Origin of the sequence: Paenibacillus periandrae (assembly GCF_022458865.1) — a bacterium.
GTDB lineage: Bacteria > Bacillota > Bacilli > Paenibacillales > NBRC-103111 > Paenibacillus_S > Paenibacillus_S periandrae.
In genome coordinates this window covers 288358-346028 of the sequence record NZ_JAJNMU010000007.1, presented here as the reverse complement: position 1 = coordinate 346028, position 57671 = coordinate 288358, and the positions used below count along the sequence as shown (strand labels likewise).

At 47.0% G+C, this 57671-nt stretch carries 45 protein-coding genes (2 of these 45 only partly in view); 29 read left to right on the top strand and 16 right to left on the bottom strand.

The window, feature by feature from the left end; genetic code table 11:
* The 4 genes from glnA to serC form a co-directional block, all read left to right on the top strand.
* Positions 1-433: the end of a type I glutamate--ammonia ligase gene (gene glnA, locus LRL21_RS14080; protein ID WP_240416410.1), read on the top strand. The gene continues 992 nt to the left of window position 1, outside the view; the window shows 433 of its 1425 coding nt (coding positions 993-1425); its start codon lies beyond the left edge, outside the window; it ends in the stop codon at positions 431-433.
* A 235-nt stretch (positions 434-668) separates the two neighbouring features.
* Complete coding sequence (locus tag LRL21_RS14075; protein ID WP_240416409.1) at positions 669-1985, top strand: DUF1800 domain-containing protein; 1317 nt, start codon at positions 669-671, stop codon at positions 1983-1985.
* Between the two features lie 16 nt (positions 1986-2001).
* Positions 2002-3243, top strand: coding sequence for a DUF1501 domain-containing protein (locus tag LRL21_RS14070; protein ID WP_240416408.1), 1242 nt, complete (start codon positions 2002-2004; stop codon positions 3241-3243).
* A 232-nt stretch (positions 3244-3475) separates the two neighbouring features.
* Entirely contained in the window at positions 3476-4564 is a 1089-nt protein-coding gene (gene serC, locus LRL21_RS14065) for a 3-phosphoserine/phosphohydroxythreonine transaminase (RefSeq protein ID WP_240416407.1), read from the top strand.
* A 123-nt stretch (positions 4565-4687) separates the two neighbouring features.
* On the opposite strand, the gene LRL21_RS14060 is transcribed toward serC, so the two are convergent.
* Positions 4688-5401 (bottom strand): response regulator transcription factor, encoded by a 714-nt coding sequence (locus tag LRL21_RS14060; protein ID WP_240416406.1) that lies wholly within the window; start codon positions 5399-5401, stop codon positions 4688-4690.
* Positions 5402-5546: 145 nt separating this feature from the next.
* Here LRL21_RS14060 and trmL point away from each other — a divergent pair, with 145 nt between their 5' ends.
* Complete coding sequence (gene trmL / locus LRL21_RS14055; protein ID WP_240416405.1) at positions 5547-6011, top strand: tRNA (uridine(34)/cytosine(34)/5-carboxymethylaminomethyluridine(34)-2'-O)-methyltransferase TrmL; 465 nt, start codon at positions 5547-5549, stop codon at positions 6009-6011.
* A gap of 132 nt (positions 6012-6143) precedes the next feature.
* On the top strand, positions 6144-6398 hold the full coding sequence (locus LRL21_RS14050; RefSeq protein ID WP_240416404.1) for an AbrB/MazE/SpoVT family DNA-binding domain-containing protein: 255 nt from the start codon (positions 6144-6146) through the stop codon (positions 6396-6398).
* Between the two features lie 337 nt (positions 6399-6735).
* Here LRL21_RS14050 and LRL21_RS14045 read toward each other — a convergent pair whose 3' ends face one another.
* From LRL21_RS14045 to LRL21_RS14030, 4 genes are all read right to left on the bottom strand, one after another.
* On the bottom strand, positions 6736-7806 hold the full coding sequence (locus LRL21_RS14045) for a phosphodiester glycosidase family protein (RefSeq protein WP_240416403.1): 1071 nt from the start codon (positions 7804-7806) through the stop codon (positions 6736-6738).
* 175 nt (positions 7807-7981) lie between these two features.
* A complete protein-coding gene (locus tag LRL21_RS14040) occupies positions 7982-8449 on the bottom strand; it encodes a hypothetical protein (protein ID WP_240416402.1) in 468 nt (155 codons plus the stop codon).
* A complete protein-coding gene (locus LRL21_RS14035; RefSeq protein ID WP_240416401.1) occupies positions 8446-10062 on the bottom strand; it encodes a response regulator in 1617 nt (538 codons plus the stop codon). The genes LRL21_RS14040 and LRL21_RS14035 overlap by 4 nt, the downstream gene beginning before the upstream one ends.
* 14 nt (positions 10063-10076) lie before the next feature.
* Positions 10077-11867, bottom strand: coding sequence for a sensor histidine kinase (locus LRL21_RS14030; protein ID WP_240416400.1), 1791 nt, complete (start codon positions 11865-11867; stop codon positions 10077-10079).
* 283 nt (positions 11868-12150) lie between these two features.
* On the opposite strand from LRL21_RS14030, the gene LRL21_RS14025 reads away from it, so the two are divergent.
* From LRL21_RS14025 to LRL21_RS14010, 4 genes are all read left to right on the top strand, one after another.
* Positions 12151-13035, top strand: a complete 885-nt coding sequence (locus LRL21_RS14025; RefSeq protein WP_240416399.1) for a carbohydrate ABC transporter permease — start codon at positions 12151-12153, stop codon at positions 13033-13035.
* The gene (locus LRL21_RS14020; RefSeq protein ID WP_240416398.1) at positions 13035-13871 is read left to right on the top strand and encodes a carbohydrate ABC transporter permease; all 837 of its coding nucleotides are present in this window, start codon (positions 13035-13037) and stop codon (positions 13869-13871) included. The genes LRL21_RS14025 and LRL21_RS14020 overlap by 1 nt, the downstream gene beginning before the upstream one ends.
* A 116-nt stretch (positions 13872-13987) precedes the next feature.
* Positions 13988-15292, top strand: a complete 1305-nt coding sequence (locus tag LRL21_RS14015; RefSeq protein WP_420832450.1) for an ABC transporter substrate-binding protein — start codon at positions 13988-13990, stop codon at positions 15290-15292.
* Positions 15293-15596: 304 nt separating this feature from the next.
* Positions 15597-16865 (top strand): MFS transporter, encoded by a 1269-nt coding sequence (locus LRL21_RS14010; protein ID WP_240416396.1) that lies wholly within the window; start codon positions 15597-15599, stop codon positions 16863-16865.
* A gap of 34 nt (positions 16866-16899) precedes the next feature.
* On the opposite strand, the gene LRL21_RS14005 is transcribed toward LRL21_RS14010, so the two are convergent.
* From LRL21_RS14005 to LRL21_RS13980, 6 genes are all read right to left on the bottom strand, one after another.
* Positions 16900-17991 (bottom strand): GerAB/ArcD/ProY family transporter, encoded by a 1092-nt coding sequence (locus LRL21_RS14005; protein WP_240416395.1) that lies wholly within the window; start codon positions 17989-17991, stop codon positions 16900-16902.
* Positions 17992-18057: 66 nt separating this feature from the next.
* Positions 18058-18276, bottom strand: coding sequence for a hypothetical protein (locus LRL21_RS14000; protein WP_240416394.1), 219 nt, complete (start codon positions 18274-18276; stop codon positions 18058-18060).
* 11 nt (positions 18277-18287) lie between these two features.
* Positions 18288-19520, bottom strand: a complete 1233-nt coding sequence (locus LRL21_RS13995; protein ID WP_240416393.1) for a Ger(x)C family spore germination protein — start codon at positions 19518-19520, stop codon at positions 18288-18290.
* A 1-nt stretch (position 19521) separates the two neighbouring features.
* Positions 19522-21066: a spore germination protein gene (locus LRL21_RS13990; protein ID WP_240416392.1), complete on the bottom strand. Its 1545-nt coding sequence runs from the start codon at positions 21064-21066 to the stop codon at positions 19522-19524.
* 91 nt (positions 21067-21157) lie between these two features.
* Complete coding sequence (locus LRL21_RS13985) at positions 21158-22126, bottom strand: polysaccharide deacetylase family protein (RefSeq protein WP_240416391.1); 969 nt, start codon at positions 22124-22126, stop codon at positions 21158-21160.
* A 126-nt stretch (positions 22127-22252) separates the two neighbouring features.
* Positions 22253-23128: a DUF2161 family putative PD-(D/E)XK-type phosphodiesterase gene (locus LRL21_RS13980; protein ID WP_240416390.1), complete on the bottom strand. Its 876-nt coding sequence runs from the start codon at positions 23126-23128 to the stop codon at positions 22253-22255.
* Between the two features lie 340 nt (positions 23129-23468).
* Between LRL21_RS13980 and LRL21_RS13975 the strand changes: the two genes are divergently transcribed.
* The gene (locus LRL21_RS13975; RefSeq protein ID WP_240416389.1) at positions 23469-25364 is read left to right on the top strand and encodes a PrkA family serine protein kinase; all 1896 of its coding nucleotides are present in this window, start codon (positions 23469-23471) and stop codon (positions 25362-25364) included.
* Positions 25365-25582: 218 nt separating this feature from the next.
* The gene (locus LRL21_RS13970; RefSeq protein WP_240416388.1) at positions 25583-25984 is read left to right on the top strand and encodes a hypothetical protein; all 402 of its coding nucleotides are present in this window, start codon (positions 25583-25585) and stop codon (positions 25982-25984) included.
* A 7-nt stretch (positions 25985-25991) separates the two neighbouring features.
* On the opposite strand, the gene LRL21_RS13965 is transcribed toward LRL21_RS13970, so the two are convergent.
* Positions 25992-27530: an ATP-binding protein gene (locus LRL21_RS13965; protein WP_240416387.1), complete on the bottom strand. Its 1539-nt coding sequence runs from the start codon at positions 27528-27530 to the stop codon at positions 25992-25994.
* A gap of 380 nt (positions 27531-27910) precedes the next feature.
* On the opposite strand from LRL21_RS13965, the gene LRL21_RS13960 reads away from it, so the two are divergent.
* Entirely contained in the window at positions 27911-28681 is a 771-nt protein-coding gene (locus tag LRL21_RS13960) for a class I SAM-dependent methyltransferase (RefSeq protein ID WP_240416386.1), read from the top strand.
* 27 nt (positions 28682-28708) lie between these two features.
* Here the strand turns inward: LRL21_RS13960 and LRL21_RS13955 are convergent, their stop codons facing one another.
* Complete coding sequence (locus LRL21_RS13955; protein WP_240416385.1) at positions 28709-29848, bottom strand: LacI family DNA-binding transcriptional regulator; 1140 nt, start codon at positions 29846-29848, stop codon at positions 28709-28711.
* A gap of 104 nt (positions 29849-29952) precedes the next feature.
* Between LRL21_RS13955 and LRL21_RS13950 the strand changes: the two genes are divergently transcribed.
* The 7 genes from LRL21_RS13950 (at position 29953) to LRL21_RS13920 (ending at position 42927) form a co-directional block, all read left to right on the top strand.
* Positions 29953-33120: a beta-galactosidase gene (locus LRL21_RS13950; protein WP_240416384.1), complete on the top strand. Its 3168-nt coding sequence runs from the start codon at positions 29953-29955 to the stop codon at positions 33118-33120.
* Positions 33121-33353: 233 nt separating this feature from the next.
* Positions 33354-35285, top strand: coding sequence for a DUF2334 domain-containing protein (locus LRL21_RS13945; protein WP_240416383.1), 1932 nt, complete (start codon positions 33354-33356; stop codon positions 35283-35285).
* A gap of 148 nt (positions 35286-35433) precedes the next feature.
* Positions 35434-36795 carry an MATE family efflux transporter gene (locus tag LRL21_RS13940; RefSeq protein ID WP_240416382.1) on the top strand — a complete coding sequence of 454 codons (1362 nt, stop codon included), beginning with the start codon at positions 35434-35436 and terminating at the stop codon, positions 36793-36795.
* A gap of 45 nt (positions 36796-36840) precedes the next feature.
* Positions 36841-37749, top strand: a complete 909-nt coding sequence (locus LRL21_RS13935; protein ID WP_240416381.1) for an N-acetylmuramoyl-L-alanine amidase family protein — start codon at positions 36841-36843, stop codon at positions 37747-37749.
* Between the two features lie 172 nt (positions 37750-37921).
* Positions 37922-38617, top strand: coding sequence for a response regulator transcription factor (locus LRL21_RS13930; RefSeq protein WP_240416380.1), 696 nt, complete (start codon positions 37922-37924; stop codon positions 38615-38617).
* Between the two features lie 60 nt (positions 38618-38677).
* Positions 38678-39838, top strand: a complete 1161-nt coding sequence (locus tag LRL21_RS13925; protein WP_240416379.1) for an exonuclease SbcCD subunit D — start codon at positions 38678-38680, stop codon at positions 39836-39838.
* The gene (locus tag LRL21_RS13920) at positions 39835-42927 is read left to right on the top strand and encodes an AAA family ATPase (RefSeq protein WP_240416378.1); all 3093 of its coding nucleotides are present in this window, start codon (positions 39835-39837) and stop codon (positions 42925-42927) included. Before LRL21_RS13925 ends, LRL21_RS13920 begins: the two co-directional genes overlap by 4 nt.
* A gap of 162 nt (positions 42928-43089) precedes the next feature.
* Here the strand turns inward: LRL21_RS13920 and LRL21_RS13915 are convergent, their stop codons facing one another.
* Together LRL21_RS13915 and LRL21_RS13910 are read right to left on the bottom strand one after the other, a co-directional pair.
* Positions 43090-43440, bottom strand: coding sequence for a hypothetical protein (locus tag LRL21_RS13915; protein ID WP_240416377.1), 351 nt, complete (start codon positions 43438-43440; stop codon positions 43090-43092).
* A 139-nt stretch (positions 43441-43579) separates the two neighbouring features.
* The gene (locus tag LRL21_RS13910; protein WP_240416376.1) at positions 43580-44278 is read right to left on the bottom strand and encodes a pirin family protein; all 699 of its coding nucleotides are present in this window, start codon (positions 44276-44278) and stop codon (positions 43580-43582) included.
* A gap of 300 nt (positions 44279-44578) precedes the next feature.
* Between LRL21_RS13910 and LRL21_RS13905 the strand changes: the two genes are divergently transcribed.
* From LRL21_RS13905 to LRL21_RS13870, 8 genes are all read left to right on the top strand, one after another.
* Entirely contained in the window at positions 44579-45157 is a 579-nt protein-coding gene (locus LRL21_RS13905) for a TetR/AcrR family transcriptional regulator (protein WP_240416375.1), read from the top strand.
* Between the two features lie 48 nt (positions 45158-45205).
* On the top strand, positions 45206-45859 hold the full coding sequence (locus LRL21_RS13900; protein WP_240416374.1) for a VC0807 family protein: 654 nt from the start codon (positions 45206-45208) through the stop codon (positions 45857-45859).
* 19 nt (positions 45860-45878) lie between these two features.
* Positions 45879-46388 carry a GNAT family N-acetyltransferase gene (locus LRL21_RS13895; RefSeq protein WP_240416456.1) on the top strand — a complete coding sequence of 170 codons (510 nt, stop codon included), beginning with the start codon at positions 45879-45881 and terminating at the stop codon, positions 46386-46388.
* Between the two features lie 171 nt (positions 46389-46559).
* On the top strand, positions 46560-48971 hold the full coding sequence (locus LRL21_RS13890) for an alpha-glucuronidase family glycosyl hydrolase (protein ID WP_240416373.1): 2412 nt from the start codon (positions 46560-46562) through the stop codon (positions 48969-48971).
* 315 nt (positions 48972-49286) lie between these two features.
* Positions 49287-50237, top strand: a complete 951-nt coding sequence (locus LRL21_RS13885) for an ABC transporter permease (RefSeq protein ID WP_240416372.1) — start codon at positions 49287-49289, stop codon at positions 50235-50237.
* A gap of 38 nt (positions 50238-50275) precedes the next feature.
* A complete protein-coding gene (locus LRL21_RS13880) occupies positions 50276-51145 on the top strand; it encodes a carbohydrate ABC transporter permease (protein ID WP_240416371.1) in 870 nt (289 codons plus the stop codon).
* A gap of 30 nt (positions 51146-51175) precedes the next feature.
* Entirely contained in the window at positions 51176-52750 is a 1575-nt protein-coding gene (locus LRL21_RS13875; protein WP_240416370.1) for an extracellular solute-binding protein, read from the top strand.
* Positions 52751-52956: 206 nt separating this feature from the next.
* Entirely contained in the window at positions 52957-55275 is a 2319-nt protein-coding gene (locus LRL21_RS13870) for a helix-turn-helix domain-containing protein (RefSeq protein WP_240416369.1), read from the top strand.
* A 44-nt stretch (positions 55276-55319) separates the two neighbouring features.
* Here the strand turns inward: LRL21_RS13870 and LRL21_RS13865 are convergent, their stop codons facing one another.
* On the bottom strand, positions 55320-56132 hold the full coding sequence (locus LRL21_RS13865) for an HpcH/HpaI aldolase family protein (RefSeq protein ID WP_240416368.1): 813 nt from the start codon (positions 56130-56132) through the stop codon (positions 55320-55322).
* Positions 56133-56371: 239 nt separating this feature from the next.
* Between LRL21_RS13865 and LRL21_RS13860 the strand changes: the two genes are divergently transcribed.
* Positions 56372-57671, top strand: partial view of an ATP-binding protein gene (locus LRL21_RS13860; protein WP_240416367.1) — the 5' portion only. It continues 323 nt past the right edge of the window; 1300 of the gene's 1623 nt are visible here — the first part of the coding sequence; its start codon is at positions 56372-56374; its stop codon lies beyond the right edge, outside the window.

Sequence of the window (57671 nt, the reverse complement as noted above, 5' to 3'; positions counted from 1 at the left end):
TAACCTCGTATTCTCCAAAGGTAACCGTTCCGCTGCAGTTCGTATTCCGATTGCTGCTGTTACACCTAAGGGCTGTCGTATCGAATTCCGTACACCTGACTCCACAGCTAACCCGTACCTGGCATTCTCCGCAATGCTGATGGCTGGTCTGGATGGAATCAAGAAGAAAATCGATCCTAGCGCACTGGGCTACGGTCCACTGGACAAGAATATCTACGATCTGACAGATGCTGAAAAAGGCGAGATTCGCAGCGTACCAGGTACGTTGGATGAAGCTTTGAATGCTCTTGAGGCTGACTATGAGTTCCTTGTAGAAGGCGGCGTATTCACTAAAGACTTTATCGATAACTACATCGGCCTGAAACGTGATGAAGCAAAAGCAGTATCGATTCGCATTCATCCGCATGAATATTCCTTATACTTTGATCTGTAAGATTTTGCAATGATTTGATGTGAAACCCCCGGAGCATCTCCGGGGGTTTTTGTGTTAGCTTTTCTTCCTAAATAGTCCTGATACATATGCTATTAGCCCTATTTCAGCGAATTTGCTAAATCAGAAGGAAATCTTTACCGATATTATACAACAAGAGCCGGACTCGTCACTTTTTTGTAATAAATCACCAGTATAATGAAGACTAACAAACATCAGCGGGATGGTGGTACGAAGTATGGGAGCAGCCTGGACAGAAAAAGAAGTGGTCCATCTATTAAACCGCACTGGATTTTATACGAGTAAAACAGATATAGAAGCCTGCTTGTCCCTGGGGCAGGCAGAAACCGTAAGACGGCTTGTAGCCGGGGAATCGTTGACAGGCAAGACGGTTTCACTGCAATCCATCACCGAATTAACGGCTGATGGCAAAGAAATGAAGGCGGACTCGATTGGTGATCAGCAAACCTATTGGCTGTACCGGATTTTAAATACAGAGGCGCCGCTCATCGAGAAGATGACGCTTTTCTGGCATGGGCATTTTTCTACCTCCTTTTCCAAGGTTAACGATATTCCGCTTATGCTAAGGCAAAACGAGCTGTTGCGTAATTATGCATTAGGTAACTTTCATGAGCTTGTCCTTCAGATCGGCAAAGATCCGGCGATGATGATTTATCTTGATGTGAACAGCAACCGCAAGGGGAAGCCGAATGAAAACTATGCGCGTGAAGTGATGGAGCTGTTTACGCTTGGCATTGGCCATTATACGGAGCAGGATATTAAAGAAACCGCACGCTCGCTGACTGGCTGGTCTTATGATCGTAAGGAAGGTCAAGTTAAATTTAACAAGGGTCAATATGATGCCGCCAACAAAACGGTTCTTGGCGAAACCGCTGCTTTTAATGAGACCACTGTAGTCGATGTTTTTTTCAAGCAGGAGGCATTGCCGCAGTTTATAGCCAAAAAGCTGCTGAAATGGTTTGCAACGGACGAGCCGTCACAGGAATGGGTGGAGCTGGTTGCGGGCGATGTGTCCAAGGACCAGACCATCGGAGAGGTACTGACGAAGCTGTTTATGTCAGACGCCTTTTATAATCCGGATATACAAGGGGCCCTAATCAAGACGCCGATCGAATATGTTGCCGGAATTTTGAAGGCTTTTAATATCCCATTATCGAAGGGCTTTACACAATCGGCGCGGAAGATGGGTATGGAGCTGTTTCTTCCTCCTGATGTAGCGGGGTGGAGAGGGGGAACGACCTGGCTGATGACGACCAATCTGCTCTCTCGCTTCCAATTTGCCGAATCAATAGCGAAGCGTTTGAACAACAATCTGCTGACGAGTAAGGAATATGCATTGGACCCGTTGTCCAAGCCGGAAGATTATGTACGCCAGTATGCGCAAAATGCGGGTGTATGGAATATGGGGGAGCTGTCCGCAAAGACGCTGGCCAAATATGCGAACGATACCTTTGTATATGCCAAGCAAAAGAATAACGGAATGAAAGGGCTGCTGCAGCTAATTATGATCAGTCCTGAAGCCCAAATGAAATAAGAAGGAGTGGAATCGCTTGAAGCTAACGAGAAGAGATTTTTTGATCAAAGGGACTGCGCTTCTGGCTTCGTTGGGTTTACGGGGGCCGATGATTTTTGCTGAAGATGGCTCTGCTCTGCCAAGCACTTCTATTGATGATGCGAACGTAGAATCTCCTGTGCTTGTCGTTATCCAGCTGTCCGGTGGTAATGACGGTATTAATACATTGATTCCTTATGGAATGGGCGGATATTTTGACGCTCGTCCAACATTGAAAATTACCCAGAATGAAGTGCTGGCCATCAACAATGAAGTTGGCTTCCATCCGAGTCTTATTCAGCTCAATGAGCTGTATAAAAGCGGCAAGGTGGCAGTTGTCCAGGGCGTAGGTTATCCGAACCCGGATCACTCCCATTTTCGTTCCATGGAAATATGGCAAACGGCGGAACCGGAGAAAATGATTCGGTCTGGCTGGCTGGCGCGTTATGTCGAGTCCTCACTATCCCAATCAGTCAACCCTCTAAAGGTGCTGAAAATCGGCAACAACGCCAACAAAGCCTTTATCTCAGATACGGTCAATGTGCCTGTTATTCAATCCATTGAGAGCTTTAATATATTCGATCCCAAAACACCGAAGCCGGACCAAAATCGCTTGGCAGCGGCCTTTCTCGATATGTATGACCCGTTTCGTCAAGGGACTCAGGTGAAAGTTACCTGCGAGCAGGGGAAGGATGCGTTTCAAAGTGTGGAGGCACTGCACAATTTATCGAACACGTATCTCAATAAAGTTGAATACCCCAAAACAAATATTTCCAGGGACTTACAGCTGGCTTCCAAGATGCTGGCCGGAAAATCGGGTACCCGCGTATTTTATTTGGAAATCGGCGGCTTTGACGACCACGCGAATGAAAAAGAACAACAAGCTCGGGTGCTTAAGCAGCTTGATGAAGGACTGGGTGCTTTTTATAAGGATCTCGAGGCACAAGGCTTGCAGGATCGCGTTATCACGATGGCCTTCTCTGAATTCGGGCGCAGGGTCAAGGAGAACAGCAGTGGAGGCACAGATCATGGAACCGCGGCTCCTATGTTCATTATCGGGGGTAAAGTAAAGGGCGGTCTATACGGGATACAACCAAGTCTGACGAATCTGGATAAAGGCGGTGACCTGAAGTATGAGGTTGATTTCCGTTCTGTCTATTACACGGTTGTAGACAGCTGGCTGCAAGGCGATGCCAGGTCGGTGTTAGGGAAAACGTACGAGAAGATTAATTTTATATAAGATAGCAATCGCTGTCGGATACGACAAGCCTGTCTTCTTATGGATGGGCTTTTTTATATAAGCACAGCGGTTGAAATTAATATATTGGAATGAAGCTATATGAAGTGGCAACCATATGTATCGATGCTGTGAAGATTATGCCCAGGTACTTGCTGTATAGGGATAAACTTTGCTATCATAGCGATATCATTAAAAGATACTGATCCCAAATACAAGTTGAAGGTGTGAAACCATGACGAATCGAGCTTATAATTTTAATGCGGGTCCAGCGGCGCTCCCGTTAGAAGTATTGCAGCAAGCGCAGGAGGAATTTGTAGAGTACAACGGAATTGGCATGTCATTGATGGAGATTTCCCATCGCAGTAAGGAGTATGAAGCGATTAACGCAGAAACGCAGCAGCTTTTGCTGGAGCTGCTGGGCTTGGAATCGGGCTATCAGGCTTTATTCCTCGGTGGCGGCGCGAGTACGCAATTCGCAACGATTCCATTGAACTTTCTGAAGCCTGGCAAGGTGGGCAGCTACATCATCACAGGCAGCTTTTCCGAAAAAGCTTATCAAGAAGCACAGGTTGTCGGTGAAGCGGCAATTGCCGCTTCTAATAAAGCAGGTAAATGGAGAAGCTTGCCGAAGCCATCCGATATCCAGCTCGATCCGAATTCCGCCTATTTACATATGACGACGAATAACACGATAGAAGGCTCGCAATTTTCGTACATTCCGGAGACTGGCGATATTCCTTTGATCGGTGATATGACAAGCGGGATATTGAGCCGCCCTATTGATAGCAAGAAATTTGCGATGATTTATGCCGGTGCACAGAAGAATCTCGGGCCGTCCGGAGTTACCGTTGCAGTCATTCGTGATGAGCTGCTGCAGGAAGAGCCTAAGCACATCCCTTCAATCCTGCGCTATACAACACATGCGAGCAATGGCTCTTTGTATAACACCCCTCCGGTTCATTCTATTTATATGGTGAATCTGGTTCTGAAATGGGTGAAGGCACAAGGTGGAGTTGTACAGCTGGAGAAGCAAAATGTTGCCAAAAGCAAGCTGATTTATGATGTGATTGATGCCAGCGGCGGTTATTACACCGGCAACATCGATCCGGACAGCCGTTCAATTATGAATGTGACGTTCCGGCTGCCAAGTGAAGAATTGGAGAAGAAATTCGTCAAGGAATCCCAGCAGCATAATTTTGTTGGACTAGCAGGTCATCGGAGCGTTGGTGGTATCCGTGCTTCTGCTTATAATGCCGTTCCTTACGAGGCTTGTAAAGCGCTGGCTGACTTTATGATCGATTTCCAAAAAAATAACGGTTAATTTACAAGGCAGCCCTGTTGTCTATGGCAGGGCTGTTTTTATATGAAAAAAAGCCGTGCTCCGCAAAAATCTGCAGCGCTCGGCTTACTTATTCCTTCCTGATCTACGATGATAGGATAGGATCTAGGCGAAGGATTCTTTTAATGCCGGTTCAGTCAGCTTATAGCCAACGTTACGAATGGTAACAATATATTCAGGATTACGGGCATTGCTTTCAATTTTATCACGCAAATGACTGATGTGGACATCGACGATACGGGTATCACCCAGGAAATGATAATCCCAAACACCGTGCAGCAGCTGTTGTCGGCTGAGCACTTTACCGCGGTGCTTGCAAAGGAACAGCAGGAGATCAAATTCCTTGGGAGTCAGTTCAATAAGCTCGCCTTTGATATGCACCTCGCGTTGATCCGGTTGAATCGAGATCTGTCCGATTGTGACCGGAGCGTTGTCATTGGTAGACGGCAAGGTTTGAATGCGGCGAATAATCGCTTGTATCCGCGATATCAGCTCCTGAGGTGAAAAAGGCTTGGTCATATAATCGTCGGCACCGTTATCCAGACCGGCAATTTTATCAGACAGATCCTGCATGGCAGTCAGCATAATGATCGGCACGAGATTGTTTTGACTGCGCAGCTTACGACATACTTGAATGCCATCCATTTTGGGAAGCATAAGATCAAGCACAATCAGATCAGGGCGAAAATGCTGGATGGCCGTAAATACCGCTTCGCCATCGTATACACAGTGTACTTCATATCCAACTAACTTAAGATTGAACTCTATCAACATTGAAATGGAAGGTTCGTCATCAACGACAAGAATTTTCTTCTTCATCCATCGAATCTCCTTTGTATAAACACATGATACCTTATTATCGCAGGGGACTATCATCTCCATATTAAGAATAAGTAAAATGTATGTAAAATCTGCCCGAATCCGACAAGGTGACGGCTTATAATAATCGAGGTGGCTGCTTACTATGGCATTTCATATTGTTTTGGTTGAACCGGAAATTCCTGCAAATACAGGCAACATATCGAGAACCTGCGCAGCTACTGGAGCATGGCTGCATCTGGTGCGCCCATTGGGTTTTGATACGGATGATAAGACCTTAAAACGCGCTGGTCTGGATTATTGGCATTCCGTTCATATTGAATATCATGATTCATTTCAGGAAGTTAAGGATAAATACAAGAGCGGGCGTTTCTTTTTTGCAACTACTAAAGCACAAAAGCTTTACACTGAGTTTACATTTCAGGATAACGATTTTTTTGTCTTCGGTAAGGAAACCAAAGGACTGCCGCCCGAGATGCTGGCCGAGCATCCAGAGCACCTGATCAAGCTGCCTATGACAGAGGCAGTGCGCTCGCTAAATTTGTCGAATTCCGCTGCTATTGTTTTATTTGAAGCATTAAGACAAACGGGTTTTGAAGGGCTGAGCTAACAAATCTAGTTGTTTAGCAGGATTTTGGGTTAGCATAGCGAATAATAATAAAGGACAAGATTCGACATTTTGTGGAGTGGTTCAGGGCTTGTCTATAGGTTCCATTTTTGGTGAAGGTGAGGTGAATTTATAGTGAAGCCAGCAGGTGTTGTGAGAAAAGTAGATCAATTAGGTAGAATCGTGCTTCCGAAATCGCTGCGCAAGCGATATCAAATGAACGAGGGCGATCCTGTTGAAATATTAGTAAGCGGCGACCATATTATTCTGGAAAGATTTCGACCGCGCTGCATATTTTGCAGTTCGATGGAGCAGGTGACCGAATTTAAAGGACGTCAGGTGTGTGCCGAATGTATGGGCGAAATCGTTGAAATGAGAGATAAGGAGTAGGCTTTGCATACTTCGACCCCCAAGGTTACTAATGTTAACGCGGACTTATAAATCGTTTGAAGCAAGTCAATTTATCCTGCAAACAAAGAAAGCATCACGAACTCCCGTCTGAGGGAACGTGATGCTTTTTCATTTAACTATTAACTATCATAGATGCGGGATTATCGGCGCTTAAAGGCCTTTAGTCTTGTCATCATTATAACTTGACGTGCACATAGCTACGATAAAGATTAAGAATACCAGATTAATGATCCAAAATGTTGCTGACATCGGCTGCACCCCCTATTGTCTAGTATAACCATGTACTGGGCAAAAGAAAACGGATAAAAGTGAACAATTATTTAAAAAACAAGAAATGTGTCGGCAAAGGACGCAGCTTTCCATCTGATGGCCGATTAATAACTTGTCCCTCATAGATCAGGCTGGAGGATCCGCCGCCGTCCAAATTGTAAGCATCCTTGACTCCCAGCTGTAACAGCTTGTCCTGAAGCTCTGCCAGTGTGGCGCCGGAGCCGCCGCGTTCGTCGTATCCGTCTGTGACAAGAAAAAGCAATTGATCGTTTTTGAAATTGCCGATAACGGTACGCGGCGCTCTGGCCGGCGAATTTTGCCACTGCGCGGGAATGGTTTGTTTTTTACCGTTTTGCAGCAGGACCGGTACGAAGGTAGCCCCGAAAGACGGCTTAAGCTTGTCCAGATCCTCCTGCCGCGAGAATCTGCCGCCAATCAGCTTGCGGTCGGTGTTCATACCGATGAAGGCAAGATCCTCAAAGGTCGGCTCAAAGCCATATACGTATTTTCCATTTAGCATGGTCGTGCTGAGCGGATATCTTTTTCCTGAACGATCATCCGCGAAGCCACCGGCGTTAATACCGGCTACAGCCCCGTAACGCCGTGCTGCTTCAAGTGTCGTTTCGCTGCTGCCAACCTTGTCCTTGCCGAGCACCATTTTCAAAGCTTTATCCGATTTAACATCGACCTTAAGGGCATAAGCCTTATAGTTTGGTTCATTCAAATAAAACAGCTTCATATCCAGGTTGGAGCTGATGGTCTGCTTGGCGGGCTGAGCACCCAGCTTGGTGCTGATTCGACTGTCGAATATGGCTGCCGGGCGGTTGGATACGGTATCTGCGGATTTTGCCATCGCGGCCACATCAGCGGCGCTTTGCGCATAAAGCTGATAAAAACGTTCAATAGTGGTCCGGGTTTGAACCGCTGCCGTCTTGGCAAGCTCCAGCTTCTGCTCGGACTTTAGCAGTTCATTTTGAATAGAAAATTCAGTTTTTACGTAACTTTGCAAATCGGGAAGCTCAACAGACAGGTGGCTGACCATCAGAAAACAAAATATGCCTATAAAGGGCGCAGCGGCCAAAATAAAGGTGCGGTTAATCAGCTGAATCGGGTTCAAAAGGGAACACTTCCTTATGTGCATTCGGCTTTTCAGCACCGAGAAGGTTGCAAGAAGGTAAAGAAGGAGGAGCGGAGTTTAGGAAAAGCCTAAATGAGCACCGCACTTCGAGCCTGAATGCAAGATTCGATGCCGAATATGCTTCTTGTGAAGCTTCGTGATCAAAAGGTGAATCTTATTGCAAGGTATCGAGGTTCTTCTTCAATTCATCCAGCTTTTTCTTCACTTCCGCAAGCTGTGTATACAATTGGTTACTATTGTCGGTTTTACTATTGGCGCTGTCCTTGGTGAAGGCCAGCAATTCATTTAATGAATCGATTTTGGTCTGCATTTTATTCAGATCACCGCTGACGCTTTCTTTGAGCTGGCCCAGCTGCTTCTGATAATCCTGTTGAACTACAAGCAGCTGCTGCTCGGTCTGCTGGGCGATTTGTGCGGTGATCTGCTGGCGCATGTAGTCGGTATACTGCTTGGCACCATACAGTCCGCCTGTGATGAGCAGCGACCATGCCATAAATAGAAAAAGATAGGTTCTTCCTCTGACTTTGCTTTTGCTCTTGACTTGTTTCTCTGCTGCTGTACCTGGTTTGCTTGTCCGCACCAAGGGCTGCTGGGTTACCGCAGGGTCAAGGGGCGTATTCATAGTTGGCTCACCTTCCTATATTCATTCGGCGAAAGGCCGATCCATTTCTTAAACACCTTACTGAAATATTTCTCATCGTCATAACCAACCATGCCTGCGATTTGGGCTATTTTCAAATGTGGATTGAGCAGCAGGAGCTTCGCCTTATCCACTCGCAGCTGGGTAATATAATCGGATACATTGATTTGAAATTGCTGCTTGAATTTACGGGAAATATATTCACGGCTTAAGTAAAAATGCTGGGCGATCTCGATAAGCGTAATATCCTGATGATAATGGTTTTGGATATACTTTGCAATCTCAAAAATGGCATTGTTATCCTGCTGTTGGTGCTCCAGCATCTGATTGGACAGCTGGGTCAGACTATCGGTTAATTGCTCCTGCCACAAGGACAGGGAAAGCTTGCCTTCATCATCAAGCGGAAGGACAAAATCGGAGCGGATGGCATCGCTAATGAATTCCGGCTGCCGATCACCGAACCATTCGATCAGCCAGCGGCTGCGCAGAACCGTATATTCATGACGCCAATGCTCAAGCTCCTCCATGCTGATAGTACGCAGTTTTTCAAGTGCCTGTATCCAGCCTTGAACGGCTTTACCGATCTCGACGGCACTTCCACTGCGTACGGATAAACGAATAGGCTCTGCATAATCGGTAAACACAAGGGCAGGGTGCTGAACGGCGGTCTGCTCCTGATATACGTGCAGTAGGTTATCCTTACGCAGCAAATTGCGATGACGCAGAGCGGTCTTCGCTTGCTTGTAAGCATTTGGCAGGCCCGCTGGGAAGGGATGTACCGGGCTTATTCCAATATCCAAATTTCCTTTAACAGCTGTCCAGATCCCTTTCGCGATATCGTTAAGCAGCTCTTCTCCTGCGTTGGCTCCATATAGCAGTACAATGATTTCATCCTCACTGTTCCAGTAACGGTAGGCAATGCCTTGCGGCGGCTTTTGCTGCAGAAATTCATTACAAATATTCGTAAGCGAAAAAAATAATAGGTCCAGATTGGACTGAAATTTACGCTTCAGACTGCCACTCATCGTTTCAAGACTAATAATAGCCAGTCTGCAGGTCTTCATATCGCGATCAAGACCGAATTCCAGGGAAAGTGCTTCAGCGGCAGCTTCAAAGCTGTGCGGCTCCGTAATGAAGTTGGACAAAACTTTATCCCAGTATACAGGTCGAATCTGGTTCATCTCGATATTACGCTGCTGCTGCCGCTGCCGTTCAGCTTCTTCCTGCTGCCAGCATTGAGCAGCTTTACGAACCGCTGCCTCCAGCTGATCGGCATCGATTGGCTTTAATATATAATCGAGACCTCCATATTGAACCGTATGACGTACCAGCTGAAAATCATCAAACCCGCTGATAACAATCGTTTTTCCTGCAGGGTGGTGGGTTTGAAGCCATTCAAGGAGCTTAAGACCGTCCATTAAGGGCATCATCATATCAGTAAAAATAATTTGTGGTTTATGCAAAGTGATGAGTTCCGTTGCTTCCTGCCCGTCGTGTGCTTCATATATGTGATCAATGCCGAGCTCTTCCCAAGGAACCAGCAGCTTAATGGCTTCACGTACGTGTTTTTCATCATCAACGATGATGGCTTTCATAATCCATCCTCTTTTCATGGTAAAACTTGCTTCGGCACAGGGAATAACAATGTAATTCGAAAACCGCCCTGCTCAGGCTGCTCCAAACGCATATCCGCTTCACCGTTAAAGTAGAGCAGCAGCCTGTTCTTGACATTATAAAGCCCGATGTGGCTGGCTTGTTCATTATCAAATGGATCCAGGTTCTGCTTCAGCTGCACAAGCAAAGCATCAAACTGTTCTTGCGGCATTCCTCTTCCGTTATCTTCAATAACAAGCCTGACATGTTTACCGTCCGCTGTCCACGTACTGGAGATCATGAGCAGGCTGTGTGGATTTCGATGATCAAAACCGTGTTTAAAATAGTTTTCGACAAGCGGCTGCAGCAGCATTTTGGGGATATGCAAAGATTGCGTCGATTCCTCTATATCATACCTTACTGTCAGCTCATTCTCAAAGCGCTGCAGCTGCAGCTGCAAATAAGCTTTTACATGGTTCAGCTCCTGCTGCATCGTCACAATGCTCTCATTCGTGTTCATACTGTAGCGCATCATTTTGGCAAGCGCAGACAGCAGCTGATAAATTTTGGGGGCACCGTGCTGAAGTGCGAGTGTTCCGATCGATTGCAGTGCATTATATAGAAAGTGAGGATTGATTTGTGCCTGCAAGGCTTTGAGCTGATTCGTTTTATTGGCAATATCAAGCTTGTATTCGCTCATGATCAGGTTGTTGATCGTCTGCATCATCAAGCGGAAGCGGCGGGCTAGAATACCGATCTCATCATTGCTGGTCGCTTGAATGTCAACGTCCATATTGCCTGTCTGGATTTTACTGATATACCCGAGCAAATTGCGGATAGGGGCCGTAAACCGGAAGGAGATATAGAGGGTTGCCGAAATGACGACAATCAGAAACAGGCTGAATATCATTGCATTGATAATCGTAAGCTCTCTGGCATTTTTGTAAAGACTTTCATAGGGAATGCGTTTAACCAAGGTCCAGTTCATATAAGGTGCGTTCATACGCTCATAGATGTGGACACCGGAAAACTGCTTGCTTTTGAATTCAAAGCTGCCGCTGTTTGAGTTCTGCGACATCAGATGTTGAACCCACTGCTCATTCAGGACATGCCCCAAGGAGACTGTATCTGCGGAATAAATAATGGTTCCCTTATCATCGAGGATATAGAGCTCCTCCTGGTCCTGCGAATACAGCTCTTCACAGATGGAGCTTATGACTTCCAGATCAAAATCAATGGAAAGGGTACCAAGCTCCTTTTGGGTAATGGCGTTGCGTATGGAACGATGCAGTGTGATAACCGTCGAAGGTGGCGCGTAAAACAGTCTGCCAGTTCCGTAATCGTGACTGACATGGGTGGGCTCCATATAGACCTCCGCATGGTTCGTCGGCGTGTATTTGGGAGGCGGGCCTTCACTGGGCACCGGATTTCGTTCTGAGATCAAGAGGGAACGCTCGCTTTTGGCCATATATAAATACACTTGCCTGATTTCTTTGACGGAGTTGGCAATGCCTTGCACGCCTCGGGTGATTTCACTTCTGCTCAGGTAATCGGCTTCGCCATTTTCGATAATGCTATATAAGGTACTGTTATTGTAGATCGATAATGAGCTTTGCTCAATGACATTCAAATAATTCATCATGTTTTTGTTGGCTTGGTGGATCAGATTTGAGTTACTTATAACGGATTCATTAGAAACCGTTTGTTTGGTAAAGAAATAGGTGATAATAATGGAGGTCGAAATGGGCACGATAGTGGCGACTAGCAGAAAAACAATAAGCTTATTGCGGATACTGCTGCGGATCATATGTGTCCTCCTCAAAGTTTCGCTTTAGCGAAACTGGCTTCGTAAGCATTTGCTCAGAGTTTTGCTTTAGCGAAACCGGCTTCGTAAGCATCTGCTCAGGGTCTCACTTTAGTGAAACCGGCTTCGTAAGCAATTGCTCAGGGCTTCACTTTCTACAAGTGCACAACCATTGTATCAAGGGGTATCAATAAATTCCACCTGTTGTGTCACCATTGTCAGTGTTCTAGTGTGTCAAATCTTTCTATACTGAGAACATAACTCGCATCGAAAGGAGAAGGATGCCATGAAAGCAAAACAAAAAGGCACGGGTTGGCTCCCTCAATTGGTCTTTGTTGGTCCGGCCGTATTTTTCTTCATAATCATCGTTGTCATACCGTTCCTGATGAGTATTTATTACTCTTTTACTGAATGGAATGGGGTCTCAACAACAATAAAATGGGTAGGATTCGATAATTTTAAGCAAATTATAGTGGGTGATCAAGATTTTCACAAGTCATTCTGGTTCACAACCCGCTTTAGTGTCGTCATGGTTATTTTAACCAATGTGGTTGGATTTGCATTGGCTTTACTGCTGACACAGGCACTCAAAACTCGTAATATTTTGCGTACCGTGTTTTTTATGCCCAATGTCATCGGGGGCTTGCTGTTAGGCTTTATCTGGCAGTTCATCTTCGTAAAAGGCTTTGCAACGATTGGCGAGATTACGAATATCGGTTTTTTCCAGCTTCCATGGCTCGGCGATGCGCCAACAGCGTTCTGGGGTCTCATTATCGTAAGTGTATGGCAAACTGCCGGGTATCTGATGATCATCTATATCGCAGGATTGGCCAATGTACCTAAGGATATATTGGAAGCTGCTTATCTCGATGGTGCGACACGCTGGCAAGTGCTGCGTTCCATCACAGTCCCATTGATTATGCCATCCGTTACTGTCTGTCTGTTCCTGGCGATCTCGTGGGCATTCAAAATGTATGATCTTAACGTTTCCCTCACGAAGGGTGGCCCATTCAACTCGACGGAATCGGTCGCGCTCAATATATACAATGAGGCGTTTTCGAATAACAGGTATGGACTGGGAACAGCTAAATCATTGATTTTCTTTGTAGTGGTTGCTCTGATTACGGTCATTCAGGTATGGGTAACGAAGAAAAAGGAGGTTGAAGTGTAATGGAAGCGAAAAACACCTACAATCTTCGAACATTCGGTCTTGAAATTCTCGGTATTCTGCTGGCAGTGCTGTTTCTGATTCCTTTTTACTTTGTTATTGTGAATTCGATGAAATCCTTTGGTGAGATACTGATTAACTCCGCTAATATGCCAACATCGCTTAACTTTATGAATTACACCAAGGTATGGAGTATTATGAAGTTTCCGCAGGTGTTCCTGAATTCTTTGCTGGTTACGGTTTTCAGTAATATAGGGCTCGTTATTATTAGCTCCATGGCGGCATATCGATTGGTGCGCTATCCGAGCAAGTTTAATAACCTGATTTTCCTCGCTTTTGTAGCGGCAATGGTGATTCCCTTTCAATCGATCATGATCCCGCTAGTTCGTGTAGGCAGCCAGATTGGCATTATGGACAGCATTCCAGGTCTGGTGATCTGCTATTTCGGGTTTGGTGTTTCGCTAAATGTGTTTCTCTATCATGGGTTCATCAAATCAATTCCGATTGAAGTGGAAGAATCAGCAAGAGTGGACGGCTGCTCACCATATGGTGTATTTTGGAAAATTGTGTTCCCGCTGTTAAAACCAATGACAGTAACCGTTGTACTGCTGAACAGCTTATGGATATGGAACGATTTCCTGCTGCCGATGCTGGTGCTAAGCAGTCCGGATCTTAGAACGATTCCGCTCGCAACGTTCTCCTTCTTCGGCCAATATACGAAACAATGGGATTTGGCTTTGGCTGCATTGGTGCTGGGTGTGCTGCCGATCGTAATCTTTTTCCTAGCGATGCAAAGGCACATTATCGAGGGAATCACGGCAGGCTCTGTGAAGGGCTAAGCTGTAGGTGTTGAATGAACGAACTTTGCTTTAGGGGTCATACCTGGGTGGCGCTGTATTACTTTGTCACCCGTACAATAAATTACATTTTAGGGAGGCTAATCAAGATGAAAAGAATGAAAAAAATGACAGCAATCAGTTTAACCGCTTTGTTATTCGGATCTGTTCTGGCAGGCTGTGCAAAAACTGAACCGGCACCAGGCGCGACAGGTGGTACCAACACAGGGGCTGCAGGCGGGGCCAAAAATATTACGCTTAAAATGTTCCAGTTCAAAGTGGAAATTGCTGAACCGTTGGGTAAGCTCGTTGCTGAGTATGAGAAGGCTAATCCAGGCGTGAAGATTCAAATCGATACTGTAGGCGGTGGCACGGATTATGGTGCGGCGCTGCTGGCCAAGTTCAACTCAGGCGACAAGCCGGATATTTTCAACAACGGTGGATTCTCCGATCTGGACAAGTATATCGAGCATCTCGAGGATTTGTCCGATCAGCCTTGGGTTAAGGATTTGGTTACTGTAGCTAAGGAGCCGATGACGAAAAACGGCAAGCTGTACGGTCAGCCGTTAAACCTTGAGGGCTATGGATTTATTTACAATAAAGATTTGTTTAAGCAGGCCGGTATCACGGAAACACCGAAGACGTTATCTCAGCTTGAAGCCGCGGCTCAAAAGCTGCAGGATAAAGGCATCACGCCTTTCGTGAATGGCTATGGCGAATGGTGGGTTCTCGGTAACCACTTTGTCAACCTTCCGTTTGCCTATCAGCCGGATTCAAATGCATTTATCGATGGCTTGAATAAGAAAACGGCCAAAATTACAGGCAATGCTGTGTTTGATAACTGGGTGAAGCTGTTTGATCTGCAATTAAAATATGGCAACAAAAACCCGCTGCAAACTGACTATAAAACTCAAGTAACTGAATTCGCAACAGGCAAAGCGGCAATGACGCAGCAAGGTAACTGGACACAGCTGCAAATTACACAAACGAACCCGAACATCAATGTCGGACTTATGCCAATGCCGATCAGCGAAGATGCTGCAGCCAACGACAAGCTGCCGATAGGTGTGCCGAATAACTGGGCTATCAATAAGAATTCGCCGAACAAGGAAGAGGCCAAGAAGTTCCTTAACTGGATGGTTTCCTCCGATATCGGTAAAAAGTATATCACGGACGAATTCAAGTTTATCCCTGCCTTCACGAACATTACTGCCGATGAGAAGATCCTTGGGCCTCTAGCTGCAGACATTATCAAGTATAGCAAAGAAAACAAAACGTTAAGCTGGAACTGGTTTAAATTCCCGGGCGGAGAAGCATCCAGCAAGAAATTTGCTGCTACGATGCAAGCATATGTTGCCAAGCAAAAAACAAAGGATCAAATGCTAGATGAATTCCAAAAAACTTGGGATAGCCTGGGCAAGTAACACCATAACGTAACATCTAGCTGCACCGTGTTATGAATAATAGTAGGAATGGCCTCAGCGCTTGCGCTGAGGTTTGTTTTTTTGCAAGGGGGTTAGCATCTGGGAGGAAAGAGGGAGAAAGCGTCCGTATTCTATGTATGTTGAAAATAAATGCGTGTATATCCCTTTATATGTGGCTATAGGGGGTTTATTGGCGATTTGTTCATTTAACATAGACAGGTGCACGCTGGTACAATAACAAATGAACAGGCATAGATGACATATACATAAAGAAATCAGGTAAAGCTGCTGACGGGGGACATGCATGATAACAAGGCTGGGAACAGGTTTTAAAAATTGGGTGGATTCGAGGCGATTGCATATTCCCGAAGAAAAGCGGCTGTCCAAGGATGCAGGTACTTCCTTGTTCATTCACTTTTGTTTTCAATTCGGTGCTTCGATGTCCGGAGTGTTTCTCACCTTGTATTTGTGGAGGCTGACTCATAGCCTCTGGATTAACGGCATGTATAACATTATTAACTATGCGGTTGCCCCTATTGCTTTTATGCTGGGTGGCCTGCTGATCAAAAAAAAGGACCGTATGGTCACTTATCGCTTCGGAATCGCGCTGATCGCTTTATTTTATCTGGTTGTCGTTCTGGCCCAGGAGCGGGTTGTCGATTATTATGTGTTATTTGCTATTTTTGGCGGTATGGCGGGGGCCTTTTACTGGGCAGGATATTTAACCTTGATGTATGACGTGTCAACGGAACAGAACCGTATCCGATATTTGGCCATGAATATGATTGTGTTTACGTTGGCTGGTCTGATTGGTCCTGCCTTGGCGGGGTATATTATTCGTCAAAACAGCGGCTTGCAAGGATATACGATTGTTTTTTCGATCGCTTTTCTGATGTTCCTGATGGCAGCAATCGGCAGTCTGCGGATCAAAACAAAGGCAACGCATCACAAGGCCTATTATCTGAAATATGTCGGTCTGCTGATGAACAAAAACAGGCTTTGGTTTAAATCGCTGTTTTGCTTCAGCATTCTTGGTATTCTCCAGGGGATGATGATGTTTTTGCCAAGCATTTTATTGTTTAAAATTGTGGAGCGAGAGGATCTTGTCGGTTATTTGGGGATGCTGTACGCGAGTCTGGGGATTGCGACAGGTATGTATATTTCACGTTACGGCAGGGATGGCTGGGCGGGTCGGTTTATCATTATTTCGACAATTGGCTGTGTCGTAGGAAGCCTGCTGTTAGTCTGGAAGCTAAACCTGTACACGGTGATTTTGTTCATGATCCTGTATTCGATCTGTGCACCGCTGCAGGGGAATACCATCACCTCCTATTATTTTCGAATCATGGGCACACTTCCATTAAAGGGACAGCTGCGTGTGGAGTCCGTTGTGATGAGAGAAACATTTGTGAATGTGGGACGGATTGTTGCGATATTTGTGCTGATTATTTTGAGCCGCTATGCAGGTGATTGGACCTTGCCCTGGGTACTGCTGGGTGCCTCAATTGTCCAAATCGGGATTTATTGGTTGATCGAGCCACTGCGGCAAACTGCGGTGGACTCGGAAGGTTAGGCACCTGATGGAAGCTTGATCATAAATTTAGCTATTAAGATTGACTCACACGCCGACGAACGCTGGCAATGGCCCATAACAGAATAGGAAATACGGCAAAGCCTGTTAAAATATAAAAGGTGCCGCCGGTTGAAATAAAATGTGCCAGCTCCTGCAGGTTGTTCGATACCCATATAGACATCACGGTAATGAGAAAACCGAGCGGAAGTACAATCGAGCGATAGCTGGTGAGCTTCAGCCAGTCGGCAGCACCTACTGCAAACGTGTAATAAAATAGAGACAGCTTGGAAAAGGTACCCAGTACCCAGATCATCATGACCATGGCCTCGACATGCTCGAAGAAGTCGGCCAGTAAAATATATCGGGAAGCAAACAAGACCGGATATATAATGCGTCCTGCCAGCGTTCCCATCAACAGAAGAATCGCAAGATTCATAATAACCATCGTGAAGGTGACTGCAGCTACGGAGATATGGGCCCATTTTAAAGCTTTATGAGGGTCTTTCAGTGTTGGATACAAGTAGGAAATCAATACGAATTGACAGAACCAGCCTTGTACGATAATAGAGCCTTTGATTGGAGGGACCAGACCCTTCTCCAGAAATGGCAGCATATTCGTCAGCTTCATATCAGGGATTATAAAAAAAATCGTAAGCAGCAGCAGTAGGAGTACGACCGGTATGAACAGCTGGACACATCTTGCGATGACCTCGATCCCTGCGCGGACTGCAAATGCACATACCAATACCATGCTTGCTGCAACGACTATAAGGGGTGTTTTTTTGAAAAAGTTGCTGACGATGAATTCGGAGTAGTCTCTGACGGTAGCCCCGAGGATATGCAGATTAAATACTAAAAACACGAATCCGACGATTTTACTCATGTATTTACCCAGAATTGACTCCATATACCCAAAAAGGCTCTGATCGGGATAATATTGATGCAGCCGATAAGCCACCCATACCATTACAAACCCACAAATACTGCCGAGAACCGGGGTCAGCCACATATCGCGACCTGCTAAAGCGGTTGTAGCAGAGGGCATTAAAAGAATAGCCGTTCCCAATACGGTTTGGTACATCAAAATAGCCATCTGAGCGGATGAGATCTGTTCCTTTGCGTTCATAAGCTTAAAATTCTCCTCCTTCTGCCCACCGTTTCCATCTTGATGCATACAGAGATCAGGCAAAGGTCAACTTGGAGGAGGCTTCAAGAGCTCTCCAAGTGGTTTGTAGACGGACTCAATAAACTGAGTAGGTCCAGGCAAACCTGGCTTAACTATCAAAAGTATAGCTAATAACCATCCTATAACAATAATCCACAGAAATACACGCTTATCCTTGGTCTGCTGCCGCAGTTTCCCCCACTCAGCCCCTACGATCAACGCTATTGCCACAGTTACATAAATCATATTTGCCCATTTTATTGGGAATCCACTCCTTTTTCCGGTGAGGTTGCATCGGGATTAGAGATTCCGGGTCTGACAATATGAGAACGGGAAATGATCCTGACCTCCATCTTGGAGAACGTATCACTCCAATTCGCTTTCGCTTTGCTCCAGTCTTTAGGGTACTTTCTGTGAAAGGCATCGGCAAATCCGAAAATATCGCTGTGGAATCGCTCCTGTGCGGGCTGCAAAGCTCTTTTTACCCGATTTTCAATCAATTTATCTACACTGATCTCAATTGTTTTGACCCACTCCGGCTCCATCAAGCTGATTCCGGTCGTATTCTGCTGTACATCTTCCTCGGTCTCGATATGAACGTCCATATGCCAAACACCATTCACAATGCTTGGATGCAGCTGGGTATTGCTGCGGATCATACGCAAAGACACAGAGCCTTTGGAATGACTTGGAGCTACGGTAATGACGGAGGTTTTGAGCTCGTCTTTTAACCATAAAATACCGCGTGCTGCCAGGCTGTCTAATTTTCCGACCATTTTTCCATCCTTGAGAATAGCACTTCCCTGAATATAAGCAATAGTTTGGTTAGGTTGCTTATCCGGTTCGGGAGGCAGTATGACGATATAGGGAAGCGCTGCGGCATTGGCATCTCCCGTCAGCATTTCTGCCAATTCTTTGATGGTTACCTGCAGGCCGGTATGAAATTTGGATATTTCCCGCAGTACCTCTGACGAATTTCGCTCCAGAGGTGGTATTAGTCGCAAAGTATCCTTACCCATGCCCTTACTAACAAATACGTTAGCCCGTTCCCGTGGCTCCGGTGATCGCAGCATGTAATCGACATCTTCGCGAATTCCCTGCTGTGCCCGAGCTTGTCCAAAAATGTACACCTCATTATGTCCCCAAAATACTTGCCGAGGCAGTTTTTCCTGAAGATGTGACATTGCATCAGCAACGGATACGCCTTCTGCGGATCTGACCATCGTTTGCTCTTGACCTCCTTTGGGTGAGGTTCCTCCCAGGGAAGCACTCCCCCCGCCTTCTGCTTTTGGTATGAATACCTGAACGGACAGCTCCAGCAGCCCTTCGCCTTTTTGATCGATAGCGGCTCCCATGACAAATGCCAGATCATTAACTTCTTTTCGGTCCCAACAGCCAGTAGTGAGAATCCATATAAAAATATAAATCGTCAGCCTCAGGAGGAGTCGAATAATCCGATTACGGTTAGTGGCATCAGGTTTGTTGCTCATGCTACGATGCCCCGCCTTTGTCAGATCCTGGCTTGTTGTTGGCTGATTGCCGAATACGGTCAGTCCTGCCTGTCAAATCAGGTCTGGTATTCAAGCTCCATAAGGGAGCACGGATAAGTACATCCTTCCATTCACCTTTTTTCATGGGAGCCATTGCAGACAGATAAGGTACCCCAAATGAACGAAGCGAGCTAAGGTGAATCACAAGCACGATGACTCCCAGCATCAGGCCCAACAAGCCGAGCATACCTGCCAGCAGCATAATCGGAAAGCGCAGCAGCCGGATCGCAATGCCAAAAGTGAAATGGGGAATCATAAAGGAAGCGATTCCGGTCAAGGCAACGACCATGACCATCGGGGCCGACACCAGACCTGCGGAAGTTGCGGCTTGTCCAATAACAAGTGCGCCTACAATGCTCACGGCCGCACCAACCTGCTTAGGTAAGCGAACGCCAGCCTCGCGTAAGCCCTCAAACGTAATTTCCATTAACATAGCTTCAACCAGAGCTGGGAATGGAATATTCTCGCGGGATTTGGAAATGCTCAACAGCAGCGTGGTAGGAAGCATTTCTTGATGATAGGTTAGTACAGCCACGTACATGGAAGGGCCTAACAAGGCAAATACGAGAAATAAATACCGCGTCCAACGAATGAAAGAACCGAGCCAATAGCTTTGATAGTAATCTTCAGGTGACTGCAGCAGGGAATAAAGGGTAGTTGGAGCTACTAATGTAATTGGAGTCCCATCCACCAGCACGGCAACACGACCTTCCAGCAGACCGGCTGTCACGACATCGGGGCGTTCGGTGGATTGAACCTGTGGAAATGGAGATTTTCTGGAGTCACGGATCAATTCCTCTATATATCCGCTTTCCAAAATTCCATCGATATCAATGCGTTCCAGCCGCTCCGTCATTTCTTGTAACAAGACTTCGTCTGCCAAGGTATCGATATAGGCGATAGCAACCTGAGTCTGGGTGTAGCGCCCGATCTGAATCGTTCTCAGCTTGAACGAAGGACTGCGCAGCTTGCGGCGCAGCAAGGACATATTGGTGCTCAAGGTTTCGGTAAAGCCTTCCCGGGGGCCGCGGATAACGGATTCTGACATCGGCTCTTCAATGTTCCGTTTCTCCCATTTGCTTAAACCAAAAGCTAACCCAAAGTTCTCTCCATCTAAAAGAATGACGGGCATACCTTTTGAAATACAGGCTACGACCTCTTCAAAGGTAGTCACGTTTTCAGATTGAGAGACCGGCAGAATCTCCTTCAGCGCGGATAAAAGCTGACCGTCCTCCAGCTTATGCTCTTTCATAAGGGAAGTCAGTACTTGTCGGTCCAGCGCTATCGCATCCGTCAAACCCTCGATATAAAACAAAGCGGCATCAATTTGGCTGCCAAATGAGAATGGATGAACGACCAAATCCGGGCAGTCGACATAAATCGTTTGCAGGTGCTCGGTATTCGCCTTCAGTATAGCCGATAACGGCGTACTGGATTGAGGCGTGAATTCAAATACAGGATTTTTGTTTGGGCGTATTGGGCTCATGGGACTCTTATCCTATTCATGAATGATATGGAGGTTATTATCTCCTGCATAGCCCATTTCTATTACTATTACTATCCAGATAGTAAGCTATTCATGATTTGACCTTGACGGCTCCATGCTCAAGTCGGACTATCCAGGGCTCGATAGATTCCTCGCCGTTCACAAACAAGCGCTTTAACAGCAGTCGGTTCTGGCCGCGAGTGGTCAAGCCTTGCTCAATGGTGAAAGCATACCGGAAGCCATGCTCTTGCAGCAGCTTCAGCGTGGTCTCATTTTTTTCACCAAAGGGATAACAAAATACAGTGGTATTGATCTTCAATTGCTCATCAATTTGACGTTTGGCTTCGCTGATTTCATACGCTTGGCTTTTAGCAGACAGCTTGGGCAGGTGAGGGTGCGTCATGCCATGAGGCTGTATATCCCAGCCTGCTTCGTGCATTTCCTTAATTTGATCCCAATTGAGGAAATAGCCATCCTCTGTTGTACCCGGGGATACAAAGAGTGTAGCGTGAAAGTTCAATTTCTTTAACAAAGGCAGAGCATGCTCATAATTATCCGCGTACCCGTCATCGAAGGTCAGCAGAACAGGCTTCTTCGGAAGTGTGGATATTGTTCCATCCATGTAGTCGATAAATTGCTGCAGCGTAAGCGTATGATAGCCATTTTTGGATAAATAGAGCATTTGCTCCTCGAATTTAGCAGGTGTAATGACAGCGCGATTCCCAGGATCAATGGTAATGCTGTGATAGTTTAAAACGGGTATTTGCTGGGGCTGCAGATGGGTTTCTGCTTGAGCAACAGCTGTTTGGCCAGCGGAAGCCGAGGGCTCTAGAATCTGCGAATTACTTTCAGCAGGTGAGACCTTGGAGTTGTCGAATATATGGGCAGCCTCTAAAGGTAGTGTTGGAGCATCAGGGAACATAGACATATAAGCGGAGGGCTTCAAGGGTTCAGACATTTGGTTGTCAAAAGGCGTTTGCAGTCGCAGCGGTATATCGGATTCAGCGGAACGTACGGATGGCGCGATGAGCCGCGACCAAGATAAACTGAGCAACAGCATTAGAAAGCATAATAGTAAGGCATACCATTTATAAGAAATGAAAGCGCTCTTCATAGCCCATGGACAACTCCCTCCAGGAAAATCTACTACTATGCATATGGCTTGTGTACGCTTTTATACCTGTAGCTAGTTGCCTGATGTGCTTGATTGTAATGGCAATGGCGGAAGCTCAGCCACCACGTGTCCATAAGTGACAAGTGCTTCTTCACCGAGCGGGCTCAGACGATAAACACCTCTTTCGACTCGCTGAAACCATCGATAATAGTTTTTTTGTAATAATCCGGCAGTTTTGGAATTACCTGTTAGTTGACGCAAGCGCAGGGGACTCAAGGTGCCGTGGTGATGAAGCAATTGTGCCAGATGGAGTGCCTTCTCACGGTATGAAGTCATGAGCTTCTGCTTGCTGCTGCCGCCTACATTGTAGTCTGCCCGGCGCTCTTTGAATTCCTTCACAATGCCCTCTGCCGCTCGTTTATTGAGACGTGGCAGCTTGGCTGGTGTATACAGCGGTTCTGGAGGCAGAGCGATAGCAGGCGATAGCTCATGTTCAGAGTCAGCCACACTATTGGGCGCAGAAGACGAAGAAGAATCAGCTGTTGTAAAAGGAATCGAAGCTGTTGGCATGTCTTCAGGAGCCTTGGAGGGATGACATTCAATATGAACAGCAGGCTGCTTTCGTTTGAAAAACTGCACGGTTATCATGCCAATTCCAAGCATCTGGCACAGCTTGCGAAGCTCCGGCCAGCTGGCTCCATGAGGAGCTCGCCCTTTATTCGGAAGCTCAAAAGCGACATAAACACAGTGGCTTAGACGAAGCCGATCAATGCCCTGCAGCAGCAGCGGGATCGAAAAATATCTTTTTAATTCCACAATAACGGGCTGTTCTTCACCACGGATAGCGACGAGATCACAATGGCGAACTTCACCTCTAACTGAATAGCCTTGCTGCTCGAAGAAGGATTTAACCGGTGCATAGAGCTCGGTCTCGGTTTTGATCGGCACGGTTGTCGTTCTCCTTTGTACAGGGTTATTTACCCAAATTACAATTATTATAGCATAGATCGGATCGTTGAAATCTCATAGGCTGCTTTTTCATTATTGAAATTTTTGTCTAAAATTTTAGGTCAACTAATCCTCCTTCATTGCATACTTATCTATTACACTTCAATTTTAATGGTACCGCATAAGCGACGTCCCGAATGTAAGAAGTCATCTCTCTTGTCAAAAAAAACGGTTTATGCTTGCGAAGTCAGTTTTCCTTCGGAAAACTTGGCACATGCTCACGAACGGCACATACTTACGAAGTCAGTTTTCCTTCGGAAAACTCTTAGGAGGTTAACCCATGGACATATTCAAAAAAATTTCGGACCATCGCACGGAAATCGACCGATTGGCATGGACGGGAACGTTTGCCGAATATATTGAGATGGTTCGTCAAAGGCCTTACCTCGCAATGACCGCCCATAGCCGGGTATATCGCATGCTGGCTGCCCAGGGTATCGGGGACGAGACGAATAAACGGCGGTACCGCTTTTTTGATCAGGACATTTTTGGCCTTGACCATGCGATAGAAAAGCTTGTGGAAGAATATTTCCATTCCGCAGCAAGGCGTCTGGATGTCAGGAAGCGTATTCTGCTGTTGATGGGTCCGGTGAGCGGAGGCAAGTCCACCATTGTAACGCTGCTCAAGCGGGGGCTGGAGCAATTCTCACGAACTGAAGAGGGAGCCGTCTATGCCATTAAAGGCTGCCCGATGCATGAAGAGCCGCTGCATTTGATTCCGCAGCCGCTGCGCTTTGATGTGGAGCAGGAGCTCGGAGTGAAGATCGAGGGCAGTCTCTGTCCGTCATGCCAAATGAGGCTGCGTACAGAATATCAAGGCCGGATCGAGGATGTGATGGTCGAGCGGGTATTCATTTCCGAGGAAAATCGGACAGGAATTGGCACCTTCAGCCCATCGGATCCCAAGTCGCAGGATATTGCTGATTTGACGGGCAGCATCGACTTTTCAACCATAACGGAGTACGGCTCTGAATCCGACCCGCGAGCCTATCGATTCGATGGAGAGCTGAACAAGGCAAATCGCGGTATTATGGAGTTCCAGGAGATGCTGAAGTGCGACGAGAAGTTTTTATGGAATTTGTTGTCACTGACACAGGAGGGGAATTTCAAGGCAGGACGCTTTGCCCTGATCTCCGCGGATGAGCTGATTATTGCCCATACGAATGAATCGGAGTACAAATCGTTTATTGCCAACAAAAAGAATGAAGCTCTGCAGTCGCGGATGATCGTCATGCCGATTCCATACAACTTGAAGGTAACAGATGAAGTGAAAATTTATGAAAAGCTGATCGGGCAAAGCGATATGGCCCATATTCATATTGCCCCTCATTCTTTGCGCGCAGCGGCGATCTTTTCCATACTGACCCGGCTTAAGGAATCCAAAAAGCAAGGTATGGATTTAGTGAAGAAAATGCGGATGTATGACGGTGAGGAGGTCGAGGGCTACAAGGAAGCTGACCTTAAGGAGATGCAAAACGAGTATTTGGAGGAAGGAATGTCAGGCATTGATCCGCGTTATGTCATCAATCGAATTTCAAGTGCTTTGATTCGTCAGGGCCTGCAATTCATTAATGCGCTTGATGTGCTCCGTGCACTGAAGGACGGGTTGGATCAGCATCCCTCGATTACGAAGGAAGAACGGGAACGCTATTTGAATTTCATTTCGGTAGCCCGCAAGGAATATGACGACTTGGCCAAAAAAGAAGTTCAAAAGGCCTTCGTGTATTCGTTCGAGGAATCTGCCAAAACCTTGTTCAATAATTACCTCGATAATATTGAATCGTATTGCAATTGGGGGAAAGTGAAGGACCCGATGACAGGCGAGGAGATGGACCCGGACGAAAGGCTGATGCGCTCAATCGAAGAACAAATCGGTATTTCCGAGAATGCCAAAAAAGCGTTCCGCGAAGAGATTCTGATCCGTATGTCTTCTTATTCCCGTAAAGGTCACCGCTTTGATTACAGCAGTCATGAGCGGCTTCGCGAAGCGATTGAGAAGAAGCTGTTCACCGACCTGAAGGATATTGTGAAAATTACGACTTCAACCAAAACACCGGATGAAACGCAGCTGAAACGAATTAACGAGGTAATCAGCAGACTGGTTGAAGAGCATGGGTATACCGCTTCGTCAGCCAATGAGCTGCTGCGTTATGTGGGCAGCTTGTTAAATCGATAACAGATTTTTCATATCCAACCTTAAACCAGCCCCGTCGCTGTTCCCAAGAGGACGCGGGGAGCTGGTTATTTGATTTTATATATGAAGTGCTCCATTATGAAGTGTTCCGTGCAAGGAAATACAGCGCCCATTTTCCCTGCACAATCTCACCAAGTAGGCGAATGTACATATGATGTACAGTGAGAATCACCATTCCAGGTGGATAAGGGAGAGTTAAGATGACTAAACCATATAGAACACAGGAGCAGGACCTGCTGCAGCTTCAAAACGAAAATCAGCCGATATCTATTTCACGTGAGCCCGCAGGTGGTGGCTTTCATGGAGACGGTCATGGAGGACATGGGGGACATGGAGGCGGACATGGAGGTGGACACGGTGTAGGCGGAATTCATGGCGGTGTTGGCTTTCATGGTCATGAATTCCATGACAATGGCTTTCATGGTGGCTTTGACACCGCGCTGCTGCTGCCGCTTGCACTGACGCAGGCATATCCTTACCCATCCTATTACCCGGTACCGTATCCATATCCATATCCATATCCATATCAGGCATATCCTTACCCGTACCCATATCCGACGCAGCAGCCTTATTATCCGCCTTACCCGGGCAATGTGTATTAATCGATATTTATGACATGGAAGGCATCGTGATTTCAACTGTGGTGCCTTCGCCGATCTCGCTAGTAATTCGCAGTTTGCCACCATGATTTTCAATGATTTTGAAGGTGACCATCAGACCAAGGCCTGTACCTCTTTCTTTCGTCGTATAGAACGGTTCCCCGAGCCTTGGGATTCGCTCCTCCGGAATGCCGCAGCCTTGGTCCGTAAAGCGGATCATAATTTGATTCGCTTCTTTCATTTGCAGCTCAATCAGGATCAGGCCGCCTTCGTTCATGGATTCGATGGAGTTATTCAGAACGTTAATAAATACTTGTTTGATCTGATTTTCATCACAATTGATTAATGCCAGGTTAGGGGAGGCTTCCGTGATCAGCTCAACATTGTGAAGTGCTGCCTGTGAACCGACGAGAACAATCGTATTTTGCAAAATAACCCTCAAATCCCTCGGCTGATAAACAACCGACTGTGGCTTCGCAATGACAAGAAACTCACTGACGATAAAGTTGATTCGCTCCAGCTCGTCCTGCATAATCTCGAAATACGATTCGTATCCTGATATTTTAGACTTCATCAATTGAACGAAGCCTTTTAATGAGGTTAACGGATTGCGGATTTCATGTGCAACTCCAGCGGCAAGCTGACCAACAATCGACAGTTTTTCGGAGCGGATCAGCATTTCCTCAGCACGCTTGCGCTCACTGATATCTTTGCCGATCATGTACACCCCGCTCATTTGACCATTGACTACTATGGGGACGTTCAGTATGCTCAATTCGACAATTCCACCATTTTTATGTAAAAAGCTGATTTCATATTGGTGGGTCTCTCCGCTCATCGTTCCGGTAAATTGCTTATGCCAACGCTCCAGATGCTCAGGAATAATCAGATGATGAATCGATTTGTTTAACAGCTCGCTTTCGGAATAGCCGGTTATGGAGAAGATAGCAGGATTTGCGCTGGTACAATGCCCATGGCTATCAAAAGAACAGATAGGATCGGGGTTATTCTGAAATAAAGATTTGTATCGAAGCTCGCTTTGCTCCAATTGCTTCTCTGCTTTTTTTCGCTCATAGATGGCCTGTATCATCGCATAGGAGCGGGCAAAACGGTTGTCCTCCTCCTGCGCGAGGATGGTTTCAAATATATCATCCTGGAATTCATCCGGGTTGCTGCTTTTGTCGAGCTTTTTCAACTCACCGATCATGCTCTGCACATTGATAATGTGATCTTTATGAATCCATGCGGCAGATGCAGTTTTGGAAAAAGTCTCATTTTCGGGCTTCAAATATACAATCGCTTTTTTGATATCATATTCAGTAACATGGTTCATATTGACCACATTCATTTGGTCGATAAGCCGGAAGCCTTCTTCATACATAGCTTCTTCAAAAGCTTCAAGCGAAGCTGTCCAATAATATTTATCGGTAGCCGTATGAACAACGAATTCCTTGTCCTTGATTTGCTCCAGCTTGACCACCTCATCAGATTGGACGATTAAAATATCGGAGCCTCGTTTTCCATCACGTGTGACTGGTATTTTCTGCATATATTTTTTCACCTGCCTGCATCGTTTCACAAAAGGTTTAGCACTTTCGATATTGTTGATGGTATGAAGGAATTTGAGGTGTAATCGAAGAGTTAGTCATAAATCTACTGTGGTTTGAATCTCAACGAACAATGAATCCATTATATAGCTACTGGTTTTCATAAGTAAATGGAATCTTTTAAAAAAATGAACAGAACGCGCTGCTGGTGCACTTAATGTCGATAATACGTCGCAAATTGAGCTGCAGCGTGTAGTTATTAATAGGAAGCAAGTCAGTAGCGTGTATTTATTATAGGTAAAAACTATAAATTTGATTGATTCAATATATTTTACTTATTAAGAAGTGGGTTGCATAATAGTATAAAAGGAGCTGATGAAATATGAATAAACAGGTTAATGGTAAGTGGGATGCGGATCATTATGACAGCAATATTAGCTATGTGTCACGATTAGGAAGAGGTGTTGTCGGGCTGCTGGCACCGGAGCGGAATGAGCGGATTCTGGACCTGGGCTGCGGGACTGGTGATCTGGTTCAGGAAATTGTGCAGCTCGGCGCAGATTGTATGGGAATTGACGGTTCGATTGAGATGATTGCTCAAGCGAGAAGCAAATATCCGGCATTAAGGTTCGAAGTAGCTGACGGTCACACCTTTCGTGTGGAGGAGCCCTTCGACGCTGTGTTCTCCAACGCCGCGCTGCATTGGATGACGGAGCCCGAGCGTGTGATTCAGTCGGTCAGACTGGCGCTGCGGGATCATGGACGGTTTGTAGCCGAGTTTGGAGGCAAAGGTAATATAGGTGCGATAGCTCAAGCTATTTCGGAGGTTCTTGGGACATGGGGTATAGATGCCGGTAAGCTTAACCCCTGGTACTTCCCGGCAATCGGTACGTACAGCGCCCTTCTGGAGAAGCATGGCTTCGAAGTGCGCTCCATGGAGCATTACGACAGACCGACACCTCTGGATGGTGGCGTGAACGGACTTAGATATTGGTTGGATGCCTTCGCGGGTATGTTCTTTGTTAATCTGAACCCGGAACAACGGGAGGAAGCTTATGTGCGCTGTGAACAGCTGCTGCATACGCAGTTGTTTGACGGTGAACGATGGATCGCGGATTATCGTAGACTGCGGTTTGCAGCCGCTGTGATTTAGCAGCCTCAACAGCTGTAAAGCAGCTCATTACCCCGATCCCCGTGTTATTAGTCGAGCGGACAAAATAACTTTTTCCGAATGTACACTCGGATGGGTCAGATTACGTTCTAAGGCCTCCACGGCTCTGGTGCCGAGCAATTCCTTGGCCAGCTCCACTGTAGTCAGTGGAGGTGTGGAGCTGGCACTGGCATCGATATTATCGATACCAATGACCTTGCACCTTGCAGGCACAGATATCGATTGCTCCTGCAGCAGCTTCAACAGCTTGAGCGCAATTTCATCATTGGCGCAAACAAAGCCATCCGGCAGTTCTTCAGATGGAGATGCGCCCACACGTTTGGCCAACTGCTGCGCCCATGTGGGCTGACCGTAGGAGATGGTCCATTTTCTGAGTGAATAACCCTCCAATCGGCGCGAGTATTCATCCAAGGCTTGACGGCAGCCCCACCATCTTTCCTGAAAGCTGACCGAGTAAGTGTCCTTTCCCACAAATACAATTCGCTTACAGCCCTCTGATAGGATCCGGCGGCAAGCCAACCGGGCAGCCTCCAGATTGGCATTCAATATACAATCGGCACGAATGAGCGGCTCCTCATGATCAACAAGAATAATCGGGGCATTAGCTTGATGCAGCTGAGCGAGCTTATGGAGCGAGCGGATCGGCAGCGTACCCAGCACAACAGAGCCAAGGCAGGCTGGACTGGTTATGTGCGTGAACGGAGAAGGCAACGGATTGTCCATCAGCAGCTTTTCGGACGAAAGCACCTGTGTCTGCCACCCATTGCTGCTGCAGCGAAGCATCACCCCGTCCAGTACGCGTGACCAAAAGCTGGGCTCCGCTCGTTGTTCATCATGGACCCAAATGGCTACATAAGCAGGAGCAGCCTCAGTGTGGGGCACATCACGATCCCCGATTAGATCAGCGGCATAGGGCAAGTCCGAGGTCGCATCCGAGATTGTGCTCGTTGGCTTGGGATAGGTAGTTCTTTTGTCGGCTTTGATTCGATAGCCAAGCGCCCTTGCCATAGCTTCCACTTCAGCTCTTGTGGTTTCACTGACTCCGATCTTACCGGATAATGCTTGAGACACTGTATATTTGGAAACACCCAATCGGTCAGCAATGAGCTGCATCGTTATTTTGGCATGCTGGCTGGATAAAGGAATCATCCCCTCTTACAAATTCAATTGACTAAACCTCATCTTACCATTAAAGTGATTCACGGAAAAGTAGCTGTGAGCCTAACAAAACTAACAAAATGGAGGTTGATTGAATGAGTAAATCCGTTGTATTTTACGATCAAAGCTTTCCTTATGCAGGGGCGCGTCCTGATAGCGAGGCTTTGAAGCAGTTATGTGAGCATGCGATTATTGCGAATGCCGACGAGCTTGCAGAGCAGCTGCCGCATGCCGACACTTTGATTCATTTGCATGGACCCTACGTACCGAAGGCAGCATGGACGGCAATTATTGAGCATTTGCGGCAGGGAAAGGGTCTTGTGCATTTGGGGGGAGCCCCTTTCAAGGTGCCGGTATTCAAAGACAAGGAGGAGGGCTCCGACACTTCATCATGGATAGGAGAGCCCGAACAAACCGGCTATCATCAGCAGTTGAACATCCATGAAGCGATTGCAATCGATCCTTCGCCCATTGCCAAACTTACGGCGAACATGGATATTCCTTTATTCGCAGACTCGATTGACCTGTTCACAATTGAGCCTACATACGGTCTTGTGCTACATGTGACCAAGGTGGATGATCAGCCTGGACAGCTTGGGTCAAGTGGACCTATGGATGCTCATATCGTACCCTTAATGTTTGGTGTAACCGCAGGCAAGGTGAGCCGGGAAGCAGCAGCTCCTGCCGTCTTGATTGAAAATACGAAGGGCGCCTATACCGGCGGACGCTGGATTTTGATTAATCAGCAGCTGAGTCCAGCATTCTGGCATGAGGGCGCAGGGGTAAATGCGCTGCTGGAATGGAGTCATTATACATCGCTTGGTGTTACCGAGCTGTGGCTGAAGACCAATTATGCCTCCTACGAGCCAGGTGATAAAGTAACGACCAGCATACAGCTTCAACGACTTGGCAGTGGGAGCGGTACGGATGCGGAATGGACATTTACCTTAAAGCTGAAGAAGGCGAACGACAGTACGGCAATGATTGCGGACCCCAGCTTTTCGTATAAGGAGGATCAGTTTACGACTCTGTGGCAGGGCAAAACGAAGCTGCCGGCCTCACCTGAGCTTGGGTTTGTCCGCAACAGCCTGCCAATCCCAGTGGAGGCCGGCTTTTATATTGTGGAATGTGAGGCGGTATCTACGGATGGAGAAACCCGTCGGCTGCGTCAAGGCTTCTGGGGCATGGACAGCGAGTGGCTGCAGCAGGGTGAAATGATTAGCGTCGACCGTGATTATTTTTGGAAAAATGACCGTCCGCTACCTGTGGTCGGTATGACCTATATGACCAGTGATGTGGCCAGAAAGTTCCTGTTTATGCCGAATGTGGCCGTATGGGATAGGGATATGGCCCAGATGAAACGAGCTGGGATCAATATGCTGCGTACCGGTATTTGGACAGCCTGGCGCAGTGTGATGTTTGTTGATGGACATCCCTATGAAGAAGTGCTGCGGGCTATCGATGCTTTTGTACTGACGGCCAAACGATACGATCTCGAGGTTACCTTCAACTTCTTCGCTTTTACACCGGAAGCCTGGGATGGTGTGAATCCTTATCTGGATCCGCGCAGTGTGGAAGCCCAGAAACGATTTATTGCGGCAATTGTATCGCGTCATAAAGAATCAACCAATGTACATTGGGACTTGATTAATGAGCCGACCATGTTCGATCCGCGCCGCTTGTTTTCTGGCCCCCGTTCTTGCCAGGACCCTTTCGAGCGTAAAGCTTTTATCCAATGGTTAAAGGAACGTCACGGTTCTGTAAGGTTGCTTCAGGAACGCTGGAATATGACGCCTGACGAGCTTCCTGCATTTGAAGCGGCTCAGCTGCCTGAACCGAGTGACATTAATTTTAGAACGACCGAAAATTTGGCGAAAAAAGGTGGACCTTGGCTCGATTACACCTTGTTTACGATGGAGATGCACAATCAATGGGCAGCCAAATTAATCCAGACGATCCGTGCTATCCAACCGAAGCAGCTGGTTACGGTTGGGCAGGATGAGGGTCTCGGAGCGCAGCGTCCATCTCCGTTTTTCTATGCAGAGGCGGTTGATTATACGACGGTTCATTCCTGGTGGAAAATGGATGATCTCGTATGGGATGGTGTCTTTACGAAGGCAGCTGACAAGCCGAACCTGATTCAGGAAACGGGTATTATGTATGTGGAAACACCGGATGGTCGGGCCAAACGGAATGAAGCGGAGCTGCGCAATATCCTGGAGCGTAAGTATGCTTATGCGTTCTCGACAGGCGGCGCGGGTGCAGTGCAGTGGATCTGGAATACGAACTTTTATATGAATAATATCAATGAATCGAATATTGGAGCGCTGCGGGCAGACGGAACAGAGAAGCCGGAAGCAGGCGTATCGTATGATTTTGGACAGTTTATGGAATCGATTCGTGACCTGTTTGTCGAACGGCAGCTGGAGGAAACAGCTGTAATATTTCCGTATTCGAACGATTTCTCGAATCGCAAGCTGGCTTATGAGGCCACAACGAAGCTGGTTCGTACGCTCTCCTACAGCCTGAATGTGCATGCACGCGGCTTAAGCGAATATCATTTGGATTCTTTAGCGGATTGGTCACCTAAGCTGATTATCGTACCAAGCGCGCATAACTTCAGTACGGAGGCGTTGGATAGGCTCGTTGCTCATATTAGTGAGCAAGGAGGCGTGATGCTCATTACCGGTCCTGTAGGTCTGGATGAATATTGGCGTCCTCAGTCGAGACTTACAGCCGAGGTCGGCCCGACAGTTGTGACCAACCTGCTGCGTGAAGAGCTGCTGGAAATCAGCGGACGGAAGCTGCAGGTTTCCTTCGGCGGTGCGCGGATTGCTGATGCCAATAAGCAAAAGCCGGTACTGACGCAAGCAGGCAGCACTCAATTGACAGATGTACAGCTGGGACAAGGCCGGTTAATCTGGTGCCCATTGCCGGTAGAGCTGAACGAACGAATCGAGCCGTTAGAGGAGCTGTACAAGCTGGCATTAGCGGCCTCCGGTGTTTCGGAGGAGCTGGAATGGCAGCAGGGTAGAGATTGCCCTGGCTTGTATGGTCGCAAGCTAAGCTTTCGTGATGGCGCATTGTACATCTTCGTCTCGGAGTATGCAATCGATACTGATATCAGGGTCAAGGACCCCGTTACCGGTGTGAGCTATGCTTTTGTCGTGGAAAGCGAGCGGACGGTCATGTTTGCCGCAGATCTACAAGGTCAAATCACGGCTGTATACAGGCCTGAGGAAGTTGCAATTACGAGCATGTAACAACCATATGCGTCCATAACTTGGGAGCCGTTTATCAGGGGTTCCAGAGGTTTCATGCAACTAACGGGGCAGGGTCCTTTTCCGGGACCTTGTCCCTATTTTTTGAAAAGAAAATGGTGTTCGTCGCACTGAAAATCTGCTACAATCATCGTAGTAAACCCATCATCGTAGAGAAGCCGAATGTAAGCGTTTTAATGGTTTGGTATAGCAGCTAGAGGGGAGCTTGAATGACAATGACCATGCTACTTAAATACAGATGGCTGAAATATACCTTGTGCGCAGTTGTAATAAGTATGTTGTTCATGGCTTATGAAATTATTACGGTTGAAGGGGAAGCCAGCACCCCGCGTTTTGTGCTTATGAGGCTTGAAGATATAGGCCCTGGCGGTCAGTATGAAACGCTGGAACAGCTGGGTAAGCTTCGAACGGTGCTTGAATATTTACGTGATCAGAAGGTCGTGTATCATCTAGCCGTCATTCCAAGGTGGATCAGTATGCCAGCAGATGGCAGCCACTATGACGTCTCACTCGATCAGACAGACAATCCTTACATAGCTGCTTATCAGAAGGTATTGAAGGATGCGGTCGCTGACGGAGCAACACTGGGTATGCACGGATATACGCACCAGGTTGGAAATGTTCGTCGTGATGACGGACATCAGGATTCAGGAATCGGGAATGAGTTCAATAATCCGGGCTCCGAGGAAACGATGTCCGCGGCTTTTGCGGAACCGAGATTGCAGGCAGGACTGGAAATTTTTAAAAATGCAGGACTTAAGCCGCGTTTCTGGGAAGCACCGCATTATCGCTCAACTCCCGAGCAGGATAAAATGTTCCGCAATTACTTTGGCTTGAATTACCAGGCTGATGTGCAGACCAACAGGAATACACCGGTTGCCCAATATGTAATAGAGCGCAACAGCGGGTACGGGCAAGCCTCTCTGGGGGCTGCATATGTACCTACTCCGTTCGATTATATTCCTTCAAATAAGGATGAAAAGCTGATACTGGACCGTGTGGGCAAATCGAATATTGTAGCCTCGTTCTTTTTTCATCCTTTTCTGGAGTTCAAGTATTTGGCTCCGGTTGTGGACGAAACGGGAGAGACCATCATTCGTGACGGACTGCCCGAATATCATTATTTAAGCCAGGATAAAAGCATGCTTCAAAAGCTTGTTCTTGGGCTAAAGGCGAAGCACTACTCATTCTTTTCCATTCAGGACTACGTTCCGTTTACTCCTGCACATAGCGTGAAATTAGGCTCTTCCGCACAGCAGGATAAAGAAAAAATGATGCTTGGGGACGTAACCGGTGACGGCCAGGCGGATCTGATCCGGTGGGATACAAAAAACGGGTCCATTTCTGTGACACCGGGCTTCTTTAATGGCATGCGCAATGAATCGCAGGGAGCTCCGTCACAATGGGCCAATGTTGCTTATAAGCCTGGAGCCGCAGCGGCACTTGGCAGAAGTACCAAGGAGAACATGAACAGTCTGTGGGTCATGCAGCCATCGGGAACCCTTGAGAGATTTACTTCGGACGGCCATCGCTTCTCGATGACTAACAGCTGGAAGACGGAGCCTCGCAGCTGTGCAAATTTATTTGTGCTGCCTCAGGCAGATGGTGATGTGGTTGTGGCTGGCCTGACAACGGACCGTTTGCAGCTGTTTGGCTACTTAGTCAGTAAAGGTGCAGTCAAACCGATCAAATCGTATAAATTCAATAATGAGCTTACAAGCGAGCTGCAGTCTCGTAAGATGGACACAGGCGGGGGAGCTTTATTCTCTTCTAGGCCGGGTGCTGCCAAAGGCATCCTGTGGAATGCAGACCTCACTTCCATGGAATGGAAGCAAACCAAGCAGGAATTGGGCATTCCAAATGAGGATGGTGTCCTGCGGTTTGGAGATTTCAACGGGGATGGACGCGAGGATGTGCTGCGGTGGAATGCGGAAACCGGACGTTTTACCGTGTATTTGAGTAACAAGGAGGGTGGCTATTCGCTGCTGTCGACCTTCGGTCCATGGGGTAGACCTGGCTCCAAGCTGATCGTACAAGATCTGGATGGGAATGGGAAAAGTGACCTGGCTCTGTTCAATCGTGAGGAAGGTTATCTGGATACAGCACTTTCCTTCGAGAGCAGAGATTTGCAGCTGCAGCATCCGTAGGAACAATCATAATTGTGCACGATTTACGGACGGCTCCTGGTTTTGATGCCAAGGGCTGTTTTTCTTAGTCTCTTGAATAGCCATTCGATATGGGGCACAATGAGGAGGGTCTGACTAACATAACTTATTACCAAGGAGAACGGGAAATATGGGTTTCACACAAAACTGGAAAATGATCTTGACGCTTGCGCTTCCTTCCATTATTTCTTTTGCTTCGGGTACCGTCACAGGTACAATTAACCTGATAATGGTCGGCTCCATGGGAGCGCTCGTGATTGCGGCTGTAGGGGTTTCGAATATTATTGCTTACAATGCCTGGGCAATTTGCTCCGGCTTTGGACATTCAGTAAATTATCTGGTTGCACAAAACTATGGGGCAGGTCAAATTCAGCAGGCTGTCGAGCGAACGTACATTGCGTTATATGTAGCGCTTCTGGCAGCGGTTGGGATTGTAACACTTGGTATTGTTGCACCTCAGGCAATTTTGCAGCTGATGGGCAGCTCTCAGGAGCTGGTGGATGCAGGCTCGATTTATTTGCGTTACAGGTTATTTGCAGTGGCTTGCTTTATGATCAGTTTTGTCTTTCATGGTTTTTTTCGTGGTGTGGGGGATACGCGGACTCCTATGGTGATGACCATTGTGTCCAATGTCACCATGATTTTTTTCACTTATACACTGACTTATGGCCAATTGGGGTTCCCCAAGCTGGGACTTGAAGGAGCAGGATTGGCTGTTTTTTTGGGTGAAGCCTTATGTCTGGCTGGGAGTATGTATGTGTTTCTGGTAAGGATGCATGCGCGCTTTCATACACGCCGACGCGTGAGGATGAGTGGAACAGAGGCCCGGCTTATTATAGGGGAGAGCGGTAAGCTTGGCATGCAGGAGCTTGCGATGAGTGCCGCAATGTTCGTATTTACGATGTACGTAACGAGACTTGGTACGGATGCGCTGGCAGCTAATGAGATTGCGCTAAATGTGATGGGTCTTGGCTTTATGCCTGCCTTTGGCTTTGGAGCGACAGCGACCATATTGGTCGGTCAGGAAATTGGCCGTGGTGCTCCGTTTAAAGCAAGACGCATGGCGACGGATGTGGCTATATTGGGTAGTATTTTCCTGTTCGTGCTCGGTCTGGCCGAGTTTGTGTTTGCCGAACCGATAGCTCTATTGTATACAGATGAGCTTAATGTTTATAAACTGGCAGCCCAGTTGATCACGGTATCTGCTTTTTTACAGCTATTTGACGGTCTGCTCAATTATTATGCAGGAGGACTTCGAGGGATCGGGGATACGACGTTCCTGCTGCGTATATCGCTCATTCTGAATTGGGTGATATTTATACCGGGCGCCTATGTATTGATCTTTGTGCTGAATTGGGGAAGCATGGGGGCGTGGATTTCGCTTTATGTATTCCTGTTCCTGTTCGCCCTAGGATGTATGCTTCGTTTCTATCGAACCGATTGGCACGGTGTGACCATGAAGCAAGCTGAGGCAGGGAAAACAACGCATTAAAATGAATAATTAAGTTTGTATGATTAGAGGGAGTTGAATGTCTTTATGAGTAAGCTTCAAACGAGTGTAGTGACCGCCTTATTGGCGTTTGGTGCTGTGTCCTTGGTCTTTGCTTATACTCAGACACCTATTGTTTCTTCAAGTGATTCCGCGCTTCAATCTGCTGCCCAGACCGTTCCTTTGGTCGTATCCTCATCTGCGGAGTCTGCCCCGGTATCTAATGAATCGCCGATGGCTCCACAGACTTCACAGGCCCAGCCTGCCCAGGCATATGCGCAGGAAGCATCCGCAGCAGAAGCAGCACCTGCTTCCGTTTCACGTGGGCTTATTTACCTCGATCCCGGTCACCAGCGTAAAGGCAATGCTCAGCAGGAGCCGGTGTCGCCTGACTCCAAGGAAACAAAAGCGAAGGTTACCGGAGGTACAAGAGGCGTGGCCACTGGCAAGCCGGAGTACGTGCTGAATCTGGAAGTTTCTCTGCTGCTCAAGGAAGCGCTGATTGCCCGTGGATTCGAGGTGCAGATGACCCGTGAGGATCATGACGTAGATATTAGCAATGCGGAAAGAGCCGAGATGGCCAATGCCGTGAATGCACAGCTTGCTGTCCGTATTCATGCGGATGGGAATGATTCGCCCAAGGCCAAAGGTTATTCGGTCTTGTACCCCGATGCAGGAGTCAGAGCTACACGAAGCATTCAGCCAGCAAGCCGAATGGCGGCAGAATCGATTCTTGAAGCGTTAAAAGCAGGCACAGATGCTGCATCGAGAGGAATGGTGGCCCGCAGCGACCTATCTGGCTTTAATTGGTCTAAGGTGCCTGTTGTGTTGATTGAACTGGGATTCATGACGAATCCGGCAGAGGATAAGCAGCTGTCCGTACCTGAATACCAGCAGCAGCTGGCAGACGCTATTGCAGACGGTATTGATACTTATATGAAAAATAAGGAAAATTAAGGCTTTGTCCTACACATAGTTTCGGTCAATATGCTTTTATTCAGTGTATGTAGGGGAGTAGGCTATTGTATGTTTTTCCAATACATAATACTTGACCTTGAGTGGGCATTTGACTATCTTTGTATGAGAGAATGACGAATGTTGGGTAAATGTTTGGATGGAGCGGTGAGTCGTGGCAGAGCAGACAATTTTGGTTATTGAAGATGATCCGGAAATTCGTAATATTATTCAAATGTATTTGCGAAAAAATGAATACGGTGTTGCATTGGCAGCGCACGGTGATGAAGGGATTGCTATGCTGCTCGCGGTTCAGCCGGACTTGATCATTCTGGATGTGCTTCTTCCAGGTATGAACGGGTTTGAGGTGTGCAAGGAGATTCGCAAGCTTTCTTCGGTGCCGATTCTTTTTGTGAGCTGTCTGATGGAGGAGCATGACAAAATCGTCGGCCTTGATGTTGGCGGTGATGACTATATGACGAAGCCCTTCAGTCCGAATGAGCTGATTGCACGGGTAAAAGCGCATCTGCGTCGTCCGTATTTGTCGGGCAACCACTCAAACCGATTGGAAAAGATTCATTATAAAGGCTTATTTATGGACGTCCTCAAACGCCATGTTTCTGTGGATGGGATCACGGTAAGTCTCGCCAAGAAAGAGTTCGAGCTGCTGAAGCATTTGGGCAGCCATCCCGGTATAATATTCACCCATGAGGAGCTGTTCCGTGAAATATGGGGACAGGAAAGTTACAATGATACCCGTACGATCATCGTGCATATCAGCAATCTTCGCAAGAAAATCGAGCCAGATCCTACCAATCCGCAGTACATTATTAATGTCCACGGAGTAGGTTATAAATTTAATGCTTCCTGAATGAAATCAACAGGCAGAACGTAACGGAAAATCCTTGCAGCTGAAAAGGAGGGAATCACCTTGAAATTCATACATACGGCGGATTGGCATCTCGGCAAGCTGGTTCAGGGCATTTACATGACTGATGATCAAAAATATGTGCTGCAGCAACTGCTGGATACGGTAGAGACTGAGCGGCCGGATGCGGTCATTATTGCAGGTGATCTGTATGATCGTGCAGTGCCGCCTACGGAGGCTGTAGAGCTGCTGGATGAGCTGCTGGAACGTATCGTAATCGGATTGAATACACCTGTTTTGGCGATTTCAGGAAATCACGATAGTCCGGATCGGCTTGATTTTGCAACGACGATGATGGAAGCGCAGGGCCTACATCTGTCCGGCCAGCTCAAGGGAAAGCCGGTCATATTGCGTGATGAGCATGGAGAGGTGCATTTCCATCTTGTTCCTTACGCAGACCCTGCACAGATCCGCTACCAGCTTGCCGATGAAACGATAAAATCGCATGATGACGCGGCAAAAGCGATCGTTGCCAAAATTGCTGCCGGGATGGACCCTGCTGCCCGTCATGTGTTCGTAGGCCACGCCTTTGTAACCCCATACGGAGAAAAGCAGGATAATACGAGTGAATCGGAAAGACCCTTGTCCATTGGCGGGGCTGAATGTGTGCATGCCGAATACTTTGCACCCTTTCATTACACAGCACTCGGCCACCTTCATCAAGCTCATTATGTAGGGCATGAAAAGATTCGCTATGCGGGTTCTCCGCTGAAATATTCCATATCCGAGGAGCATCATCAGAAGGGTTATTATATGGTGGAGCTCGACGGACAGGGACAGGTAACCATAGACAAAAGGAGCTTTCTTCCCAAACGTGATCTGCGGCGGGTCGAGGCAAGCATAGAGGAAATCGAGCATCATCCTGTCAATGAGGATTATGTGTTCGTCACGCTGTTGAATGAAAATCCGGTGCTGTTTCCAATGGAAAAGGTACGGGCCGTCTACCCGAATGCTATGCATGTGGAGCGCAAATGGACTCGGAGTCAGCGCAGCCATGAAAGCAACGAAGAAAAAGTAGAGCAAGAACGTAAACAGCGTGACCCAGCTGTCTTGTTCGCGGCTTTCTATGATCAGGTTAGGGGCAGCACACTTTCGGCTGAGAAGCGCCTGCTATTCGAGCGTGTGTACGCGGACGTTGCTGCAGGGGAGGGAGAGTCGGAATGAGACCGCTGCGATTAACGATGACGGCACTCGGGCCTTATAAAGAAAAGGAAACCATCGATTTCAGTCGGATGGAGCACCATCGCTTGTTTGTGATCTCGGGCAATACCGGAGCCGGGAAAACGACGATTTTCGATGCGATTTGTTATGCGCTGTATGATACGGCGAGCGGCGAGGACCGGTACGAGACGCGTATGCTGCGAAGTCATTTTGCCGATGATCAGACACCGACCACGGTGGAGTTTGACTTTGCCATCGGTTCACGCTCTTATCGTGTTGTCCGCCAGCTCGCCTATCGCAAAGGCAGCAACAAGAACGAGACACCTCCGACTGCGGAGCTGTATGAGATCGGGAGTGGACAAGCAGTTCCCTGCGTTGACCGTTTTACGATCAAGGATATCAATACGAAGCTGCAGCAAATTATCGGCTTGAGCAAGGATCAATTCAGCCAGATTGTGATGCTGCCGCAGGGCGAATTTCGTAAGCTGCTGACCTCGGATACGGAAAATAAAGAGGAAATTTTGCGTCGGATCTTCCGCACAGAGCTGTATCAAAAGGTAGAGGACCGCTTTAGGCAGCTGGTACGCGAGAACAAGGAGGCAGCTGATCGACTGCGGGCTGAGCTGGAATTCACGGTCCGTCAAATGTCTGTCTCACTGCCTGTACGCGAGGAAAGCTCACTCTCGCTGACATTGCAGCAGGACAAGCATAATGTTGTGCAGCTGCTGCAGGGCTTGGATGCGGAGATCAGCCATTATATGTTAATTGTTGAACAAGCGGCGGCGAACAAAGCGGCGCTCGAACAGCAGGTGCAGCTGGATACAGATGCTTATCATAAGGCGGCTGCGTTGAATGAACGTTTTGCGGAGCTCGCAAACAAACAGAAATCACGCGAGCAGCTGGAAGGGCGGCTGTCCGATATTGAGCGGGATCAGCAGCGACTCAGGATGGCCGAGAAAGCTGCAGCACTTGAGCCTTACGAGGAGCAGAGCGTGAGAGCCAGCGAGCAGCTGCTCATGCTGACAAGCAAGCTTAAGCACAAATCAACCGACGTCGAAAGTGCTGCACTCGCCTTACGGGAATCAGAACAGAAGCTGCATGCAGAGCAAGCACGTGATGGTGAACGTAAAGCTGCGGAGCAGGTGCTGCAGCGGCTCCAGGATATGGAGCCTGTTGTGAAGTCGCTGCATGATCGGCAGGCGGCGATTGTCCAGCTGGAGGCTGAGGAAAAGGCCGCTGGGTCCAGACAGGCAGCGATCGAAACTGCTTCGATTCAGGCCACTGCAGAGAAGCAGCAGCTTACCGCGCAGATCAAGGAACTGGAGCATGCAATCGATACTCTTCCTATGAAGCTGACCCGCTTGAACGAGCTTCGCGATCATGCAGGCAAGATGAAGGAAATGCTTCGGCTGCGCAATCAATTGGAGGAATGTTTCAAGCTGCAGCAGGAAGGTCAGGTGAAGCTGGCCAGCGAGCTGGCCCAGCATGACCGTCTGGAAGCGTTATGGATCGAAGGTCAGGCAGGGCTGCTGGCCGAGCATCTGCACGATGGTAAGCCGTGTCCTGTATGCGGGAGCACGGAGCACCCGGATAAAGCGCAGCCAGAGACGGCGATTCCTACCCGAGCCCAGCTCGATGCTGCCAAAAAGCAGCTTCATGCGGCCAGAGAGGAGTACAGCAAAGCAGAAGCTCAGGTCGCTGCCGCGAATGCAGGACTTAAGGATAAGCAGGCAGATTTGACGCAAATGGGCGTTTATTTTGACAATATTAACGAAGCTTATCAGCAGCTTGTCGCTGAAGGGAAAAGCCTGAAGGAAGAAACCGATCGCTTAGGAAAGCAGGCGGAGCAGCTCAAGCAGCTTAAAGCAGCCCTGGAATTGATGGATACCCGGCTGGAGCAGCTGAGTACTGATAAGCATCTTCTTAATGATCAGCTGAGCAAAATTACCTTGGATCGTTCCTTAAAGCAGGCAGCATTAGCCAGGGATCTGGACCATATTGAGCCGGATCTTCGTTCGTATCCAAGTCTGAGAGCGAAGCTGCAGGAGCAGTCCAGGTTGGTTGAAGCAATGACAGCAGCCTGGAAGCAAGTCCAGGAGCGCCACAGTCAGCTGCAAATGAAATGGGCGCAGGAGCAGGCGACACTCGCACAGATGGAGCTGCAATTGCAAGAGGCGGTTCAGCATAATGAGGTGATGACCAGCCGATTCAAGGCAGAGCTGGCGAAGAGCGGTTTCGAGGATGAGGCCGCCTACAGATCTGCGAAGCTGTCAGAAAGCAGTAGGTTGATGATCAAGGAGCAGCTGCAGCAGTTCCAAACTGCGATGTCTTCGCTGCTGCAGGCGATCTCTGATCTGGAGCGGGAGCTGGCCGGTAAGGAACGTGCTGATCTGGAACTGTTATTTGAACGGTTGGCAGGGTTAAAACAGCAGCTTGAGCAAGTGGCGGTGCTATATCAGGAGGCACGGGCTTACTTGCAAACAGCCGGAAGTCTGAAGCTGACCATCGAGCAGACAAGCGGGAAGCTGATTGAGGCGGAGCGCAGCTATGGCGAGGTCGTTGATATTCATCAGGTATTAAAGGGCGATAATGCGCTGCGCATGTCGTTTGAACGATACATACTGATCGAGTTTTTTGAGCAAATTCTTCATGCTGCCAACCAGCGATTGCACAGCTTGTCCAACGGACAGTTCGAGCTGATGCGCAGCGAACGGGTGGAGAAGCATAACAAAGCGAGCGGTCTGGGGCTGGATGTGTTCGACTCCTACACGGGGCAGAACCGTGATGTCAAGTCTTTATCTGGCGGTGAGAAGTTCAATGCTTCACTCTGTCTGGCGCTTGGTATGACGGATGTGATTCAAGCAAATCAAGGCGGGATATCGATAGAAATGATGTTTATTGACGAAGGTTTTGGTACGCTGGACGAGGAATCACTGAATAAAGCTATAGAAACGCTTATTGATTTGCAGCGCATGGGGCGGATGATCGGTGTCATTTCCCACGTTGCCGAAATCAAGGCTTCGTTCCCTGCCATATTGGAGGTCACGAAGTCGCGAGAAGGGTACAGCCACGTTGAGCTGGTTTTGAAATAATGCAGAACATGTAAAAAGATGAGCCGCAATGAAAAATAACCTTCAGGCTTCACCTATTATACGGAGCTCCGAACGAAGTGCAAGTTGACCAAAAGTCAGCTTCACTATGTATACAGCTCCGGTAGGTGAACACCTGAAGGTTTTTTTGTATGATTGAGATTACTATTGCTTACTCACATGCTCGTTGCTGTAGCCCGTACGGGTATTCACGATAAGTGTGAGCCGACGAGCGGCTTCATCCGTAATAAGCTCGGGGAGAGCTGTATCGTAGAGCCACCACTTACTTATGGAGCGGCCGTGCTCCGCCTCGGTTTCCTCGAAATAGAACAGATTCAGTTCGGCGAGTTCGGTTTGAATGGTCCGCATGACATCGGTATCTACGTCTTCAACGACTAACTGCCAGCCCTTATCACAGGCATCAAGGCTAAAGGCATTGCCTTGTACTCTTGTATCCATCAGCATACGGCTGGTCACATGCTTGATCAGCAATGTTGTGTGTATCACTTCGGACATACTTCTATTCACTCCCTTCTATTTTAAAAGCAATTCAAAAAGTGTGGTGAATAAAGAGCGGAGCGGCCAAATGATCCCGGAGAAGCGTCAGCGATCGGAGGGATATTTGGCCGCGCAGTGGGACTTATTCACCACACTTCTAAGGCAAATCAATTAGCAACAGCGTGGCACCGCTATTCGTGCGTATTGTCAGCTCAGGGGTATGCTCGATTCGGGCAGCGTCACGCTTGGCAAGTGTGGTGTTCCCGTTCAGGCTCAAGTCCCCCTCGATCACCATTACATAAATACGTCGGCCCGGCTGCTGCGTAAATTCGAGTGTGTGCCCCGGCTCCAACTCCGACATGTACATGGTCAAATCCTGGTGGATATGAGCAATGCCTTCGCCGGATTGATGGGAAACGATTGGCAGCAATTGATTACGCAAAGCGTTAGTATCATAGCTGCTTGTTTCATAGGAAGGCTCCAGCCCATTAACATTAGGTGTAAACCAAATTTGTAAAATATGAACATCCTCAACGCCTGGATTCACTTCAGAATGAATAATACCCGTGCCTGCTGACATTCTCTGCACTTCACCAAAGGTAGTCACAGCCGATTGCCCGGTACTGTCTTCATGCTTGAGCTGCCCCTTCAACACAACAGAGACGATCTCCATTTCCCGATGAGGATGTGCTCCAAAGCCGCGTCCTCCTTGGACGATATCATCATTAAATACACGGAGTGGACCGAACTGGGTATTAAGCGGGTCGTAGAAATCGCCAAAGGAAAAGCTGAAATTACTTTGCAGCCAACCATGATCGGCCGAGTAACGAGAGGCGGCAGGATATACTTTTATCATAACTATGGGCTCCTTTGAACTATCAAAGTGATTGCGCTTATTAACTATAATTAATATACCACATTACTTTTTACAAGTAAATAATGATGAACTTGAGCGAATTTTATTTGGTCATTTTTAACGAAATTTTAAGGGTTCTACAATTCATATACCGCATATTATGCAATAAATTGTGGGGCATATCGAGCGATGCACGCCTGACTATTTTTCCTATTTTTTTCTAAAAGCATTTACATACCGACGGTCGGTATGGTAGAATATTTTTAACAGCAAGACACTTTGATATTGAAGGAGCTTATTATGGAACAGAAACTGGACCAACAAACTTTATCCCATATTTTATCGGTGACCGAACAGTTGATTAAAGAAACGGGCTGTCAGCAAACGACGCTTCAGGTGATTATGGACCGTACAGGATTATCCAAGGGCGCGATCTACCACTACGTAAAAAGCAAGGATGAGCTATTCGGAAAAATACTTGAAAGCTATATGACGACTGTGAATCATCAGTTTCATGAAGCGGTTAAGCTATCCAAAGACAACGACATTCGACCTGCGATTCAAGCTATTGTATCGTCGATGGCGGAAAGGGGAACGAGCAATACTATATTCATCTACTTGTTAAGCCAGCAGCACAAGCCGAATATCGCGACGATATTAAAGGAGCTGCGCCGAAGCTTGATGGAGCTCTCAGAAGCATGGATTACCATCGGCAAAGAGCATGGCGCGATTCCGGCTCATGTGGATGTGAAGGCTTTTGCCTCGATGTTTGTGACCTTATCTTATGGTTTACGCGTCAATCAAATGATCGCAGATGATCAGCAAGTGCCTCAAATGCAGGATGTATTCCTTTTTATGATCAACGCATTCCAGAAGTAAACACGCTTAAGAGGTAAGCCATTTATTTTATTAAGGAGGTCTAGTGCGATGAATCGCAAAAAAATAATTCGCAATATCTTAGTTTCTCTACTGATCAATGGGGGATTACCTTTACTTGTATACACAATTTTGGAAGGACATATGACCGATGTGATGGCTTTATCGATCGCTGCGATTATTCCGCTGCTGGATACGGTTTATCATATTGTGAAGCACAAAAAGCTGGATGTATTTGCCGTCTTTATGGCAACAGGGTTTATTCTCAGTGCTGGCGCGGTACTGCTGGGCGGAGATCAACAGCTGATTTTGTTAAGAGATTCTTTTGTTACCGGTATTATGGGTTTGATTTTTCTCGTGTCGCTGTTGTTTCCCAAGCCGATTATTTATTACTTTGCATTTCGCTTCATTGCTTCCAATGATGAGAATCAGAAGCAGGCATTTGCGGATAACTGGAAATTCGCCTATGCGCGTAGAGTGATGAGAATCATGACTGCCGGCTGGGGCGCTGCATTATTGGGTGAGGCTGTAATTAAAGTAATAATGGTATATTCCTTGTCGGTTACAGCATTTTTGGCACTGTCGCATCTGGTTATGTATGGCATCCTTGGTATAGCCATAGCGTGGACTTATTTGTATAGAAAGCAGTCAGGACGACGGTTGGCACAGATCAAGCGAGAGTCAGCTTTTCCTAATATGAAGTGAGGGGGTGAAACCAGTGGGAATGGCAGAAATTACTACCCTTCAAGTCGACGATCTCCAAGCGGTTAAAAGCCTGTATACGTCAGTTACACGAAATCTTCGCAAATCAGGCAATTACCAATGGGATTGGATCTATCCTAACGTATTTATTATGAAAAGTGATCTGAAGAACGGTCACCTATTCGGTATAAGAGATGACAAAGCCATTATTGCCGCAATAGTGATTGATGATAAGCAAGGTGCTGCGTATGCGTCGATGGATTGGCAGGATCATGAAGGAAAAGCCGCCTGCATTCACCGTCTTGCTGTTCATCCTGACCATCAAGGGAAAGGATTAGGCAGCAAGCTGCTGCGATTCGCCGAGGCCTACATAGCCTCACATGGATATACAAGCATCCGGCTGGATGTGTATGCAGAGAATGCTGCAGCCCTTGGCATGTATCAGCGTGGAGGCTACAGTGAGCGGGGGAAAGTTCGATATCCATTTCGCAAGGTGCCCTACTTCTGTTTTGAAAAGGTATTGAATAAATAAATTAAAACGTTTACATCCTCTTTTGAGTTGAGTATACTGAGCGTAATTAACTTAATCAATAAGTTAGTTCAATCGAAGTTAAAAGAGTGCAAAAAGGGAAGTGATGGTACATCACTTATTAGCGCGAACAATCCTTTTGAGCATGCTCTAAAAGAAATGGAGGCATAAGAAATGGAATTATTCAATTTGGTCGCGGCCACAGTGGTCTCGTCCAAGGAAGCCAAGGGAGCAGAGGCTAAGGCGGTTGATGTTCTGATCGAAGAGCTGGAGAAACGCACAGGAATCCGATTAAGCCGCGCGAATAGCTTTCCTGATGGAAATGCTCCAGTAATAGTGATCGGTACGATGGATTCATTGCATGCCATTGAAGAATTCGATGGCGAACGTCTGCCTAAGGACCTTCCCGTCCTGAAGCCGGAAGGTTACGCGATTCGTACGGTGTTGGCTGACGGCAACCATACGGTGTATATCATTGGCGCGGATGCCCGGGGCGTATTATACGGAGTAGGCAAGCTGCTGCGCTCATTAAGGTGGGGAGATCATCTTATACAGCTGGAACGTGAGCTCAACCTGAATGAAGCTCCGAGCTTTCCTCTGCGTGGGCATCAGCTTGGCTACAGGCCAAAGAACAATGCTTATGATGCTTGGAGCATAGAACAGTACGACCAGTATATTCGGGATTTGGCTATTTTCGGTGCGAATAGCATCGAAATCTTGCCGCCAAGAACGGATGATGATCCGATAGGTCCGGTGATGAAGGTTGAACCGATGGAAATGATGATCCGATTATCTGAAATCATTGCTTCCTACGGAATGGATACGTGGATCTGGTATCCGAATCTCGGCAAAGACTTCTCCAATCCGGCTACGATTGCGGCGGAGCTGGCCGAGCGTGAGCATATATTCAGCAGCCTTCCGCATATTCAACATATTTTCATCCCTGGCAGCGATCCGGGAGATATGGAGCCAGAGCCGTTATTTAAATGGTGCGAACAAGTAGCCGGATTGCTGAACCGTTACCATCCGGAAGCTAAGCTATGGTTGTCGCCTCAGGTTATGAATGGTGATCCAACTGCCTGGAAGAACGGCTTCTATGAGCAGCTGAGCAAGGAGCCGGATTGGCTGGGCGGCATTGTATTCGGTCCTCATGTGGACGAAGCACTGCCGGAGCTTAGACGAATTGTTCCGCAGAAATACTCGATTCGACGCTATGAGGACATCACGCACAATTTTCATTGCCAATATCCGGTAGCCGACTGGGACCTCTCTTATGCGCTTACGTTAGGCAGGGAAAGCAGCAATCCTCGTCCGTTGGCGCAAAAGCATATTCATAACGAGCTGGCCTCTTATACGGTGGGCAATTTATCTTATTCCGAAGGCATTAATGACGATGTAAATAAATTTATCTGGAACGATCAGGATTGGAACCCACAGACACCAGCTGTGGAAACGTTGAGGGATTTTGCCGGATGGTTTATCAGCTGTGAGCTGGCAGACGGAGTGGCTCAAGGCTTGCTGGCGTTGGAGGACAATTGGGTTGGGCCTCTGGCGGCAAATGAAGGCGTGGAAATAACCTTACTGCAGTGGCAGCAGATGGAAAGGGAAGCATCTGAGCGCGTGTTGAACAATTACCGCTTCCAGATGGGCTTGCTGCGCGCTTACTTTGACGCCTACACGAAGCGGCGGCTTTTCTATGAAACCGATCTGGAATACAGAGCCAAGGAAGCACTGCGGGAAGCAAAACACACAGGAGCATTGGCTGCCGTGCAGCAGGTTGAACAGCTTTTATCAAGGGCTGAAACAGAGCCGGTGGCTCAGGATTATCGCAGACGATGCGAGGAGCTGGCCGATCAGCTGTTTGCCAATATTGGCTACCAGCTAACCGTGACAAGGCATTATGCAATAGCTCAGGATCGAGGAGCGTTCATGGATGCGATTAATGCTCCTTTGAACGATGCCCGTTGGCTGCGGATCAGGTGCGCCTTGATCAAGGAGGAACAGGAGGAGACGAAACGACTGACGATGATCGATGAAGCGCTGAATCGGATCAATCCGGGTCCTGGTGGCTTTTACGATAATTTGGGCTCGTATCGCAGCAATCGTCGTATTGACCCTGGACAAGGGTGGGAAAAGGATCCAGGTTACCTGTATTCGCCGAGAACGGCCCATGCCGTTTATTTGCTTTCAGGGGCTATTACAGAAGCAAAGGAAAAGGAACGAGGCGGCATTCCGCTTGCCTGGATTAATCATATCAATGTTATGCTCGATACTCCGATCATTGTTCGTTATGATCATCTGGACCCATCGACAGATTACATAGTGAAGGTGGCTTATGTCGGTGAGATTGGAGTTGAAGCGCACAAGGCGGTTCAGGTGAAGCTAACGGCTAACGATACTTATGTGGTCGAAGAAAGCCTTCTGGTGAACGGATCAGCGGTAACGATTCGTGAGGCTCTTATTCCCCGTGAATTGGTGAGCACTGGCGAGCTGAAGCTGACCTTCCTGCGCACCCAGGGCACCAAGCGATTGAATGTAGGGGAAATATGGCTGATCAGAAGTGAGCCGCAGCAAGTCCAGGCATAACTCGGGGCATCAGCTCCAAATGAAGCAAAATATGCATAACAACCAAGCTATTCCGTAGTGCTGCGAGGTGCTGCCGAATAGCTTTTTGCATACAAGTTTTGTTTTGAAATGAAACAAGATAGAAAAATGAAACAAACCGGTCTATGGAGAAAAAATGGAACCTCACCTGCCATAATGGTTGTTATCACGCCTTGGTATGGATGCTATACTGAGAATCGTTACAGCAGCAATCGAATAACCACATATTGCAACCGCTTTCTGAGTTGAATGGAGTTGAACCAAAGGGTGGCTAACAGGCTGGAGAGGAGTATGTCAATGGAAGTAAGGAGCATAGCGGGGACAAGGAAAGTAGCAGCTACGATTAAAACAGAACGAAGAAAAAGAATTGCCGAGAGCAAGTACTTGTACGTTATGTTGTCGTTGCCGATCCTTTATTTTATTTTGTTTAAGTATGGCCCCATGTTCGGGCTGCTGATCGGCTTTCAGGACTATAATTTTGTAAAGGGTGTTTTTCACAGTGAATGGGTAGGGCTTAGACATTTTCGGGAATTTCTGAGTGATCCGTACTTTTGGAGATTAGTAAAGAACACGGTGGTTCTTAATGTGTATATGCTCCTGTTTTATTTCCCCACCCCGATTATTTTGGCACTCATACTGAATGAGGTTAAATTAAAATGGTTCAAAAAGCTATCGCAAACCGTTAGTTACTTGCCGCACTTCCTTTCAACCGTTGTCATATGCGGCATGGTGGTCAATTTTTTCTCCAACGATGGGCTGGTCAACCGTGTTTTGATTGAATTTGGCATCGAACCGAGACCTTTTCTGATGATGGCTGATTGGTTTCGGACGATCTATATCACCTCGGATATATGGCAGGGCGTCGGTTGGGGTTCGATTATTTATTTGGCAGCCTTATCCTCGATTGATCCGCAGCAATACGAAGCGGCCCGGATGGATGGTGCCAATCGATGGGAGCAGATTCGTCATGTAACACTGCCTGGCATTGCTCCAGTCGTGACCATTATGTTCCTGCTTACGCTCGGCAATATGATGTCCATTGGCTATGAGAAAATATTGCTGCTGTATACGGGTCCCACCTATGAAACAGCTGATGTCATATCGACCTTCGCTTACCGGCGTGGCTTGCTCGGGAACGATTTTAGCTATGCTACAGCCGTCGAGCTTTTTCAAGCAGTGATTTCACTTTGCCTGATCACGGCTGCCAATCAAGTGTCGCGTAAAGTGAGCGAAACGAGCTTATGGTAATACTTCTCCGTCACGGCACATTATGAAAGGAGAATCACATGAAAAAACAAATGACCGTGGGCTCCATTTGCTTTGATGCCGTCATTTATCTGAGCTTGATTGCGGCTATCTTTGCCTTTGTATATCCGCTCTATTACATGTTTATTGTTTCTGTCAGCGATGGGATGAACGTGATGCGTGGAGAAATCAAATGGTTTCCTAAAGGGTTTAATTTAGAAGCGTATTACACAATTCTAACGGATCCCAAAGTGATCAGGGCGTACGGCAATACTTTGCTGTACACTAGTGTAGGCACCTTCATTAATGTAGCAGCGACCGCATTGTGTGCTTATCCTTTATCTCGAAGCAGGCTTTACGGCCGGTCATTTTTTACCGTTTTCATTATCATTACGATGCTGTTCCACGGTGGGATGATCCCGACTTATCTCGTTGTTGACAGCTTGGGGCTGATGAACAGCATGTGGGCCATCGTCATTCCCCCCGCGATCAACGTATGGTACATGATCATCATGAGGACGTTTTTCCAGAACATTCCGAATGAAATTCAGGAATCGGCTGTCATTGATGGTGCACATGAGATCACGATATTTTGGAGGATTATTATTCCGCTATCTGCTCCTGTGTTTGCTACTATGATCATGTTCTACGCAGTGTGGCATTGGAATAGCTTTTTTCCGGCTACGATCTACTTACGTAATAACGAAATGGTGCCCGTTCAGATCATCATGCGCAGTATGATTGTCGATGGCAATGTAGGCGAGGTCAACTCAACGAGGGATTTGACTACAATTCTCCTAAGCATGAAGTATGCCGTTGTGATCGTAACCATTTTACCGATTCTCGCAGTGTATCCGTTTATTCAAAAATATTTTGTTAAAGGCGCAATGGTCGGTTCGTTGAAGGGTTAACGTTGATTACTCATTTGAGGAGGGGTAAGTATGAACAAACAAGGAAAAGTACTTCTTTCATCTATGGCACTGATGCTGACCGTTACGGCATGCTCGGATTCTTCATCTAAGCAAACGGTGAAGGAGGCTCCAAGCACAAGCACTCCGAAGCCTGCTGCTGCGGGAAGTAAGGCGTCTGATGTGCCATTAACCGTGAAAATACTGAAAGGCTCTTCAAATATTAACCTGCAGGCACCGCTATTCGATTATATATTTGAGAAAACGAATGTAAAAATTCAATTGGAGCTCGTCACCACAAACTATGAGCAAAAAGCGCAGACGATTATTGCCACCAACAGCCTGCCAGATATTATGGAGGTCGCCTATGGCAAACAAATGTATGTCGACGGCGCCAAGAACGGACTCTTTCTGTCGATCAGCGACTATATGAGCGATGCGCCCAATCTGGCCAAAATCATGAAGGAAAATAAAGAAATCGCTAAAAATAATATTGACGGTAAAATCTATTCATTTCCGAAATTGGGAGCGTGGAAGCTTCAACTGGCTCAAGGTGCGATGATACGATACGATTTGCTGGAGGAATTGGGGCTGGAGGCGCCGAAAACCTTTGACGACTTGTATAAGGTGCTCAAAAAATTTAAAGAGAAGTATCCGAATTCCATTCCGTATACGGGAAGAGAAAATGCATTTAATTTATTGAAGCCGATTTCCTTCGCAATGGGTTCAGGAAACCGGATTTATTATGATCCGAACATAGAGGGTGGCAAATACGTATACGGTCAGGCTCATCCCGAATTTAAACCCGTTCTTGAATTCATGAGCAAGCTATTTAAGGAAAAACTGCTGGACCCGGACTACGCGGTCAATACAGCCGATGCGATGAAAGAGAAGCTGGCTTCAGGCAGGTCGTTATTCTACTACGATAATAACAGCTTTGGTGTCAATTTTAATGAAGCCTTGAAGCCGATTAATCCCAAAGCTCGTTTCGAGCTGCTTCCGCTGATGAAAAACGATCTAGGTCAAACTCGGGGCTGGATGTATAAAAAAGACTGGATGCACAATATCGTAATTAGCTCCAAAACAAAAAATCCGCATGAGCTGGTTCGATTCCTGGATTGGTTTTATGGTGAGGAAGGGACACGCGCCACCGCTTATGGTGTAGAAGGGGTTAATTACAAAATGGAGAACGGCAAGCCGGTTATTCTGGACAGTGTGCTTCAGAAGTATGCCAAAATGAAGGACCCGTTCCGCAACATGCAGACTGATCTGGCGACCGGTTTTGAGCAGCTTGCTCTTAATGTCGATGAACACCCGATGGTTGAGACCTCGGCCCCTGAGCTGGTGAAATGGAAAGATATGATTACTACCGAGAAGGGCTATGTCTACGAGGTGGTCGCTCCGCCATTTACGAATGACGAGCTTTCACGATTGAAAACATTGCAGTCCAAGGTGGACACGCTGGTCGATCAGGAGATGGATAAATTTATTATTGGCGTTCGTCCTGTTAGTGATTTCGATAAGTTTTCCCAGCAGCTCATCGACAGCGGGGCTTTGGAAATCGAAAAGATATATAATGAAGCCAATCAACGTTATCTCAAACAGTGAGTGGGCTTTCAAAGGATTTCTGATAGGAAGGCCTGCCAGAAGGAGCGTTTCAACGGCCCTGGCAGGTTTTTGCATATTTTTGATGAAGTTATTGGAAGCCCCTGCTATCGCAAGGTTGGGCATTTCTTTTTACAGGTTTGGCAGTATAATAAGAAGAAAAGGAAGCGCCTTCATTCAACGGGACTAAGAGAGAGGGTGGTTGGGCAATGAAAACAATGAATTCTAAAGTTTCCGTTCCATTAAACAGACTATTTTTACGTATACTGCTGTTCTTCCTCTCTTTTTTGATCCCTATTGTATTGATAGGGGCGATTTATTACGTAACTACGACGAATCGACTCCAGGAAGAGTTTACACAGAAGTTTGAAACGAATCTGCAATCGTCTGTTCATACCATTGATATTTATTTGAATACGGCACAATCCAGCTCCGGGCCCAGCTTTTTTTATGAGGTTAGAGCCATTCTAAAGCCTTATGCCGAGTATCGTGATGATGAACGTTTGGAGCTAACCAAAGTTACGCAAATATTAGCGAGAATTTCTAACAATCTAAGTGAATTCATTGATAATATATTTGTTTACACAGACGATGAAAAGGTATTCAAGCAGGATGGGCTGGAGGATTACCGGCAGTTTTTTGAGAATTACAAATTTATCGGATACGATCAGAACTTGTGGAGAGACAAGCTTGAGAACGGCAGACCCTTAGAGATTCTGGAGCCTACTGAGATTCTAGTAAACAGGACGGTGAGCAAACCGGTTATCCCATTTTTGTTCACCAGTCTGATAAACGGCCATAAAGCGGCTATGGTGTATACGATTCCGATTGACATCATTGATAAGACGTTACGAAATCATACGTTGGTGGACTCTACGCAATTCATTGTAATCGACAACAATCACAACAAGGTGATATGGAGCAGTACAAACCAGCTGAGGGAATCAACGGTCATTTCAGAAATTCAGGCTTTCTTCAAATCGGGGAGTCTTCAGCATGGGGAGTTGAAAATCAACCAGGAGGCATTCATCGTAACTCAGGTCACGTCGGAAACGTACGGCTGGAGCTATTATTCGGTGACGCCTGTGGCCGAATTTCGTAATCAAACCAGCTATTACCTCTTGTCTTTGCTAACGACCTGCTTCGTACTGGTTGTGGTCGGTATCCTGTTCTCGTTTATATTCACCTTCAATCTGTACAATCCCATTAAACGCATACGGGATATTCTTGACCATCCTGAGGAGAGCGATGAGCGTACTGACAGTACGAACCGGCATACGGCGTTTGATTTTATCGGTACTCGTATTCATCGTTTAATCGAGCATAATCATCAATTCAAGCATGAGCTGGAAACCGTATCCGTCGGATATTTGGAGCAATCACTGTTGAATCTGATTCATGGAAGAACTGCAGTTAACAAACAGGAAATCGGAACCATGCTAAGCAAATATAGCTCTTTTCATAAATCCTCGTATGTATGCTGCATCATCCGCTTCGACTTTAAGGAGGCCTTTTATCAGGACATTCAGGATGTCGAGCGGTTGCATATCGTCAGCAAAATGAAAAAGATTATATGGGGGCTGCTGCTGCCCTACGCCAATATATACCTGCTGGAGGAACATGACCATCTGTATATCGGGATCGTAAATGTGGAGGATGCCGAGGACACGGAGCGGCTGCGGAAGGGCTTGCAAACGATGGTCGATACGTTCCATTACGATTCAAGATATTGTTTTATTTATATCGGGCTTGGAGACCTACATGAAGGGATTCAAGGCATTACGAGGTCATACGCGGATGCGTTGAAGGCGCTGGAATCGGCGGATGGAAAGATGGATTTTCAAATAATTGATGCCACTGCTGTTTCTCATGGCTCTATGCATTATTCCTATTCATTCATGGATGAGAATGGGATTATTAACTGCTTGAAGGCAGGTGATATGTCTAATCTTCGGCTGAAGGTGGACAGTATCATCGGGAAAAATAAAGAGAAGGGCGTCCCCCGCCACTTGATCTCGGCACTCGTGTCTGAAATCTACAACACAGGCTGCCGCTTCCTCGCTGAACGGGGGATCAATCCGAGTGAACTGATGGAGCCGGGTAAGTTCGTTTCTTTAACGAACCATGAAGAACAGCTGAATGTGGTGCTTGCTTTTTTTGAGCTGATCATGGCTCGGTTTTCCTTACAGGAGCAGGACGGCTTCAGTGAGATCAGCTCGCTTATTATCGAATACATAGAAGGAAACTACCATCATGATTTGGGTCTGGAGAAAATCTCCGGTGAGATGGGCGTCTCCTCCAAATATATTTCGCATGTATTTAAAGAAAAAACAGGTGAGAATCTGATTGGGTACATCAGTAAGTATCGGATCGCCAAAGCTAAGGAAATGCTGGTGGAAACCGATTTGAATGTTAGCGAGATTTCGAATCGTGTCGGTATTTTCAGCCGTACGACGTTTATCCGTCTATTCAAAAAGTATGAGGGCACGACTCCAATGCTGTACCGGAATTTAAGCCGTAATAAATAAAGGATGGCAGATCCGTACACGATGGTACCGCTTTGTAGTAGAGCTCAAATACGAATATTGTTATCCGTATTTTGTAAATTATCACCTAATCTTAGTTTGATTTCATTGAGATCACGTTCCATCTGAGCTATGAAGGCAGTCATATCAGAGGCATGAACAAACAGATTCAGACCTTCTTGTCCCCATGCAATTTCTTGTTCCACGCCCCAGAAGTAATGAATGCCTGCCGCCACATGAGCTGCTCTTGCCTTGCGGATGATCGTGCTGACAGCCTCCTTAAATACAGGGTGGTCATATTGCTCCGGTATGTTCAGGCTGCATGACAAATCGTGGGGGCCGATCAATACGCCGTCCAATTGCGGAACCTGCAGGATGGCATCCAATGCCTCAAGTGCGGGTTCGCTCTCGATATTGACGATCAGTATGTTACCCGCATTGTACTGCTCCAGATAAGCGGCCAGCGGCTCCTCAGGCTCTTCGTTGCCTTGAACAATACGCGTTAATTTCTTGCCCTTGATCGGCCGGAGCTTGACCGCGCCCCGAAGCGCCTGTACCTGCTCTGCAGTTTCGATATAAGGGGCTACAATGCCTGCCGCTCCCGCATCCATGGCTTTACTTGCTTCATAAGGATCCGGGGAAGGAATGCGCACGATTGGTGCAAGTCCGAGTGCAGAGTAAGTCCGGCACATCCAGGAGAGCATGTCTCGATCGATCGACATATGCTCGGTATCGATAAAGACGAAATCCAAACCTAATTTCCGTACTTCAACCGGCCACCGGGGTGAGGTGGAAATAATCAGTGTGCCATAAACTCTTTGCCCGCTGCGAAGATGATTTTGCAATTGTACCTGATCCATGGAGGCTCCCTCGTTTCCTATAACTTCTCCTTACAATATTAGGTTATCGTATGCAGCTCCAATAAGAAACAGCCATTTTCGGAACAGCAGTTTCAATTTAGAAGAGAGACCGATTTGTTGTTATTTTCTACCTTGTTTCAATTTCGTCGTGACTATTCAGATGACAATTTGTGAAGAGACTTTACGGAGTTAGTTGTGGTATTCTAGAAGCAATGAAACCAATCCGAGGGGATTTACTAATGGAAGCTCATTATATTGGCGAATCCAAAAAAAGGTGTCAAGAAGCGGGATTACAAACCAATCAGCTCCCGTTTCCGAGAAATCGATTACATGTACATGAACTGCTGGAAAGAAAACATAAGTTCGCCGAAGCAATTTCAGTTATGGATTTTTTCAGTGACAAAACAACGAAGCTATTAGAAGGAACACCGATACTCATCACGCTGACTGATGATCTGGGATATATTATTAGCTTCTTTGGGAATGAGTCCATAAGAGAATCCGTGGCGCTATTGGGAATACAAGAGGGCATCCGGTTTATCGAAAGAGACATGGGGACCAATGTAGTGGACATGGCGCTGCAGCACAAAAAGCCCATCGAGCTTCTCGGCACGGACCATTATCATACTCACCTGCACACGACCGCCTGCTATTGTGTTCCTTTTGAGTTTACCGATATTGGTGGATTGACGGGTACGGTCAGCATGATGACATCGCTTGATTTTCATAGTAAATTTGCATTGCCATTATTAATTAATATGGTCGATTCCATGGAACGTGAACTGGCCCTGAGAAGGAAAAACAGGAATCAAAACATCTTGAATCATATGACGCTTAATACGGTTAACAATGGAATTATTATTGCAGATAAGTCCGGCATCATTATCGAGTTTAACCAGCTGATAGAAAAGGTTACGCAATGCAAGAGGGAAGATGTAATTGGAACCTCGGTGTTTTCATTTGACCTGTTTGCTCCATATATGCTCGGAGTATTAAACCACGGAGATCGAATAGAAAATAGGGAATGCACGCTCCCTGTTTCATCCAATAAACGCATGACCTGCTTGCTGGATGCTATCCCTATTGTAGATGACAATCAGGAAATTATTGGCGCCTACCTGCAAGTTCGCGATATAACGGATCGTACTATGCTTGAGCAGCAAGTTATTATGTACGAAAAATTTTCAGCGATAGGGAAGCTGGCTGCTGGAATTGCCCATGAAATCCGCAATCCACTTACCTCGGTGATGGGATTTATTCAGTTATTAAGAGAAAAGAAACCGAATGCGGATACCTCGGCACGTTATTTGGAAATCGTATTTAATGAATTACTTAATTTGAAAAAAATGGTATCCGATTTCGTACTTATGGCAAAACCGAGTTCTCCGGAAAAAAAGGAGCATGTGCTGCAAAAGGTCATTGAGGATACGGTTCAATTCATGACCAGTGAAGCTAATCTAAAAAATGCCATTCTTACAACAAATTTATGCTCTGCACTGATCCTGATATCGATAGATGCCAATCAAATTAAACAGGTGC

Bases quoted from the DNA above. Each gene is read 5' to 3' on its own strand.
- LRL21_RS14075 (WP_240416409.1), top strand. From the start codon at position 669: ATGGGAGCAGCCTGGACAGAAAAAGAAGTGGTCCATCTATTAAACCGC.
- serC (WP_240416407.1), top strand. From the start codon at position 3,476: ATGACGAATCGAGCTTATAATTTTAATGCGGGTCCAGCGGCGCTCCCG.
- LRL21_RS14060 (WP_240416406.1), bottom strand. From the start codon at position 5,401: ATGAAGAAGAAAATTCTTGTCGTTGATGACGAACCTTCCATTTCAATG.
- trmL (WP_240416405.1), top strand. From the start codon at position 5,547: ATGGCATTTCATATTGTTTTGGTTGAACCGGAAATTCCTGCAAATACA.
- LRL21_RS14040 (WP_240416402.1), bottom strand. From the start codon at position 8,449: ATGAATACGCCCCTTGACCCTGCGGTAACCCAGCAGCCCTTGGTGCGG.
- LRL21_RS14035 (WP_240416401.1), bottom strand. From the start codon at position 10,062: ATGAAAGCCATCATCGTTGATGATGAAAAACACGTACGTGAAGCCATT.
- LRL21_RS14030 (WP_240416400.1), bottom strand. From the start codon at position 11,867: ATGATCCGCAGCAGTATCCGCAATAAGCTTATTGTTTTTCTGCTAGTC.
- LRL21_RS14025 (WP_240416399.1), top strand. From the start codon at position 12,151: ATGAAAGCAAAACAAAAAGGCACGGGTTGGCTCCCTCAATTGGTCTTT.
- LRL21_RS14020 (WP_240416398.1), top strand. From the start codon at position 13,035: ATGGAAGCGAAAAACACCTACAATCTTCGAACATTCGGTCTTGAAATT.
- LRL21_RS14015 (WP_420832450.1), top strand. From the start codon at position 13,988: ATGAAAAAAATGACAGCAATCAGTTTAACCGCTTTGTTATTCGGATCT.
- LRL21_RS14010 (WP_240416396.1), top strand. From the start codon at position 15,597: ATGATAACAAGGCTGGGAACAGGTTTTAAAAATTGGGTGGATTCGAGG.
- LRL21_RS14005 (WP_240416395.1), bottom strand. From the start codon at position 17,991: ATGAACGCAAAGGAACAGATCTCATCCGCTCAGATGGCTATTTTGATG.
- LRL21_RS14000 (WP_240416394.1), bottom strand. From the start codon at position 18,276: ATGATTTATGTAACTGTGGCAATAGCGTTGATCGTAGGGGCTGAGTGG.
- LRL21_RS13995 (WP_240416393.1), bottom strand. From the start codon at position 19,520: ATGAGCAACAAACCTGATGCCACTAACCGTAATCGGATTATTCGACTC.
- LRL21_RS13990 (WP_240416392.1), bottom strand. From the start codon at position 21,066: ATGAGCCCAATACGCCCAAACAAAAATCCTGTATTTGAATTCACGCCT.
- LRL21_RS13985 (WP_240416391.1), bottom strand. From the start codon at position 22,126: ATGCTGTTGCTCAGTTTATCTTGGTCGCGGCTCATCGCGCCATCCGTA.
- LRL21_RS13975 (WP_240416389.1), top strand. From the start codon at position 23,469: ATGGACATATTCAAAAAAATTTCGGACCATCGCACGGAAATCGACCGA.
- LRL21_RS13970 (WP_240416388.1), top strand. From the start codon at position 25,583: ATGACTAAACCATATAGAACACAGGAGCAGGACCTGCTGCAGCTTCAA.
- LRL21_RS13965 (WP_240416387.1), bottom strand. From the start codon at position 27,530: ATGCAGAAAATACCAGTCACACGTGATGGAAAACGAGGCTCCGATATT.
- LRL21_RS13960 (WP_240416386.1), top strand. From the start codon at position 27,911: ATGAATAAACAGGTTAATGGTAAGTGGGATGCGGATCATTATGACAGC.
- LRL21_RS13955 (WP_240416385.1), bottom strand. From the start codon at position 29,848: ATGATTCCTTTATCCAGCCAGCATGCCAAAATAACGATGCAGCTCATT.
- LRL21_RS13950 (WP_240416384.1), top strand. From the start codon at position 29,953: ATGAGTAAATCCGTTGTATTTTACGATCAAAGCTTTCCTTATGCAGGG.
- LRL21_RS13945 (WP_240416383.1), top strand. From the start codon at position 33,354: ATGACCATGCTACTTAAATACAGATGGCTGAAATATACCTTGTGCGCA.
- LRL21_RS13940 (WP_240416382.1), top strand. From the start codon at position 35,434: ATGGGTTTCACACAAAACTGGAAAATGATCTTGACGCTTGCGCTTCCT.
- LRL21_RS13935 (WP_240416381.1), top strand. From the start codon at position 36,841: ATGAGTAAGCTTCAAACGAGTGTAGTGACCGCCTTATTGGCGTTTGGT.
- LRL21_RS13920 (WP_240416378.1), top strand. From the start codon at position 39,835: ATGAGACCGCTGCGATTAACGATGACGGCACTCGGGCCTTATAAAGAA.
- LRL21_RS13915 (WP_240416377.1), bottom strand. From the start codon at position 43,440: ATGTCCGAAGTGATACACACAACATTGCTGATCAAGCATGTGACCAGC.
- LRL21_RS13910 (WP_240416376.1), bottom strand. From the start codon at position 44,278: ATGATAAAAGTATATCCTGCCGCCTCTCGTTACTCGGCCGATCATGGT.
- LRL21_RS13905 (WP_240416375.1), top strand. From the start codon at position 44,579: ATGGAACAGAAACTGGACCAACAAACTTTATCCCATATTTTATCGGTG.
- LRL21_RS13900 (WP_240416374.1), top strand. From the start codon at position 45,206: ATGAATCGCAAAAAAATAATTCGCAATATCTTAGTTTCTCTACTGATC.
- LRL21_RS13895 (WP_240416456.1), top strand. From the start codon at position 45,879: ATGGCAGAAATTACTACCCTTCAAGTCGACGATCTCCAAGCGGTTAAA.
- LRL21_RS13890 (WP_240416373.1), top strand. From the start codon at position 46,560: ATGGAATTATTCAATTTGGTCGCGGCCACAGTGGTCTCGTCCAAGGAA.
- LRL21_RS13885 (WP_240416372.1), top strand. From the start codon at position 49,287: ATGGAAGTAAGGAGCATAGCGGGGACAAGGAAAGTAGCAGCTACGATT.
- LRL21_RS13880 (WP_240416371.1), top strand. From the start codon at position 50,276: ATGAAAAAACAAATGACCGTGGGCTCCATTTGCTTTGATGCCGTCATT.
- LRL21_RS13875 (WP_240416370.1), top strand. From the start codon at position 51,176: ATGAACAAACAAGGAAAAGTACTTCTTTCATCTATGGCACTGATGCTG.
- LRL21_RS13870 (WP_240416369.1), top strand. From the start codon at position 52,957: ATGAAAACAATGAATTCTAAAGTTTCCGTTCCATTAAACAGACTATTT.
- LRL21_RS13865 (WP_240416368.1), bottom strand. From the start codon at position 56,132: ATGGATCAGGTACAATTGCAAAATCATCTTCGCAGCGGGCAAAGAGTT.